The 57,671-nt window shown below is 56.9% G+C and carries 50 protein-coding genes and 1 CRISPR repeat array (1 of these 51 running past the window's edge); of the genes, 16 read left to right on the top strand and 34 right to left on the bottom strand.

From position 1 onward, the window contains the following. Window positions 1–926, top strand: partial view of a beta-ketoacyl-ACP synthase II gene (gene fabF, locus KGZ66_10400; GenBank protein MBS3985993.1) — the 3' portion only. It extends 313 nt beyond the left edge of the window; the window shows 926 of its 1,239 coding nt (coding positions 314–1,239); its start codon lies beyond the left edge, outside the window; its stop codon occupies window positions 924–926. A gap of 112 nt (window positions 927–1,038) precedes the next feature. Beyond that, the gene (locus KGZ66_10395) at window positions 1,039–2,121 is read left to right on the top strand and encodes a nitronate monooxygenase (protein MBS3985992.1); all 1,083 of its coding nucleotides are present in this window, start codon (window positions 1,039–1,041) and stop codon (window positions 2,119–2,121) included. Here KGZ66_10395 and KGZ66_10390 read toward each other — a convergent pair. The 26 genes from KGZ66_10390 to KGZ66_10265 all read right to left on the bottom strand — a co-directional run bounded on the left by KGZ66_10390 (window position 2,118) and on the right by KGZ66_10265 (window position 28,784). Then, window positions 2,118–3,344 (bottom strand): DUF438 domain-containing protein, encoded by a 1,227-nt coding sequence (locus KGZ66_10390; GenBank protein MBS3985991.1) that lies wholly within the window; start codon window positions 3,342–3,344, stop codon window positions 2,118–2,120. The two genes, KGZ66_10395 and KGZ66_10390, sit on opposite strands and share 4 nt — an antisense overlap. 280 nt (window positions 3,345–3,624) lie before the next feature. Continuing rightward, window positions 3,625–4,425 carry a peptidoglycan DD-metalloendopeptidase family protein gene (locus tag KGZ66_10385; GenBank protein MBS3985990.1) on the bottom strand — a complete coding sequence of 267 codons (801 nt, stop codon included), beginning with the start codon at window positions 4,423–4,425 and terminating at the stop codon, window positions 3,625–3,627. Window positions 4,426–4,483: 58 nt separating this feature from the next. Further along, on the bottom strand, window positions 4,484–5,470 hold the full coding sequence (gene spoIID, locus KGZ66_10380) for a stage II sporulation protein D (GenBank protein ID MBS3985989.1): 987 nt from the start codon (window positions 5,468–5,470) through the stop codon (window positions 4,484–4,486). 47 nt (window positions 5,471–5,517) lie between these two features. Next, window positions 5,518–6,159 carry a hypothetical protein gene (locus tag KGZ66_10375; GenBank protein ID MBS3985988.1) on the bottom strand — a complete coding sequence of 214 codons (642 nt, stop codon included), beginning with the start codon at window positions 6,157–6,159 and terminating at the stop codon, window positions 5,518–5,520. Between the two features lie 164 nt (window positions 6,160–6,323). Beyond that, window positions 6,324–7,574 carry a UDP-N-acetylglucosamine 1-carboxyvinyltransferase gene (gene murA / locus KGZ66_10370; protein MBS3985987.1) on the bottom strand — a complete coding sequence of 417 codons (1,251 nt, stop codon included), beginning with the start codon at window positions 7,572–7,574 and terminating at the stop codon, window positions 6,324–6,326. A 60-nt stretch (window positions 7,575–7,634) separates the two neighbouring features. Next, window positions 7,635–8,354 (bottom strand): YwmB family TATA-box binding protein, encoded by a 720-nt coding sequence (locus KGZ66_10365; protein ID MBS3985986.1) that lies wholly within the window; start codon window positions 8,352–8,354, stop codon window positions 7,635–7,637. Window positions 8,355–8,491: 137 nt separating this feature from the next. Then, a complete protein-coding gene (locus tag KGZ66_10360; protein ID MBS3985985.1) occupies window positions 8,492–9,085 on the bottom strand; it encodes a V-type ATP synthase subunit D in 594 nt (197 codons plus the stop codon). 32 nt (window positions 9,086–9,117) lie between these two features. Beyond that, window positions 9,118–10,497 (bottom strand): V-type ATP synthase subunit B, encoded by a 1,380-nt coding sequence (locus KGZ66_10355; protein ID MBS3985984.1) that lies wholly within the window; start codon window positions 10,495–10,497, stop codon window positions 9,118–9,120. Between the two features lie 14 nt (window positions 10,498–10,511). Beyond that, window positions 10,512–12,260: a V-type ATP synthase subunit A gene (locus KGZ66_10350; protein ID MBS3985983.1), complete on the bottom strand. Its 1,749-nt coding sequence runs from the start codon at window positions 12,258–12,260 to the stop codon at window positions 10,512–10,514. Next, window positions 12,253–12,588 carry a hypothetical protein gene (locus tag KGZ66_10345; GenBank protein ID MBS3985982.1) on the bottom strand — a complete coding sequence of 112 codons (336 nt, stop codon included), beginning with the start codon at window positions 12,586–12,588 and terminating at the stop codon, window positions 12,253–12,255. The genes KGZ66_10350 and KGZ66_10345 overlap by 8 nt, the downstream gene beginning before the upstream one ends. Further along, window positions 12,581–13,591 carry a V-type ATP synthase subunit C gene (locus KGZ66_10340; protein MBS3985981.1) on the bottom strand — a complete coding sequence of 337 codons (1,011 nt, stop codon included), beginning with the start codon at window positions 13,589–13,591 and terminating at the stop codon, window positions 12,581–12,583. Before KGZ66_10340 ends, KGZ66_10345 begins: the two co-directional genes overlap by 8 nt. Window positions 13,592–13,627: 36 nt before the next feature. After that, window positions 13,628–14,224 (bottom strand): hypothetical protein, encoded by a 597-nt coding sequence (locus KGZ66_10335; GenBank protein MBS3985980.1) that lies wholly within the window; start codon window positions 14,222–14,224, stop codon window positions 13,628–13,630. A 27-nt stretch (window positions 14,225–14,251) separates the two neighbouring features. Next, a complete protein-coding gene (locus KGZ66_10330; GenBank protein MBS3985979.1) occupies window positions 14,252–14,728 on the bottom strand; it encodes a V-type ATP synthase subunit K in 477 nt (158 codons plus the stop codon). Window positions 14,729–14,778: 50 nt separating this feature from the next. Then, window positions 14,779–16,737: a hypothetical protein gene (locus tag KGZ66_10325; GenBank protein ID MBS3985978.1), complete on the bottom strand. Its 1,959-nt coding sequence runs from the start codon at window positions 16,735–16,737 to the stop codon at window positions 14,779–14,781. Window position 16,738: 1 nt separating this feature from the next. Further along, on the bottom strand, window positions 16,739–17,062 hold the full coding sequence (locus tag KGZ66_10320; protein MBS3985977.1) for a hypothetical protein: 324 nt from the start codon (window positions 17,060–17,062) through the stop codon (window positions 16,739–16,741). Between the two features lie 279 nt (window positions 17,063–17,341). Next, window positions 17,342–18,520 carry a UDP-N-acetylglucosamine 2-epimerase (non-hydrolyzing) gene (wecB, locus tag KGZ66_10315; GenBank protein ID MBS3985976.1) on the bottom strand — a complete coding sequence of 393 codons (1,179 nt, stop codon included), beginning with the start codon at window positions 18,518–18,520 and terminating at the stop codon, window positions 17,342–17,344. Between the two features lie 16 nt (window positions 18,521–18,536). Next, window positions 18,537–18,977: a cytidine/deoxycytidylate deaminase family protein gene (locus KGZ66_10310; protein ID MBS3985975.1), complete on the bottom strand. Its 441-nt coding sequence runs from the start codon at window positions 18,975–18,977 to the stop codon at window positions 18,537–18,539. Beyond that, the gene (gene upp / locus KGZ66_10305; GenBank protein ID MBS3985974.1) at window positions 18,974–19,603 is read right to left on the bottom strand and encodes a uracil phosphoribosyltransferase; all 630 of its coding nucleotides are present in this window, start codon (window positions 19,601–19,603) and stop codon (window positions 18,974–18,976) included. Before upp ends, KGZ66_10310 begins: the two co-directional genes overlap by 4 nt. A gap of 11 nt (window positions 19,604–19,614) precedes the next feature. Further along, a complete protein-coding gene (locus KGZ66_10300) occupies window positions 19,615–20,853 on the bottom strand; it encodes a serine hydroxymethyltransferase (protein MBS3985973.1) in 1,239 nt (412 codons plus the stop codon). Between the two features lie 41 nt (window positions 20,854–20,894). Then, on the bottom strand, window positions 20,895–21,347 hold the full coding sequence (gene rpiB, locus KGZ66_10295; protein ID MBS3985972.1) for a ribose 5-phosphate isomerase B: 453 nt from the start codon (window positions 21,345–21,347) through the stop codon (window positions 20,895–20,897). Window positions 21,348–21,401: 54 nt separating this feature from the next. Then, a complete protein-coding gene (locus KGZ66_10290; GenBank protein ID MBS3985971.1) occupies window positions 21,402–21,878 on the bottom strand; it encodes a low molecular weight protein arginine phosphatase in 477 nt (158 codons plus the stop codon). A 4-nt stretch (window positions 21,879–21,882) separates the two neighbouring features. Beyond that, the gene (locus tag KGZ66_10285; protein ID MBS3985970.1) at window positions 21,883–22,902 is read right to left on the bottom strand and encodes a threonylcarbamoyl-AMP synthase; all 1,020 of its coding nucleotides are present in this window, start codon (window positions 22,900–22,902) and stop codon (window positions 21,883–21,885) included. Window positions 22,903–23,121: 219 nt separating this feature from the next. After that, window positions 23,122–26,280 (bottom strand): efflux RND transporter permease subunit, encoded by a 3,159-nt coding sequence (locus KGZ66_10280; protein MBS3985969.1) that lies wholly within the window; start codon window positions 26,278–26,280, stop codon window positions 23,122–23,124. Window positions 26,281–26,311: 31 nt separating this feature from the next. After that, on the bottom strand, window positions 26,312–27,649 hold the full coding sequence (locus tag KGZ66_10275) for a HAMP domain-containing histidine kinase (GenBank protein ID MBS3985968.1): 1,338 nt from the start codon (window positions 27,647–27,649) through the stop codon (window positions 26,312–26,314). After that, complete coding sequence (locus KGZ66_10270) at window positions 27,646–28,320, bottom strand: response regulator transcription factor (GenBank protein MBS3985967.1); 675 nt, start codon at window positions 28,318–28,320, stop codon at window positions 27,646–27,648. The genes KGZ66_10275 and KGZ66_10270 overlap by 4 nt, the downstream gene beginning before the upstream one ends. A gap of 251 nt (window positions 28,321–28,571) precedes the next feature. Beyond that, window positions 28,572–28,784 (bottom strand): DUF896 domain-containing protein, encoded by a 213-nt coding sequence (locus tag KGZ66_10265; GenBank protein MBS3985966.1) that lies wholly within the window; start codon window positions 28,782–28,784, stop codon window positions 28,572–28,574. Between the two features lie 848 nt (window positions 28,785–29,632). Here KGZ66_10265 and cas3 point away from each other — a divergent pair. The 10 genes from cas3 to KGZ66_10215 all read left to right on the top strand — a co-directional run bounded on the left by cas3 (window position 29,633) and on the right by KGZ66_10215 (window position 46,287). After that, window positions 29,633–32,212 (top strand): CRISPR-associated helicase Cas3', encoded by a 2,580-nt coding sequence (cas3, locus tag KGZ66_10260; GenBank protein ID MBS3985965.1) that lies wholly within the window; start codon window positions 29,633–29,635, stop codon window positions 32,210–32,212. A gap of 1 nt (window position 32,213) precedes the next feature. Beyond that, window positions 32,214–33,686 carry a type I-E CRISPR-associated protein Cse1/CasA gene (gene casA / locus KGZ66_10255; GenBank protein ID MBS3985964.1) on the top strand — a complete coding sequence of 491 codons (1,473 nt, stop codon included), beginning with the start codon at window positions 32,214–32,216 and terminating at the stop codon, window positions 33,684–33,686. Between the two features lie 23 nt (window positions 33,687–33,709). Next, complete coding sequence (gene casB / locus KGZ66_10250; GenBank protein MBS3985963.1) at window positions 33,710–34,237, top strand: type I-E CRISPR-associated protein Cse2/CasB; 528 nt, start codon at window positions 33,710–33,712, stop codon at window positions 34,235–34,237. Beyond that, window positions 34,203–34,823, top strand: coding sequence for a type I-E CRISPR-associated protein Cas6/Cse3/CasE (cas6e, locus tag KGZ66_10245; protein ID MBS3985962.1), 621 nt, complete (start codon window positions 34,203–34,205; stop codon window positions 34,821–34,823). Before casB ends, cas6e begins: the two co-directional genes overlap by 35 nt. A gap of 3 nt (window positions 34,824–34,826) precedes the next feature. Beyond that, window positions 34,827–35,975: a type I-E CRISPR-associated protein Cas7/Cse4/CasC gene (gene cas7e, locus KGZ66_10240; GenBank protein ID MBS3985961.1), complete on the top strand. Its 1,149-nt coding sequence runs from the start codon at window positions 34,827–34,829 to the stop codon at window positions 35,973–35,975. A gap of 24 nt (window positions 35,976–35,999) precedes the next feature. Further along, window positions 36,000–36,677 carry a type I-E CRISPR-associated protein Cas5/CasD gene (cas5e, locus tag KGZ66_10235; GenBank protein MBS3985960.1) on the top strand — a complete coding sequence of 226 codons (678 nt, stop codon included), beginning with the start codon at window positions 36,000–36,002 and terminating at the stop codon, window positions 36,675–36,677. Next, entirely contained in the window at window positions 36,670–37,572 is a 903-nt protein-coding gene (gene cas1e / locus KGZ66_10230) for a type I-E CRISPR-associated endonuclease Cas1 (protein ID MBS3985959.1), read from the top strand. Before cas5e ends, cas1e begins: the two co-directional genes overlap by 8 nt. Continuing rightward, window positions 37,550–37,837: a type I-E CRISPR-associated endoribonuclease Cas2 gene (gene cas2e, locus KGZ66_10225; protein ID MBS3985958.1), complete on the top strand. Its 288-nt coding sequence runs from the start codon at window positions 37,550–37,552 to the stop codon at window positions 37,835–37,837. Before cas1e ends, cas2e begins: the two co-directional genes overlap by 23 nt. A 48-nt stretch (window positions 37,838–37,885) precedes the next feature. Continuing rightward, window positions 37,886–43,222: a CRISPR direct-repeat array (repeat unit 28 nt; unit sequence GTCTTCCCCACGCGGGTGGGGGTGTTTC). 1,342 nt (window positions 43,223–44,564) lie between these two features. Beyond that, on the top strand, window positions 44,565–45,320 hold the full coding sequence (locus KGZ66_10220; protein MBS3985957.1) for a hypothetical protein: 756 nt from the start codon (window positions 44,565–44,567) through the stop codon (window positions 45,318–45,320). Next, window positions 45,304–46,287, top strand: coding sequence for a nucleotidyl transferase AbiEii/AbiGii toxin family protein (locus KGZ66_10215; GenBank protein ID MBS3985956.1), 984 nt, complete (start codon window positions 45,304–45,306; stop codon window positions 46,285–46,287). The genes KGZ66_10220 and KGZ66_10215 overlap by 17 nt, the downstream gene beginning before the upstream one ends. Before the next feature lie 505 nt (window positions 46,288–46,792). Here KGZ66_10215 and KGZ66_10210 read toward each other — a convergent pair. Continuing rightward, window positions 46,793–47,005 (bottom strand): hypothetical protein, encoded by a 213-nt coding sequence (locus tag KGZ66_10210; GenBank protein ID MBS3985955.1) that lies wholly within the window; start codon window positions 47,003–47,005, stop codon window positions 46,793–46,795. 505 nt (window positions 47,006–47,510) lie between these two features. Here KGZ66_10210 and KGZ66_10205 point away from each other — a divergent pair. From KGZ66_10205 to dinB, 3 genes are all read left to right on the top strand, one after another. Beyond that, complete coding sequence (locus KGZ66_10205; GenBank protein ID MBS3985954.1) at window positions 47,511–47,939, top strand: hypothetical protein; 429 nt, start codon at window positions 47,511–47,513, stop codon at window positions 47,937–47,939. Further along, entirely contained in the window at window positions 47,932–48,363 is a 432-nt protein-coding gene (locus KGZ66_10200; GenBank protein MBS3985953.1) for a DUF86 domain-containing protein, read from the top strand. The genes KGZ66_10205 and KGZ66_10200 overlap by 8 nt, the downstream gene beginning before the upstream one ends. Window positions 48,364–48,557: 194 nt before the next feature. After that, window positions 48,558–49,763, top strand: a complete 1,206-nt coding sequence (gene dinB, locus KGZ66_10195) for a DNA polymerase IV (GenBank protein ID MBS3985952.1) — start codon at window positions 48,558–48,560, stop codon at window positions 49,761–49,763. Between the two features lie 2 nt (window positions 49,764–49,765). Here the strand turns inward: dinB and KGZ66_10190 are convergent, their stop codons facing one another. Both KGZ66_10190 and KGZ66_10185 read right to left on the bottom strand, forming a co-directional pair. Further along, complete coding sequence (locus tag KGZ66_10190; GenBank protein MBS3985951.1) at window positions 49,766–50,317, bottom strand: ECF transporter S component; 552 nt, start codon at window positions 50,315–50,317, stop codon at window positions 49,766–49,768. Between the two features lie 102 nt (window positions 50,318–50,419). Continuing rightward, window positions 50,420–51,184: a type III pantothenate kinase gene (locus tag KGZ66_10185; protein MBS3985950.1), complete on the bottom strand. Its 765-nt coding sequence runs from the start codon at window positions 51,182–51,184 to the stop codon at window positions 50,420–50,422. 135 nt (window positions 51,185–51,319) lie between these two features. Here KGZ66_10185 and KGZ66_10180 point away from each other — a divergent pair, with 135 nt between their 5' ends. Next, entirely contained in the window at window positions 51,320–52,687 is a 1,368-nt protein-coding gene (locus KGZ66_10180; GenBank protein ID MBS3985949.1) for a CPBP family intramembrane metalloprotease, read from the top strand. Here the strand turns inward: KGZ66_10180 and KGZ66_10175 are convergent. The 5 genes from KGZ66_10175 to ftcD are packed head-to-tail and all read right to left on the bottom strand — an operon-like array spanning window position 52,684 to window position 57,331. Continuing rightward, window positions 52,684–54,354, bottom strand: a complete 1,671-nt coding sequence (locus tag KGZ66_10175) for a formate--tetrahydrofolate ligase (protein MBS3985948.1) — start codon at window positions 54,352–54,354, stop codon at window positions 52,684–52,686. The two genes, KGZ66_10180 and KGZ66_10175, sit on opposite strands and share 4 nt — an antisense overlap. Then, entirely contained in the window at window positions 54,351–54,980 is a 630-nt protein-coding gene (locus KGZ66_10170) for a cyclodeaminase/cyclohydrolase family protein (GenBank protein ID MBS3985947.1), read from the bottom strand. Before KGZ66_10170 ends, KGZ66_10175 begins: the two co-directional genes overlap by 4 nt. Next, on the bottom strand, window positions 54,981–55,166 hold the full coding sequence (locus tag KGZ66_10165; protein MBS3985946.1) for a hypothetical protein: 186 nt from the start codon (window positions 55,164–55,166) through the stop codon (window positions 54,981–54,983). After that, window positions 55,123–56,433 carry an imidazolonepropionase gene (gene hutI / locus KGZ66_10160; protein ID MBS3985945.1) on the bottom strand — a complete coding sequence of 437 codons (1,311 nt, stop codon included), beginning with the start codon at window positions 56,431–56,433 and terminating at the stop codon, window positions 55,123–55,125. The genes KGZ66_10165 and hutI overlap by 44 nt, the downstream gene beginning before the upstream one ends. Beyond that, the gene (ftcD, locus tag KGZ66_10155; protein MBS3985944.1) at window positions 56,423–57,331 is read right to left on the bottom strand and encodes a glutamate formimidoyltransferase; all 909 of its coding nucleotides are present in this window, start codon (window positions 57,329–57,331) and stop codon (window positions 56,423–56,425) included. The genes hutI and ftcD overlap by 11 nt, the downstream gene beginning before the upstream one ends. Window positions 57,332–57,671 lie beyond the last annotated feature (340 nt).

The raw sequence follows: 57,671 nt of genomic DNA, 5'->3' as shown, positions 1-57,671 counted from the left end.
CAGGCATCGGCGGCATGGAGACGCTCGAGAACCAGTTCGCCGTGCTGCGCGAAAAGGGCCCTGCGAAGGTCAGCCCGTTCTTTGTGCCGATGATGATTGGCAATATGGCGGCCGGACAAATTGCGATTACCTTTGGCCTCAGGGGCCCCTCGAGCGACATCGTCTCCGCCTGCGCCAGCGGCGCCCAAGCCGTAGGCGACGCGTGCCGCGTAATTGAGCGCGGCGACAGCGAAGTGATGCTTGCAGGTGGCACCGAGTGCGCCATTACCCCGCTCGCTATTGCCGGCTTTATCGCGGCGCGGGCCCTAAGCACGAGGAATGATGACCCGAAACGAGCCAGTCGCCCGTTCGACAAGGAGCGCGACGGCTTTGTGATGGGCGAGGGTGCCGGAGTACTGGTGCTAGAGAGCCTTGAGCACGCCTTATCCCGCGGAGCCCGCATCTACGCCGAGGTTAAGGGCTATGCCACGACTAACGACGCGCATCACATTACTTCGCCTGACCCGGAAGTTCGAGGCACTGTGCGGTGCATGCAGAAAGCCTTAGCTGATGCCAAGCTCAACCCGCACGAGGTGGACTATGTGAACGCACATGGCACATCGACCGACCTTAACGACAAGTTCGAAACTAAGGCCATAAAAGAGGTCTTTGGGGAGCATGCACAGAGACTAGCTATCAGCTCCACTAAATCCATGGTTGGCCATTTGCTGGGGGCGGCGGGCGCGGTTGAGCTGATAGCGACGGCATTATCCATCCACGAAAGGATCGTTCATCCGACCATCAACCGCACTTCACCCGACCCCGAGTGCGACCTAGACTATGTGCCGGAAGGTGCGCGGAGTCTTCACATTCGCGCCGCCCTTAAAAACTCGTTTGGCTTTGGCGGCCATAACTGCAGCTTGGTGCTAACGAAATACGGCCGCTAAGTAACGACACTTCCGCGCCGTAGAGCTGTCTAACTTTATGGCTAGAAAGCCACAACGGGGAAGCAGCAGGGACAGTCCCTCCTGCTTCCCCTTTAGTAAAAGAGGTGCCGCAGTGAAAATACCAGAGCTTAGGTTCGGCAACAACGTGGCGCGCGTGCCTATCGTTCAGGGTGGCATGGGTGTCGGCATATCCCTCTCCCGGCTAGCAGGAGCAGTAGCTAAGGCAGGGGGTGTGGGAGTAATCTCCGGCGTGGAGATTGGGTTTAGTTGGCCCACTTACGCTACAGACAAGCTTAGGGCTAACCGGGAAGCTCTAATGTGGCATATCCAGCGCGCCAAGGAGATAGCCTTAGGCGGGCTCGTAGGCGTCAACATTATGGTAGCCGTAAACGATTACGAAGAGATGGTAGCGGCGGCTGTAGCGGCACAGGCCGACATAATCTTTAGCGGCGCCGGCCTGCCGCTGTCGCTGCCCGCTTTAGTTGCCGGCTCCGGTACATGCATAGCCCCGATTGTAAGTTCAGCGCGGGCTGCAGTCTTGGTGACAAAGCAGTGGCTCAACAAGCACGCCCGTCTGCCGGACATGATTGTGGTGGAGGGGCCGCTAGCCGGAGGACACCTTGGCTTCTCGCGCGAACAGCTAGCCGATACTTCGGGCAAATTCTCCCTCGAGACCATTCTCACTGAGGTTTTGGCAGCGCTTAGGCAGTTGCTTGGGGAGCGAGCCGCAGCCGTGCCGGTAGTTGCCGGCGGCGGTCTTTACACGGGCTTCGACATCGCCCGCATACTCCGGCTCGGGGCGAGCGGCGCACAAATGTCTACCCGCTTTGTGGCTACCGAGGAATGCGATGCTCCCGACGAGTTTAAGGCCGCCTATGTCGCAGCAAAGCCCGAAGACGTCGTAATTATCGACAGCCCCGTCGGTATGCCCGGGCGGGCGATACGCAGCGCTTTCCTCGCTGAAGTAGCGCGCGGCGAGCGCATGCCAGACACCTGCGTGACCAACTGCCTAAAACCATGCGTCCCCAGCCAAGTGCCCTATTGCATTGCCTCCGCCCTGATTAACTCCGCGCAAGGGCAGATGCACGACGGCTTCGCCTTCTGCGGTTCGGAAGTGCATCGCATACGTGAAATTACGACCGTCCCGGCGTTAATGGCGGAGCTGACGATGGAGCTAGAGAAGGCGTGGCGTTAGGAATATCCTCCTTCGTCAAGCAGCTTCCGTTCGCCGGTCAGTTGTCTAAGCTTAGTGATGTCTTGCGTTACTTCGAGTGTGCCTAGGTACTTGCCGCGTTCGTCGCGGACAGCGAAGAAGACGATGTAGAGCATGCGTCCCTTAAGCGTCAGCCAGAATTCCGCACTGTCGCGGCTGCCCTCTTTAAACGCAGTGAGAATTTTCTCCACCATGTCTACGCTTTGGGGCGGGTGGCAGTTCTGCACCTTGCGCCCGATTACTGCGCGGGTGCGCACGAAGATGCGCTCTTTGTTCTCGGTGAAGTAGCGTACTGTATCCTCGTGATCCACAAACGTTAGGTCCACTGGCAGGGCGTTTAGCATATGCATCAATACCGTAGGCGAGATAAGCCCGGAAGGAAACCTAAGCTGACCATCGACAATTGCCGGTTTGTCCGCCGTGGCTTTTTTAAGCGCGGCGATCAGTTCGGTGGTCTCTGCGTGCGGCCGGATGTAGGCGTAACCCACTTGGTCGCTCTCTTTAAGAATCTCAATCCAGTCGTCGGCCTTAAGCTTTTCTAGCGCAGCGGGGAAGAGAATGTTCTCTTCTTTGAAGATCATGCCGTCCACTTCGTCGATAAGCGGGTTCAGGCGCTCGGCGACAAATGCATCGACCTCCGCAGTCGTATCGACATCTTCCAGAGCAGCCGTGGCCTGCTTTTGCAGATCCCTAATCTCGTTGTGCTTCCCCCACATAACTTTGGAGGGCCCCATAAAGCCATATTTCTCGAGGAAAGGGAACAAGAGCTGTTCTTTTTTTGTGTAATGAAGGTCGAGGTCTTGCGCTCGCTTGAGCAGAACGCGTGCCTCCCGCACAAAGCCTGCGACTTGTCCGGCTTCGGCCTGCTTTCTAAGCTCCCTCAGGGCTGCGGTAAGTTTCTCAATCTCTCTGTTCTCCCGCTTGAGCAGACTGACGGGGTGCGCTGGGTTTTCTTCGTTCGTTAAGTCCACTTGCAGAGCCGACTCAAACAGCAGGGCATGCACATTGCAGAAGCGCTTAATCTCGTCTGGCGACATACCTTCGTCGATTAGCGACTGCTCCACTTCGGCAATTTCTAGCGATGAAATTGTGCCAACCTCGTCCTCCATCCTCTGCTTTGCCTCCGCGAGCGAAAGCCCTTGGTGCAAGTCCTTGATAATCTCACGAATAACGCGCTTCTGTTCAGCAAAGTTCCTCGATGTCACTGCCGATTCACCCCTATCCGATATTTTGTAGCAGCAATAGTATGCTCGGTTTGCAGCTTAACGCCATAGGCATGCTCGTCTGATACCTGTTCTATTTGAGCTTCCCCGTTTCCTGCTGCTGGGTTGGTTGCGCGAAAGAGAACAACCTCCCTTGAGGCCAGGAGGTTGCATGTGGGCTGGAGAACATGTGGGCTATAGAACAAGGCCCAGGAATTGTCGCACGTTTATTTCATTTTTGATGTCGCACTCCTCCGTCCCTCTCCGACACTCCCCGTCCCTCTTAACGCATCTTCGGCGCGGGGTCGTGCGATTCGTCGTCTTTAAAGAGGGCGAAGTAGAGTTGAGTGGCGTCGGCGCTACGGGCGGGGGGGTTGGGGCCGAGTTGGCCGAGCTTCTGCCCGGCTGTGACTGTTTGTCCGACGCGGACAGCCGGGGCCGCAAGACTTGCGTACTCTGTGCGCCACCCGCCGCCGTGGTCTACGACGACCAGTGTCCCCCACTCGGGATGATTGGTCTCGATACTCTTAATGCGCCCGGCATACGCGGCGACTATTGTGCTGCCCGGGGAGGCGGCAATGCCGATGCCGAGGTGGTAGCGAAAATCCTGGTGTGTGGCCGACCAGCGAAAGCCGTATTGCTTGATTATCTCCCCGGCCACCGGTCGGTGCAGGGTGTCTATATTCACGGTCACGGGCGCGGCTATAGCGGGCACCGCCGGCGTGGTCGGCTGAGCTACCGGAGCTGGCTGTTCAGGCGGCTTTTGTTCTGCCCCCTTAGGCTGCTCGCCTGCCGGGTCCGCTGCAGGCTGAATAGCAGGGTCGCCAAGCGGCGGGTTGACTACGGGGGGTGCCGGACGGTCGGGTGGGGTGAAAGGCGGGCGTTGCCCGAGGAATCGCTCGGGGTTATCCCACCACCAGGCCCCCGCTAAGGCGATTATCGCTAACATGTAGGCGGCGATAAGAGCGCGACGGCTGCGCACAAGGCGCGACGGGGATGCGCCCCGTACCCGCTTGGCCAGGCGATGCACTAACAGCACTGTGTATAGGCGCAGGCGCGCGAGACGGGCGAGAATGAACTTCATAAGAGCTAACACCTCCTGAATATAAGTGTTAGCCAATAACCACCAGTCTATACGTCGCTTACCGTGGCAGCTCGATTACTTGCACCCCACCGTAGTAATGCGCAAGTATTTCTCTAAAGTTGCGGCCCTCGCGCGCCAAGCCATCCGCCCCCCACTGACACATACCTACGCCGTGACCAAAGCCGCGGGTAGTTATCGTCACCCTTTCGCCCTGCATGGCCAAGGCAAAGTTCGTGGAGTCGAGGCCAAATATAGCGCGGAACTCTGTCCCCGGCATGGTGCGGTTTCCCACCCTTACCCTTAGCACCCTGCCGCTTTGGCTGCGCTCTACGACAGCCAACGGCGGGGTGCGTGACCTAAGAGCTCGCGCTGTTACAGCCACGGCAGGGTCCCACGCTGCCAAAAGCTCCGCCACCTCTGCGACTGTCAGCTGTCGCTCTGCCGTAAGTCGCCGCGAGTGCTGACAGAAGTTGCAGGCGACGCTCGCCAAGTAAGGATACTCATTCGTCCAAACTAAGTGTGCGTATTCGGTGCGTCCGCCGCAGGTGGAATGGAAAATGGGGTCGATAACGCGCCCACGATAAGTAATGACCAGACCCGCCGTACTTTCCACAGCCCGGCGAATCTTGTAGTAGTTGGCCGCAAAGTCTAGCAGGCCCCACTTTTGCTTCTGCGCCGCTAGCGGCAAGTAAGCTTGGCAGTGCGCCGGGTCGTCGCACACGTCGGCTTGCGGGTGGCGGTTGCACCCGTTGCCCCCAAACTGCCGCATCCTGCGTACGGCATAGGTGCGCGCGGCAACAGCTTGAGCCTCTAGCGCAGCCTCGGCAAACAGAGCCGGCATTTCCGCCGCCACCACACCCTGCACGTAGTCCTCCAGAGTCATAGTTACTACCTGCCCTGTGCTTGTCAGCAGCACGTTGACTAGATATGGACTTTCAACAGGCGGAGGGGGTGGCGCGAGCCACCCCCAGACTGAAACTATGAGCGCGGGCACTGCGATGAGCGCCAGGATGATACATGCGGCAATCAGCCACAGGGTTTTCACGCGGTTTCACCTCCGGCATAACATCTATATGCCGAAGTGAACCCTACTTAGACTCGCGGAATGTCGTTAGGCCTCGAGCGCACGAGGTAGCCCGTATACAGGGCTAGTAGGGCTAGGACTATGTGGGGAACTGCCCACGCCCAATGTCCCACAGGAGTAGCTCCGTGTTCCCCTACGCCTTGCCCGTCAAACGCAAACCATAGCACTGTGGGAGGGATCTGCATCACTGCTATCAGACCTAAGCTTACGTACTGGAGACCGAAACTTAAGGCGTTACGCGACGTCACTCTAAGCGTCAAAACCATGACGCCCAGACTCACCAGAGCGATGCCCCAAGGCAGTGCCAGTACTAGGTGGGGAATTACCCACGCCCAATGGGCCACAGGAGTAGCTCCCTGCACACCTAAGCCTTGCCCGTCAAACCATCGCACTATGGGAGGCATCAGCATCACTGCTATCAGGCCTAAGCTTACGTACTGGAGACCGAGGCTTAAGGCGTTACGCGAAGTCGTTCTAAGCGCAAAAACCATGATGCCCAGACTCACCAGAGCGATGCCCCAAGGCACGGTAGCCCAAATAGGATCTCCGAAACGCGGGACGTTAAATCCATAAATCGCGCCCATAATGATGGAAAACGCCGTTAAGAGAAGAGGCACTTGGCCCAAATCCCCTCGGTGCTTATGAATCATTCACTTTCCCTCCATCTCTACCCCCATATTGGTATATTATAGGCATGTTGTCAATACTATCACGTGCCTATGATAGTATCGCGTGAAACTAAGTGGCCTGAGGTTGAGCACAGAAGACAAAGAGGCGGCAGAAGCCACCCCCCTAATCGAAAAACTATTGTGAGCTATTCCAGCCAAATGTCCGCGCCGAGAGACTTTAATTTCTCGACGATGCCGACATAGCCGCGCTCAATGTGGCTGACGCCACACACTTCCGTGACACCCTCTGCCACTAGGCCCGCCAGGATTAAGGCGGCTCCGGCGCGCAAGTCCGAAGCGGTGACAGGTGCGCCGCTTAAGGCGCGCACCCCGCTCACTACGGCGCTTCGGCCATCGGTGCGTATACCGGCTCCCATACGGCGCAGCTCAGGCACATGCATAAATCGGTTCTCAAAGACCGTCTCCGTGACCATACTGGTGCCGCGCGCAAGAGTTAGAAGGGCCATCATCTGCGGCTGCATGTCGGTAGGAAACCCCGGATACGGCAGCGTCTTAATGTCTACCGGCTCGATAGTGCCGTTGCCTTTGACATGCATGCCGTCAAGCAAGCTGTGGACGGTAACACCGGCTTCGCGTAGCTTGGCAGTGAGGCTTATGACGTGCTCTGGGATAACATTCTCAAGGATAAGTTCGCCACCCGTGATTGCTGCCGCCACCATGTAAGTTCCTGCTTCGATGCGGTCGGGGATAACCCGGTAAGACTGCGCATGGAGCGAGCGTCGTCCGTGTACTACGATAGTGTCTGTCCCGGCTCCCTCGACCCTGCCGCTCATGCTGTTAATAAAGCAGGCGAGGTCGACTATTTCGGGTTCCTCGGCGGCATTCTGAATCGTCGTTACTCCTTGCGCGAAGCAGGCGGCCATCATAATGTTTTCCGTAGCACCAACGCTCGGAAAGTCTAGGTAAATAGTATTGCCGGTAAGTTGTCTGGCTGTGGCTTCGATAAACCCATGCCCTAGGACAATGTCTGCTCCGAGCAGACTGAAGCCCTTAAGGTGCAAATCGAGCGGACGTGCCCCGATGGCGCAGCCGCCGGGGAGTGACACCCGAACTTTCCCTAGGCGCCCAAGGAGTGGCCCCATAATTAGGACAGAGGCGCGCATCTTGCTGACCAAGTGAAATGGTGCTTCGCTCGCCGTGAGCCGCTCGGCATTTAGCTCTAGTACACCTTCGCGCCACTCTGCTTCTACGCCTAGATGCTCGAGCACTTCGACCATGGTCAGTACATCCATGAGACGGGGTACAGACTCAAGTTGTGTGACGCCGCTCGGTGCCATCAGCGCTGCCGCCAATATGGGGAGTACGGCGTTTTTTGCTCCGCTTATTTCTACACGGCCGCGCAGTTCGTTGCCACCGCGCACGAATATACTTGGCATAATATCCCTCCTTCCTGCCGTGTACGGCACAAGTTTATTATGCCCGGAACACAAGCTCCTTCAAATGATGGCCGCACAAGTAGGCCAGGACAACCACACCCACGTGTTGCCATCTTGTTCATTGTAGCGCATGCTTAACGACAAATTAGTTTTTCGCCCTCCAAAGGCTAACCCGGCGGGTAGCATGCGACTATAAGCTGTAAGGTTCACGACGCTCCCGTCGCTGTAGAAGTCTAACATGTTCGCAGCCAAAACCCGCAATACTGCCCCCACGAGCCTTTCAGCCGTCTGCGGGGAAAGGCGACCCTGCACTACTCCCACCACGCACGCGGTAACCGTAGGCGCAGCGTCCGCCGCCGCGAAGAAGCTTGCCAGTACTTGGCCTAGCTCTCCCACGTCAGCCTCGCCGGAGCGCACCGTCGCCACCAGATAAGTTGCGTCGGGCAAAGCCTGTATATTGGCCTCTATGTGCAGATGTCCCGCCGTAAAAGCAAGCGAGGCCATGCGCATGTCCGGTTCTTCGGAGTAATGCAGTTCGGCTGGAACGCCGGCAAAGGCCGCTTGGCTTGCCGTCTGCAGTAGCTGCTTAAGTTCCGACGGCGTTCTCTCCCCTGCCGCAAGCAGAGCCCAGCCGTTCATGCTGACCTCAAGTCGCGCTGCGCCAGTAGCAGCAAAAGCCCGCTCTAAGTTCGTCAGATTAGGAACCGACACCTGTGTCGCCAACGCGCTCCCTAACAGACCTAACAGTATCACCAGAAGCCCAACTATTACTTTCGCCATGTTTTTATATTCCCTCCCCTGTGCTGATAATTATTGACGGGGGGAAGGAACAATATACCACACGCGAAAGGCCTGCCACCATGCAAACAGCGGCAGGCCGTTTTTCTGCAGTTAGGCTACGGCGTCCGCGTACGCTGCTACTTGGCTCGCACTACGTCCTTAATCTTCATCAGGCGCGAGATGGCGCCGCGTTCTTGCTCGGATAGCTTCATAGAGATGCTTTTCACTGTTTCCTCTAGCGTCGGGATAAGCACGTACTCCAAGGCGTTGACCCGGCGCCGCGTGCGCTCGATTTCCTCTGCCAAGAGCTCAAGCGCACGTTCAATACCCGCGAGCTCAATCAGCGTCGGCAGAAGTTCGGCAAAAACGCCGAGCGCCATATCTAACTCGCCCGAAGTCCCGGCCATGCCGTAGGCGTAGACATCGCCCTCCTGGCGCAAGCCAAACACCGGGGCGGTAACGGACATCATTCGCTTCTCGGTCACCGAGAGCTCGACGTGCTGCTTGGGGAACATGATGGCCTCGTCGAGTATCTCCGGCGTCATTACGGCCCGGGCTATCAGGAAGCTTTGATAGCCAAGCCGCAGTTTCTGCTCGACAGTTAGGCGCAAGCGCTTGACATCACGCAGGAGCGACATAAAGCTCTTCATGAGTTCATCGCGCTTGTCCTTTAGCAGTTTGTGTCCTCGCTTGGCCACCCGCACGCGCTTTTTTAGGCGCAGGAGCTCCATGCGAGTCGGGTTGACTCTAATGTTCACCGCTGTTACCTCGCTTCGGCCGGCAGGTACTTCTTGATGTGCTCCTCGCGTACACGCTTAAGTTCCGTCACCGGAAGCAGCGCCATTAGTTCCCAGGCAAGATTCAAAGTAGCGGCGATGTCGCGGTCGGCGTACTCACCTTGGTTGACAAAGCGCTGCTCGAACTCATCGGCAAACTTAGAGAAGCGCTTGTCTACATCTGAGAGCGCGGCTTCACCGAGAATAATGGCGAGTTCTTTTGCTTCTTTACCGCGGCTGTAAGCTGCAAACAGCTGATTCAGCACACCGCTGTGGTCCTCGCGCGTCTTGCCCGTGCCGATACCCTTGTCTTTAAGCCGAGAGAGAGACGGCAACACGTCAACCGGCGGGTAAATGCCCTTGCGATGCAGTTCGCGCCCCAGAATAATCTGTCCCTCGGTAATGTAGCCGGTAAGGTCGGGGATGGGATGCGTTTTGTCGTCTTCCGGCATGGTGAGAATCGGAATCTGGGTAATGGAGCCCGGCCGACCCTGAATGCGTCCCGCTCTCTCGTACAGCGTGGAGAGGTCGGTGTACAGGTACCCGGGGTACCCGCGGCGTCCCGGAACTTCTTTGCGGGCGGCAGAGATTTCGCGCAACGCCTCGGCGTAGTAGGTCATGTCGGTCATAATTACGAGAACGTGCATGCCCTTCTCGTAGGCGAGGTACTCGGCGCAGGTTAGGGCGATACGCGGCGTGGCAATGCGCTCGATAACCGGGTCGTTAGCTAGGTTAATAAATAGCACGGCGCGGTCGATAGCGCCCGTCTTGCGGAAGTCGCTGGTGAAGTAGTCGGCTTCCTCGAAGGTAATACCCATGGCGGCAAAGACTACGGCAAACTCACTGTCGCTGCCGAGCACTTTGGCCTGGCGGGCAATCTGCGCTGCTAGCTTAGCGTGCGGGAGGCCCGAGCCCGAGAAGATGGGCAGCTTCTGTCCGCGCACTAGCGTGTTCATGCCGTCAATCGTCGAGATGCCCGTCTGGATAAACTCCGAAGGGTAGGCGCGCGCATACGGATTAATGGGGTTGCCGTTAATGTCTAAGCGTTTGTCCGGGATAATGGCCGGTCCGTTGTCGCGGGGGTTGCCGAAACCGTCGAAGACGCGGCCGAGCATATCGGTCGATACAGGCAGCTCGATAACCTTGCCCAAGAAGCGCGCTTTGCTCTTCTCCATGTTAATGCCTGAGGTGCCTTCGAAAATCTGCACAAGCGCCTTGCCGCGCATAGCCTCGAGCACGCGGCCGCGGCGAATTTCGCCGCTTGGGAGCTCAATCTCGACTAGTTCCTCGTACTTTACGCCCTCAACCTTGTCGACAAGCATGAGGGGCCCTGATATCTCAGTTATCGTGCGGTACTCTTTCTGCATTTTTGCTCCCCTCCTTACTTTAGTTGCTCGCGGATACGGGCTTCGATGGTGTCAAAACGGTCAATCTCGGTTTCCGGCAGGTACTTAGAGCGCGCAATCTCTACCCTGACCGGGAGCTCTAGCAGGCGCTCTAGCGGCATCCCCCGCTGCATGGCTGCCTGTGCTTCCTTGTAGAAGGTGAGAATTAAGCGCATAATGCGATACTGCTTGGGCAAGGAAGTGTAAGTGTCTACTTCGTGGAAGGCGTTTTGGTGCAGGAAGTCTTCGCGGATGGACTTGGCCGTCTCTAACGCCAACCTGTCCGTAGGCGACAAGGCGTCGATACCGACTAAGCGCACGATTTCTTCGAGTTCCGATTCCTTTTGCAGCAGGCGCATGGCGTCCCGGCGGTAAGTCGGCCACTCCGGGCCGGCATTAGCCGCAAAAAACTCGTCTAGCCGTTCGGCGTAAAGCGAGTAGCTTAAAAGCCAGTTAATGGCGGGGAAGTGGCGGGACTCTGCCAGCCTCGCGTCAAGACCCCAGAAGACTTTTACAATGCGCAGCGTCGACTGCGTCACCGGCTCCGACAAGTCGCCGCCCGGGGGCGAGACCGCGCCAATCGCGGTAAGCGAGCCTTCCGAACCGTTTAAGTTGGCGACCGTGCCGGCACGCTCGTAGAACTCGGCTACGCGCGAGCCAAGATAAGCGGGATACCCTTCTTCGCCCGGCATTTCCTCAAGACGGCCGGACATTTCGCGCAGCGCCTCGGCCCACCTGGAGGTGGAATCGGCCATCAGCGCGACGGAATAACCCATGTCGCGGTAGTACTCGGCAATGGTTATACCGGTATATATCGACGCCTCGCGCGCGGCTACCGGCATATTGGACGTATTGGCGATAAGCACCGTGCGTTCCATGAGCGGCTCGCCGGTCTTGGGGTCGTGCAGCTCGGGGAACTCCATCAATACATCCGTCATCTCGTTGCCGCGCTCGCCGCACCCAACGTAGACGACGATATCGGCGTCGGCCCACTTGGCAAGCTGATGCTGCACAACGGTCTTGCCCGAGCCGAAAGGCCCCGGCACACAGGCTACGCCGCCCTTAGCGACGGGAAAGAACATGTCGATAACGCGCTGACCGGTAGTGAGCGGAGTTGCGGGCGTGCGCTTTGCGCTGTAGGGCCTGCCTTTGCGTACCGGCCACTTCTGCATCATGGTCAGCGACACGGGGCCGCTTTCTGTTCCTAGGCGAACCACGTCATCGGTAATGGTCGCCTGCCCGCTGTGTATCCATTCCACGCGGCCGGAGAGTCCCGGTGGAACCATTACCTTATGTGTTACCAGTACGGTTTCGCGCACTGTGCCTAGCACCGTGCCCGGCTGTACCTGTGCACCTACCGCGACTGCCGGGGAAAAGTCCCACTTTCTCTCGCGGTCTAGGCTCGGCACCTGAATGCCGCGGGTAATAAACGCGCCGGCGCGCTCTTCAATCTTATTGAGCGGGCGCTGAATGCCGTCGTAAATCGAGGTCATCAGCCCCGGGCCTAGTTCGACCGAAAGCGGCGAGCCGGTCGAGACTACAGGCTCGCCCGGGCCTACGCCGGCTGTTTCCTCGTAGACTTGTATAGAGGCGCTGTCGCCGCGCATTTCGATTATCTCACCGATGAGGCCCTTCTCTCCGACCATAACCATGTCATACATGCGCGCATGTGACATACCCGCGGCAATGACCAAGGGCCCGGAGACTTTGACAATAACGCCTTCCTGCCGTGTGGTATTAGCCATTCGTCTTTCCCTCTTCCTTGAAAAGAATATCTACTCCGATAGCCCTCTCCACCATCTTGCGGAGACGTTGCTGTCCTAGTCCGGTGCTACCCTGATTGTCGGGAATCACGGTGAAAATAGGCAAGGTGCTCTCGCGGGCCGCGCGAATCAGGTATTCCACCTGAGGATATATGCGCTCCGTAACAAACACGACCGCAAAGCCGCCTTTTAAGACTCCTTCGACTGCCGCCACCGCTTGAGCGCGGTCGATGACTTCAAAGGTAGCAAGGCCTAGCGCGCTAAAGCCGCGGATGGTATCGCTGTCGCCAATCAGGCCAATCTTATGCATACCCTTCACGCAGCCTTTCGCGAATTTCCTCGTTGGGTACACCGTTCAACTTGCCAATCATAATGATGCGGATGTTTCTTACTTCGTTCTCTTTAGCCAGTATATAGTTTATTATGGGCTCCGGGCCAAAAGCCTGAAAGCGTGCTTTGCGGGATAGCTCCGTCAGAAAACCGTCGCTTAGCTTCTCTAGCGTCGTCAGACCGCGCCCCTCAAGGAGAGCGCCTATGCCCTGCTCGACTACCGCTCGATAGGGCGAACCACTAAAGCGCCCGACAATGGCGGGATAGTCCTCTGTCACGGCTTCCAGAAACGCGGCTTGCGGCATCGTTCCCCCCGCGAGGAGGTTTTCGGCGAGGAAATCTCGCCCACGCCCTAAGCGTTTTGTCCGCACGAGGCTCTTCATATTAGCAAGGTCCGCCTGGCTCGCGAGCAACCGCGCCAGAAAGGCGTAGCCATGTTGCTCGGCAAACGCTATCGTGTGAGAATACTGCAAACGGTCAAGCACGACGTCTATAACCTTGGGGTCTTTGCTGTCCTCGTAGGCACGCGCCGCAGCGGCGGCAAACCCGTAATACTCCTCGGGCACACCGGGAAACTTCTCCTGTTGGCAGACATAAGTCATGAGCTTAGCCGGAACCAGCCCCGCGTCAATCAAGAGGTGATCGAAGCTCTTCCCTTGGAAATGAGCCTTTAACGCCACCTTCATGTTATGGATGTCGTACTTGATTAAGAAGAGGTCTACCAGTGGCTCATCCGGCAGGAGCTTTTTCATTAAGCTGTAGACGCGCGTGATTTCCCCGGCCGTAACCTGCGCATAGTCGTGCGGACCGGCTGCGCGCGACACTAAGTCGGCGTATTCGGTCTCGCCCAAAATGCGCATGGCCTCGTCGGCATTTTTGGCCTCGATCATGCGGCTTAGTTTTGCCATATCGAGCAGTCGGGTCTCTAGGACTCTAATGCGGCCGACAGCATAGGCGTAGCGAGAGTCATGTGAAATGGACATAGTCTTCACTCCTTCACGGGCGCGTTAGTGTGGACACTAACTAAACAGCACCGCTGCTACTTCCGGTTCGAGCTGCTCCCGCACAGACTTCTGCAGAGTCGGGAAGGTAACGTTAATTTCGAGGTTCTCGCCTAGGAGGTAGAACCCTCCCCCGGTTGAGCGGTGCTCTTTGGCTAACGTCAACTCGCCCCGTTTGCCTTGCGCGGCCAAAGACTCGTTAACTTCGGCGATAAAGGCGGGCGTGAAAATCTGGCTGTCTTCCTTGGCGCACACTACCTGCTCTGCGCCGGTCTCTGCGGCGTCAAGCAGCATCGCGCTAATTAGCTTCCTCTGCTCCTCTACCGGCAAGGCGCGGAGCTCCGCTAGGGCCGCGACAAAGGCTTCTTCCATAACCGACTGCTTAACCGCAAGCAGCTTTTTTCTGGCCTCAAGTCTCGCCGCTGTAAGCAAACGCGCTCCTTCTTCGGCCACGCGCGCCTCGGCCCCGGTGACAAGGCCCTCGGCCTGTGCGGCAGCCACCTGCTTGGCCTCGGCTAGCTTGGCTTCTTCGCCGGCATAGCCGGCGGCGTGGATGGCTTGAACTTGCCTTTCGGCATCGCCGAGAATCTTAGCGACGATATTCTCTATAGACACACGATCAACTCCTTATCGAGCCGCTCTTTAGAGAACAACTCTGTTGATGAGGAGCAGGCTGGCCAGCAGGCCAAAGATGGCGTAGGTTTCTACCATAGCAGGGAGGATTAGCGCTTTACCGGAAGCATCCGGGTGCTTCACGATAATGTTCATGGCCGCGGCCGAGACTTTGCCTTGCCAGATTCCACTCATAAGCCCGCTGATGGCAGCAGGTAAGCAGGCAAAAAACAACTGCCAACCCTGGTCTATGGTTACGGTGCCTGCCGCGCCGAGAAGATTCCAAATCCAAAAGCCAATTAGCAATCCGTAAACGCCCTGTGTGCCAGGCAAAGCCTGTAGGAGCAAAAGCTTACCGAATTTCTCGGGATCCTCGGACATAATTCCGGCCGACGTCTGCCCGGCAATACCTACACCGATGCTAGATCCGGTTCCACCAAGAAAGACTGCTAGCGCTGCACCGAGAATTGCCAGACCCATGCCGGCGTTTACTCCTAACCATTCCATTTTATTCTTCCTCCATTACTTTCATTGTATATTGAGCCTTATTATAGGCACTAGCCCCTAATGACGGTGAACTTCGACTCGCGCTGGAAAGGCTTAAAAGGCACGCCCCCACCTTCAAAGAACTTGGTGAAGAACTCAACGAACTGGAGACGTGCCGAGTGGACAAAACAGCCCAAACCAGAAAGCAACAAGTTGAACAGATGCCCCACCACCAACAAGAGCAATGCCCCCAGCCAACCCACCACAGGTATAGGCACCAACATCATGGCGATGGTGTTTATAACCATAGCGATGACGGCACTCGACATCCCCAAAGCCATCAAACGGGTGTAGGACAACGCGTCGCTGAAGTAACCTACTCCGCCATACAGCGAATACAGACCTAGGCCAAGCTTACCTAAAATACCCTTTGCTCCTCTTCCTTGGGTAGCCACTACTATAACTGCGCCAAGCAACGAAGCGCTCTGAGCTAGGCCAACCATGCCGCCTAACCCCGGTAAAACGCTCGTCAAAGCTAGCAAGACCAGCGAGAGCAGCAAAAACAGCCATGATCCTTGGTCTAACACCGCTCCCCTTGTATCTCCACTGCGCCAACTCATATAGGCTTTTAGGCCTATGCCAAGCAAGATGTGGATTACCCCTAGAGCGACGGAGAAAGCCATCAGTCCCATGGGGTTAGAAATCGGGTCAATCAAGACTAAGCTTTGCCTGATATCTTGGATCATTGGAATGGGCACATAGTTTAAGAGGTCGCCAAAAAACCCGTTGACAGCAAGACCTACCGGCACCGCAATCAGCCCTGCAAGCATGAAGAGGCTAAAGAACTTGCTTGAACCTAAGTCTAGCTTGTACTTCTTAACAAACCACCAGCATGCCGCGAGGATTAACAGTCCGTATCCCGCATCGCCTAAAGCTAAGGCGAAAAAGAAGCCAAAGAACGGAGCTAAGGCGAACGTCGGGTCGACTTCGGTATACATCGGCCACCCATACATGTTTGTGACCATCTCAAAGGGCTTAGCCAACTTCGCGTTCTTAAGTTTAATAGGCGGCGTTTCGCCGGGAGGTGCTTCCTCAAAGCGCACGTAGACATCGGGAAAACGCTCTGCTAGCTCTGCGGTCAGGCGCGCCTCGGAGTCGACGTCAGTCCAGCCTTCGAGCCAAAAAGTCTGCCGCGTGTCCTGCGTGGCTGCCTGTGCCCGCTCACGCTGCATTAGCGACCCATAGTAGTCGTACATTACTTGAAGCTTTAGCTTCTCGTCCACTAGGCGCACGCTCGCCGCCGCAATGGCTGCGGCCTCGGCCAGAAGTGCTTGTAGCTTAGTCTGTACGTCTAGCAGCGCTTCCGCCGGTGTCTCTTCCCCCGTGCTGATAGCGGCAGGCGTAAAGATAGCTTCCTTAATAACGGCGGGCGACACAGAGCGATGGTATACAATAGCTAGGTTTAGCTTATTGCCGGCAGACTGCACTTGCTCGACGTGGTACAGCCCTGCACACTCAACATCCAAGCGCGCAAGAAACGCCGGCATGTCCTTCTGTAGCACGGTGCCAAACACCATGTTTACCGTGCCGCTAAGCTCGGCCTTAAGCCTTACTTTAAGACTAGACCACGCCAAAAGCGCGCTCTGTTCGGCTTGCAGCTGCCGCCGCTCGGAGGCAATCTCGGTGAGGCGCTTGTCGTACTCGCGCGTTGCTTGTGCTACGGTGCGTGCGTCGAAACTAGCGCGAATCTGTGCGTCTAACTCCGGCGAAACGCCAGCCTTAAGACCCATAAAGCTATCGATTAAACCTTCTTTGTAGCTGTCAAACCGCTTCAGGTAGACTAGAGCACGGCCTATTTCTGCTTGCAGGGCCTCAGCTTCACTGGCGGAAACTGCGCTCGCGCCGGCTTGCACGTTGTGATGACGTTCTTTTTGTTCGGCGACAGCTACCTGCAGTACGGCCCACTCCTGCAGCGCCGCCACAAGCTCCGTTTTGCGGGACAAGTGGGCGACGATATGCACTTTTTTCATTTTAGCTACGGCCATCGCGCGTCATTATCCTCTCTCGTATCAGCTTTACCGCTGCGTTTAGTCGCGAGCTTGCTCGCTGGCGCAAGGCAGCGCACTCGGCGTCAGACTGCAGCACTATCTCCTCTGCGCTAGCTGCGGCGCCGGCCATCCCCTGCTCGATTATTGTCTCGGCTTTGTGCTTAGCTTGACTCACCGCTCGCTTAACTATCGCTTCGTATTCAACTTCGGCTTTTTCTAAGCGTTTGGCGGCTTCCGCCTTAGCTGCCTGCACCATCTGCTCGGCCTGTGTTTCGGCGTGTTTGATCTTCTGCAAAACATCCTGCATCGTCATCACCTTCCTTCGGGAACGGATTAATAATTCGGTACTATCGCCCACACTATACTACACATTTTGTCCGTGGCAGGCAACAGGGGGAGTAGGCCGCCGGCCGCCAGGCGCCAGCCGCCAGCTTTGAGCTGTGAGCTGTGAGCTTTGAGCTTTGAGCTTTGAGAGGGTGAGGCGTTAGGCTTGAGGCGTTAGAAATCATGAATCGTGAATCGTGAATCATGAACTGGGGAGTGCGGGTCTTTCTACCAGGAGCCAGGAGCTAGGAGCCAGCTACCACTACTGGGCACTGGGCACTGAGCACTGGGCACCTCTCCACTCCGCTGGCCGTTCCGGCGTGCGGCCAAAGAAATGCAGCAACGCTTGAGCAATGCGGCCTGCGGCGCGGCCGTCGCCGTAGGGGTTAATCGCCGTGCTCATGGACTGGTAGGCGGCTTTGCTTTCCAGCAACTCGCTCGCATGCGCCACAATCCCGGCGCGCGACGTCCCCACGATGCGCACGGTGCCTGCCTCTACGGCTTCGGGGCGCTCGGTACTGGTGCGCATCACCAAGACCGGCACGCCTAGCGCCGGGGCTTCTTCCTGCAGTCCGCCTGAGTCGGTAAGTATAAGGTAAGAACGCGCCATCAAGTTGTGGAAGTCGTCGGTATCGAGCGGGTCAAGCAGGGTGATTTGCGGATGCCCCGCCAGATGAGGCATTACCACTTCCCTTACCACAGGGTTAAGGTGAACCGGAAAAATCATGCGGCAGTCCGGGAAGGCCGCGAGCACATCGAGCAAAGCCAAACACATGGCCTGCATCGGCTCGCCCCAGTTCTCGCGCCGGTGCACTTCTACTAAGAGCAATCGTCCCGTAGTCTTGGCGAGCGCCTGTCGCAAGGCGGCGTCGTGGTACTCGTAATCCGGCCGCACGGTTGTAGCTAGCGCGTCGATGACGGTGTTGCCGGTAATGAAAATGCTCTCTTCTCGCACGCCTTCGCGCAACAGATTGCCCTTCGCCGTCGGCGTAGGAGCAAAGTGCAGGTCGGCTAGGCTGCCCGTGAGCTTACGGTTTATTTCCTCGGGGAAAGGCAAGTACTTCTCGTGCGTACGCAACCCAGCTTCGACGTGCCCGACCGGCACTTGGTTGTAGAAAGCGGCCAGGCTGCCGGCGAGCGTTGTAGACGTATCGCCGTGGACTAGCACAATGTCCGGGCGGTCGGCGCGAAAGATTTCGTCAAGCCCGGTAAGCGCCCGCGCAAACGTTTCGGGCAATGTCTGTCTCTCACGCATAATGTTTAGGTCGTATTTTGGCTCGATACTAAACAGGCGCAGTACCTGGTCTAGCATGGCGCGGTGCTGTCCGGTGACGCACACGGAAACGCTAAACTCAGGATAGCGCCCGAGCTCGCTAATGACCGGGGCCATTTTCACGGCCTCCGGCCGTACCCCAAACACGGTAAAGACTTTGATGGCCATGACCTGCCGCCCTTCGCTAAATACTCTCGACCAGCAAGCCCGCTTCTGTGAGAAGTTCTCGGCTAAGCAGGTCGGGATAACCGTCGGCGTACACCACGCGCTTGATGCCCGCGTTAATGAGCATCTTGGCGCAGAGGACGCACGGGAAATGCGTGGTGTAGATAGTCCCGCCCCTGATGGACACACCGGAGAGGGCGGCCTGAATGATGGCGTTTTGTTCGGCGTGCAGTCCGCGGCAGAGCTCGTGTCGCTCCCCTGACGGCACGCCCTGTTGCTCGCGCAGGCAGCCGATGTCCAGACAGTGCGAAAGCCCCGTCGGCGCGCCGTTATAGCCGGTAGTGAGGATGCGTTTATCCAGGATAACCACGGCACCTACGCGGCGGCGCAGACAGGTGCTGCGCTCGGCCACCGTGCGGGTGATGGCCATAAAGTATTCGTCCCAGCTAGGCCGCGTCATTTAGTGCCAAAGAGCCGGTCGCCCGCGTCTCCGAGACCCGGCACGATATAGGCGTGTTCGTTAAGGTGCGAGTCAATGGCGGCGGTAAAAATGTCGACCTCGGGGTGGTGGCAGTGAACCTTCTCGATGCCCTCGGGTGCCGCAATAAGGCACATGAGTTTTATGGACTGCGCGCCCCGCTGCTTGAGAAAGTTAATCGCGGCTACGGCCGAACCGCCTGTCGCGAGCATCGGGTCCACCACGATTAACTCGCGCTCCGCTACGTCGCTTGGCAGCTTGACGTAATACTCTACCGGTTGCAGCGTTTCCGGGTCGCGGTAGATGCCGATATGCCCTACTTTAGCCGCCGGAATAAGGCGCAGGATGCCGCTGACCATGCCGAGGCCGGCGCGCAGGATGGGGATAATGCCGAGTTTTTTGCCCGCGATAACTTTAGATTTAGTCTTGGCCACAGGCGTTTCTACTTCGCACTCGGCGAGGGGGAGATTGCGCGTCACCTCGTACGCGAGAAACATGGCCACTTCCTCCACCAAGTCGCGAAACTCCTTGGAGCCAGTATTCTTGTCGCGGATGAAGGTCAGCTTATGCTGAATCATGGGATGCGCCACTAGGTGCACGCGGTTCAAGCGGACTCCTCCTATTCGGCGCTCTTATACAGCGGAAATTGACCGCAAAGCGCAGCCACTCCGGCGCGCACGCGCGCAAGCACGGCGTCGTCACCTGGGTTCTCGAGTACATCCGCAATTAAGTCGGCAATAGTCACCATGGCCGCTTCCTTCATGCCACGCGTAGTCATGGCTGGCGTGCCGATGCGGATGCCGCTCGTAGTAAAGGGACCTTCGGGGTCAAAGGGGATGGTATTCTTGTTGACGGTAATGCCAACGGTATCGAGTACTTTCTCGGCTTTTTTGCCGGTTAGGCCTTTGCTGCGCAGGTCTACTAAGAGCAGGTGGTTGTCCGTCCCGTCGGAAACTAAGGTGAACCCGCGCTGCTTAAGTGCAGCGGCCAGCGCGGCGGCATTCTTAACTACTTGGTCTTGGTAGCCATGGAACTCGGGCTGCAGCGCTTCTAGGAAAGACACGGCCTTAGCCGCAATAATGTGCATTAGCGGTCCGCCTTGCATGCCGGGGAAGACGGCTTTGTCGATAGCCTTAGCCCATTCGGCGGTGCACAGAATCATGCCGCCGCGCGGCCCGCGCAGTGTCTTATGCGTTGTGGTAGTCACAAAGTGCGCAAACGGCACGGGGCTCGGATGGTGCCCGGTGGCGACGAGACCGGCGACATGAGCCATATCTACCATAAAGAGCGCGCCACAGGCATCGGCAATCTCGCGCAGGCGCTTAAAGTCGATTACGCGCGGGTAAGCGCTAGCACCGGCTACGAGGAGCTTGGGGCGGTGAGCGAGCGCGAGCTGCTCTACTTCTGCGTAGTCGATAAAACCGTCCGTGCCGACGCCGTAGGGAATAAACTTATAGAGGAGACCGGAGAAGTTTACGGGGCTGCCGTGGGTGAGGTGCCCGCCGTGGGATAGGTTCATGCCGAGCACCGTGTCGCCGGGGGAAAGGCAGGCAAAGTACACAGCCATGTTGGCCTGTGCGCCTGAGTGCGGCTGCACATTGGCGTGCTCCGCCCCAAAGAGCTTGCAGGCGCGGTCGCGCGCTAGGTCTTCCGCGCGGTCGACGACGTGGCAGCCACCGTAGTAGCGCTTGCCGGGATAACCTTCGGCATACTTGTTGGTCAGCACCGAGCCCATGGCTTCAAGAACCGCTTTACTTACGAAGTTCTCCGAGGCGATAAGCTCCAGATGGTCTTGCTGGCGTACTAGTTCTTGCTCTAACACACCGGCGATTTCTGGGTCGATAGCTCGTAAACTCATGTTTCTCTCTCCTTTACATTTTTCCCCTAGTACATTGATTCTTAGCGCTCGCTTTGACCCTGCTCAAGCAGGGCAATCTTCTCTAGGCGCCGCAGGTGCTTGTCCCCGACAAACTCGGCTCCCAGCCAAACGGCGACAATGTCTAACGCCAGCCCGGGACCGATAACCCGCTGCCCTAAACAGAGCACATTCGCATCGTTATGTTCGCGCGTGGCGCGGGCAGAAAAAGTGTCGTGGCAGAGGGCGGCGCGAATACGCGCGTGTTTGTTCGCGGCAATGCTCATGCCTATGCCGGTGCCGCAGATAAGTATCCCCCGCTCGGCCGCGCCGCTCTGTATGTCGTTACACACGAGCGCCGCAAAATCCGGGTAATCGACAGAGGCCTCTGTGCTTGTGCCCCTGTCGAGCACGGTGTGACCGACGCGCGTGAGAAACATGGCTATCTCTTGCTTTAATGCTAGACCGGCGTGGTCGCTGCCCAGTGATATCTGCATCGTATCCTCCTTACCCCCTGCCCGGCGGCTCGGGCCTCCGGCGGATCGCCGCTCTTATTCTACCATATTCGACGGCAGGCCGAGTTTTCTTGCTACCAGCACGACGAGGCTGTCGATTTCTGTCGCACAGGCGTTGTAGGTGGCCTCGTCTTGCCCGAAGGGGTCTAGCACATCGTAAATGTCTGGCTCGCCGTCCGCTTGCGTGGCCTCGTCGCGCGCAAACTCCTTTAGGGTAAACGTCTTGGCGCTTACGGCGGGGAACTTGCCCGTGACAATTTCTTTGTGCCTGCGCGTCATGGTCAGGATTAAGTCTGCCCATTCCACCAGCTCTTGGCTAAGCAGCTGTGCGCGGTGCGTGCTTAAGCTAAAGCCCTTAATTTTAAGAGCAGCTACCGCACCCGGCGAGGCCTCTGCTCCCTCGTCTGCCGCTACGCCTGCCGAGCGCACCTCGTGTCCGCCATAGCGCTTAAAGATGGCTTCGGCCATAGCACTCCTGCACGTGTTTCCGGTGCACACAAACAAGACCTTCACATGTCTACCTCCCTTTGATACGTGTCGCAGCTTTGTGCAGGCGGTTCATAACCGCTTCACCGAGTCCGCGCGGGGGCACCGCCTCGACTAGCACACGGGTAAGGCCCAAATCGTCTATTTCTCTGAGGTAAGCGTAAAGCCTTTTTGCGGCTGTGTCTGCTTGTCCGCGGTCGCCTAGGGTAAAACGGGCGACGTGCTCCGGCACGGCAGCCAAAGTGTCTGCAAAAGCAATTACGGCGGGGGGTGACGCCTCGCGCTCTGCGTCGGCAGCGATATGCTTAACCGCCTCGCCTTCGTACACAATCACGGCGGCGCGCGGCGCGTAGTGCTTGTACTTCATGCCCGGGGCAAGCGGCGCGCCTGCTTCCTGAGCGTTTTCTCCCCATGCACCCTGTACCGCGGCACCGGTTTCCTCGGCTAACATTTCGCGCGTAATGCTGCCGGGACGCAAGATATAAATGACGTCATCGCGCACCTGCACCACCGTGGATTCTAGTCCTAGATGCGTTTCGCCGCCGTCTAGCAAGGCATCGATGCGGTCGCCTAAATCCTGCGCTACGTGCCTGGCCGTAGTGGGGCTTGGTAGACCGGATAGATTTGCGCTCGGGGCTACAATTGGCACACCGGTTACAGAAATTAGCGCTAACGCAATGTCGTCGGCCGGCATACGCACGCCGATAGTAGAAAGGCCTGCCGTAGCGAGCGCGGGTACGGCTTGGGTTTTGGGGAGCACTAATGTCAGCGGGCCGGGCCAAAAGGCGAGCATCAGGCGCTCCTCTAAAGGCGTCATATGGGAAACCAGTTCGGTAAGTTGTTTGGGGTGCGAGATGTGCGCAATCAGGGGGTTATCGGGGGGCCTGCCCTTAGCGGCAAAGAGGCGCGCAATGGCGGCGGGGGAGTCAAACCGCGCGCCTAACCCGTACACCGTTTCGGTAGGAAATGCGACTAGGCCGCCATTTCGTAAAATGGCAGCCGCCTCGGCAATGTATTTATCTTTGGTCGTATGCTCTTCTGGGCAGAGAATGCGCAATGCCGTCACCCGCTTCAGCTTGCTCTGCCTATTGTATCACGCAGGGCGGGGTTTAACCACAGCACTTAGCACTTAGCACTTCGCACTTAGCACTGCGTGGAGACGACCGGGGAGGAGTTGTTCACCACAGAGGCACAGAGAACACAGAGACACACTGCACCTTTTCCCTCACAGCTCACAGCTCAAAGCTCAAAGCCCGTTAGGAGCCCCAGATTATTCTCTCAACGTCGCTAAGTCATACGCCAAGGGAATAATGTAGAGCGTAAGCAGCGTCGACATCGTCAGCCCGCCGATAATAGCGATGCTTAGGGGGCGCTGCATCTCTGCGGCAGAACCGCCTAAAACAGCCATGGGCACGAGCGCAAGGATTGTAGTTGTCGTGGTCATCAGGATGGGGCGAAGCCTTGCCCCCGCCGCCTCGATAATGGCGTCGTGCACACTGCGGCCGCGGGCGCGCAGTTGGTTAATGTAGTCGACTAAGACAATGGCGTTGTTAACTACAATCCCCGCCAGCACGATAACGCCCATAATCGAGGGTACGTTAAACGTTTGGCCGGTAAAGAACAGCGCCAGCAGCACGCCGATAACCGCGAGCGGCATGGTAAACATGACGATAAACGGGTACAGCAGCGACTCAAACTGGGAGGCCATGACCATATACACCAGCACTACAGCGAGGATTAGCGCGGTAATTAGGCCGCTGAAGGCTTCGTTCATCTCGAGCGCATCACCCGCGAGTTCGGCGCGGTAATCCACCGGGAGCTCTAAGGCGTCGAGCCTTTCCTGCAAATCGCGCGTCACGCTCCGCAGGTCGCGCCCTTCAACGGTAGCCGTAATCGCGACGTAGCGCTGGTTAGCCCGCCTGTTAATCGAAGCCGGCCCGACAGCCTGTTCAACAGATGCCACTTGGCTAAGCCTAACGACCTGCCCCTCGCGTGCGGCCACAATTAGGTTTTCGAGGTCTGCTATGCTTTGGCGAGCGGAGTCTATTAGGCTGACGTTGACGTCGATTTCGCGCCCGTCACGCGAGACGCGGGAGACGTTCTCGCCCTGGAACGCCGTGCGCACGGCACCGGCTATCGCAGTCGGAGCCAAACCGAGGCGCGCCGCCTTCTCTCTGTCTACGCGCACCACCAGCTCGTTCGCGCCGACGCCGGCGTTATCGCGCACTTCCGTAATGCCTTCGATTGTTGCGGCTGCCTCCTTAATTTGGTCGGCGTACTGCCTTAGCCCGGCGAGAGTAGGCCCGGACAGGTTAACGACAACGGAAGTGCTGCCGCCAAGACCCATGCCCCCTCCCCCGCCCATGCCTGCCGCGGCTGAAGCGCGCACGGTGCCGTCCGCGAAGTCGGCATACTTGGCGTTTATCTCTGCGGCGATATCGGCACTGCGGTAACCCGTCTTAAGCACCACCGTCATTGTGGCGCGATTTGCGCGTCCGGCGGCCATGCCCATCATGCGCCCGCCGCCTGCCCCGCCGATACTCGTCGACACCGAACCGACCTCGGGGCGCGCCAACAAATCGTCTAAGACAACGGTAGCGACTTCCTGTGTCTCGCTTACGGCGCTGCCTGCGGGCAACGTCACCGTGACGCTGAGTTCACCTTGATCCATAGTGGGGATAAACTCGCCGCCGATGCGACCGAAGGTGAGGAGGCTCCCCCCGAGCAAAGCCAAAGTAAGTAGCGCCACTACTGCCTTGTGCCCGAGCGCCCACTTTAGCGACGCCTGGTACTGGTTCAGGCGGCGTTGTCCTGTCGCGGCCCGACTCGGCCTTGTCCTTAATATGGTAGCCGAGAGAACCGGCACTACTATTAGGGCGACGGCAAGACTCGACAAGAGCGAAAAGCTCACCGTCAGAGCAAGTTCCCTAAACATCATGCCGGTAATGCCGCCCACAAAGGCCACGGGCAGAAAGACGGCCACCGTGGTAAGTGTAGAGGCGGTAATCGCCATGGCCACTTCCTCGGTGCCTTTGCGCGCAGCGGTGAGGCGGTCGGCGCCTTCTTCTTGGTAACGATAGATATTCTCTAAGACTACGATGGAGTTGTCGACCAACATGCCAATGCCTAGGGCTAGCCCCATGAGAGTCATCATGTTAATGGTTAGGTTGCCAAAGTAGACCAGCGCAAAGGTAGCGACAACGGATACCGGCACGGCAATGGCAATTACTAAGGTTGGGGCAACGCTCTTTAGGAAGACGAGGAGAACTAGCACAGCCAGCAGGCCGCCATAGGCCGCGTTCTGCCCTACCGCACTGATGGCCGCCTCAATAAAGCGGCTTTGGTCTTGCGTGGGGACTATAGTAAGGTCGGCAAAATCCGCGCGCAGCTGTTCGAGCTCGGCATGCACTAGGTTGGCCACCAAGACGGTGTTAGCATCAGACTGCTTGTGCAGCCTAATGGAAACGCTCGGCAACCGGTTGAGCAACGTGACCGTATTGCCTAATACGTTTACCTCGGCCACCGTGCCGACTTGCCGCAAGTATACAGGCTCGGTTGTGGTAGTAACCTGTTGTTGCGGCGTAGGCGAAGGGGTCGCAGGCAGGCCCGGGATAACCAAACCGGGCGGAAGTTGCGGCATGGTCAGCGCGGTTGCCGCAGGAACCGTGCGCACTGTTCGGATGGTGCGCATCCCTACGATTAGGTCTTCTATCTCACTCAAAGAAGTTAATTGCCCTACGCTGCGGATTAGGTACTCTTGCCCCTCGACGCTGAGGGTGCCGCCGGGGAGGTTTAGACTCGCGGTGCGGAGCGCCCCGGTAACTTGCGCGAGCGTTATACCCATCGCTTCGAGCTTAGCAGGGTCTAGGCGCACCTCTATGCCCGTCTGCTGACCGCCGCTAACGGAGACCGAGGCCACTCCCGCGACGCGTTCGAGGCGCGAAGCCAGCACCCTATCGGCGAGGTCGCGCAGTTCTGCTCCGGTGCGGGTGTCGGAACCAAAGTCAACCGCCATTATTGGCATAAGCGAAGGGTCAAACTTCATTACCGTCGGTGCGCCAACTTCGGCCGGCAGCAGGCGACGCATGAGGTCAATCTTCTCGCGCATTTCCAGCGCGGCAAAGTCCATATTAGTGCCCCAGTTAAACGACAGGAGTATGGTCGCCTGCCCGGCAGACGAAGTGGAGGACACTTCGCGAATGTTGCTGACGGTCGCTAACGTCCCTTCGAGCGGCCTCGTCACAAGTGTTTCTACCTCTTGCGGCGCAGCCCCGGGGAAGGAGACGAGGACGGCGGCCATGGGGAAGTTCATGTTAGGCAACAAGTCTACGGGTGTACGCGTGTAAGACATCACGCCGATAACTACCGTAATGAGGACAAGCATCAACACCGTGATGCGGCGCGATGTGGCGAATGCGGGTAAGGACATGACATAACCTCCTGACGTTCTGGGCGCTTAACTAAAGGGGCAGCGTTACTGTGACAGTTGTGCCGCGCTCGGGCGCGCTACTTAGAGACACCTCGCCTTGATGTAGCTCCACGATGCGTTTGGCTATCGATAGCCCCAGGCCGCTGCCCGGGCTCCCGCGCGCCTTATCGCCTTTGTAGAACTTCTCGAAGACGCGGCGCTGGTTCTCGCTCTTGATGCCGGGGCCAAAGTCCCTAATGACACAGGCGACGGCGTTTTTGTCTGCGGTTAGCACAACTTCCACGCGGCCTGCGTTGGGCGAGAACTTAATGGCGTTATCTAAGATATTTAGCCAGACCTGAAAGAGCAGGTCTTTGTTTGCGCAGTAATCTACGGCGGCAAGGTCTACCGCCAAGTCTAAGTTCTTTTTGCTCCACTGCGGCTCAAGCAGCACAACTACCTGGCGCAGCTGCTCGTCGAGCCGAAACGACTGCCGCGCGAAGTCTCCCACGCCGCTTTCTAGCTCGCTCATCTGCAGAATGCTGCTGGCAAGAGCGGCGAGGCGGTCGGTTTCGTCGGCGACAATAGCCGCGTATTCCTGCCGCAGTTCTTTGCTCTCTGTTTCTCCGATAAGCTTGGCAAAGCCTTTAATAGAGGTGAGAGGCGTGCGAAACTCATGCGAAATGGCGGCTATAAAGTCGCTGCGTAAAATCTCTATGCCGCGCAGTGCCTTGGCCATGGCGTTAAACCCGGCTACGAGCTGCCCTAGCTCATCGCGGCGCTTTGTCTTGATGTTCACTTCGAAGTTGCCTTGGGACACTTGCTTAGTCGCTTCGCTAAGCTCTTTTACAGGGCGCACGATGTATTTAGCGGCTATGAGCACCATGATTGAGCCGACAATCAATGAGACGAAGTTCATCCTAATGATAACCGGGCGAAAGTTAGCCGCTAGCTTCCCTAAGTTAGGATGCACGAAGAGATAGCTTTCACCCTCTGTACCGGTTAAGCGCATAATGGTGGCAGGCAGGCGGAAGGTCATGCGGTTATAGATGGAACTTCGCACCTCGCCGACTGCTGCGAGCTGGTCTAGGTCTTCCGGCCTAAAGAAATGGCGCACGAGCTTGGCCGCGCGCACCTCGTCTAGATTGCTGTAGACACTGGCGCGAAAATAGCCAGTCTGCAGCATCGGCGGAATGCGTTCGGCAGGAAGTGCGCCGGCCGCATGCAGGTTCCGCAGTTGCGTCGTCAGTTCGGACAGGGCATCCTCCATTTCGGCGAGCATGCCGCGCTCGGTGGTAACGACAAACGTAAACATGACGACCACATTACTGATAAAAACTATACCGATAAGCATCGCCACCAGCTGCAGATAAATTGAGCGCCTGATCATGCGCGCCGCATAGCTTTGTAGCCAAGCCCCCGCACGGTGACAATCTCAAACTCGCTCACATCGGCAAGCCTGTCGCGCAGGCGCTTAATGTGCACATCGACCGTGCGCTCGTCCACTTCGCTGTCGAGCCCCCAAAACTCGTCGAGCAGCTCCTGGCGGGTGAAGATTTTGCCGGGGCTAGACAAAAGCTTAAAGAGCACTTGGAACTCCTTGCGCGGCAGAGTGTGCTCCTGTCCGTTGTGGCGCAGCGCCAACGTCTCGGCGTCGAGGACGATGTCGCCGATGCGCAGCTGCTGTTCGCTGCTGATTCTCGCCCGGCGAAGGAGCGCTCGCACTCTTAAGACCAGCTCCTCCATATCGACAGGCTTGGTCAGGTAGTCGTCCGCCCCGCTCTGAAACCCCTGTCGCTTGTCCGGCCAGGTGTTTTTGGCTGTAACCATAAGAATGGGCACGGTGAAACCCGCGCCGCGCAGCGCAGCCGTTAGCTCGAAACCGTCCATCTCCGGCATCATAATGTCGGCCACAATCAAATCGATGTGCTGGCGCGCTAGGAGGTCTAGCGCCTCTTTGCCGTGCTCGGCATGAAAGACTAAAAAGCCCTCGCGCACCAGGTAGATCTCCATTAGTTTGCGTATGTTGGCGTTGTCGTCTACCAAGAGAATTTTAGCCATCTCACTCACCCCCAGACTGTCGTATGGGCCGCGTGCGCTTCGGTGCTAGTAGCTTATCAGGTGAATGTGAACTGAGTGTGAACGGAGCTGTGAGCGGTGAGCGGTGAGCTTTGAGCGACAAGCCGCAAGCCGCAAGCCACAAGCGACAAGCGACAAGCCACAAGCCACAAACATCAATAGGCCGCTCTGCTTGCGCAGAGCAGCCACTCCTGCCGCAAAGACGCTTATTGCCAGCCGAAAGCGCAGCTTGCTCAGTGCTTATGCCGGCAGCCGCAGGCACAGCCCTGCGCAGGCTTCTGCTCCATGCCCTGTGCCTCAAGGTCGGCCGCGACTCGGCTGCGAAAACTCTGTATATACTCCGCGCGTAAAAGCTTCTGCTCGTTTTGTTCCGCCGGGGTGAGCTGGCCTTCCTTTTGCTTTTGCGCCTGTGCGTTAAGGCGATCTAATTTGGCTTGGGGTAGCATGTCGGGCCTCCTTTGGGATGTGGTGGAGGGGGTTGTTGATAGTAGTTTACCACTTGTGGCTAGTCTATGAAACACGCTGCAGCGACCCACGATGTAGCGATCAACTGCTGCTCTAGGTCATTTCTTTGAGTGCATCTACTATCACTGGGGAAGTGATAGAGTACGAACAGGAGCGTTGAGAGAAGCAGGCCGCCTATGAACGGCGAGCGAAGAAAAAACGAGGCATGCAAATGGAATTGCTTGTTCCCGCCCTTGTGGATCTAGGACGGCATGAACAATTTTGCTTTTCAAAGGGCGGACGGGCAGTGTCAGCGGCCATTAGTGAGCTATCTCCAGAAGCTCAGTAAGGTGCTGCTTTTTGTCGGCATACTCTACTTGGTTAAATAAGCATAGCCAGATTCCCCAGTCGCATTTGGCGGCATAGCTCTCGCAGTCGATCACTCACGGTCAACCGCCTCCTGGAGCATAGAGTACAGCTTAAGGGTGACTGCGGCGGCAGTTCTTTTCATTTTTGACTTGCCGACGTTCAGTCAATGGGTCCGGCACTAGTTTTTGGACAGGCCAAAGCTAGAGAGCGCCATTAACACAGCCAGCAACCCCAACATTCATGTCAACGTTGACATTGCTTTTATCAAAAGTGAGCAGGATTTTGAGCAGGATGTTGATGATCAATGATGAAATATATACCATATGTAGAATTCAAATAGGACTGCGCAACCCAACATTCACTTCGCGTCATGGCGATCCTGCCCATGGCAGACTGCATCATGACACGCCATATTCGCTGGGGACCTGAGTACGGTTTGTCGTGGAGTTAGAGCGACAGGAATGAATGGGAGGAGACCAGCATGTTGAAGCCTAGAAACAAGCAGCCGGGGCCTTCCAAAATCAGCGTTTTGCCTCTCAGTAAGTGCCTGGCAAAGACTGTTCGTCAGGGGCTAGATAACAGGCCGGGCGCATCTGTGGAAACGCATTGCCGAGTGGTAGGCCTAGTTGCACGCGAGCTATTATCTCGTTTGCCTGCGCGCCTTAGGGAAAGCCTCTTCCCCCTAGGCAGCGAACTGGTTGCCGCGGCACACGATGTGGGCAAAGTCAGTCCGGCATTTCAGGAGAAGATCCACCGGGAGATCGGGCTGGTACTCGGGTTCACACAGCCTGCTCGGGATAAGGAGATAGGCTACCATTTTGCTGTTAGCCAGGCAGCTACCTCTCAGTGTCCAGGATATATCTCAGAGATTGTGGGAAGGCATCACGGCTACACTCCACACAATACACACCAGCCTGATGCAGAAGTGTATGGTGGACCTGCCTGGCAGAAACAGCGCATAGAGCTACTGGATAACCTGAGGCAGTCTTTGAATGTGGATTGGCCCATCATACCAACCTCTCTTCATTCAGATATCCTTGCGGGGTTAACCAGTGTGGCGGATTGGATTGGTTCCGGCGCCCTATTCGATGATGCAGAGACATGGGTGCACGGGGATCGCCATTCAGTGCAGAAACGCATTTCCGAAGCTGTCACTAAGGCAGGCTTTGTCACGCCTAGGGTTCGCCGCGGTCTTACTTTTGAGAGAGTCTTTGAATCCATGGGTGGGTTTGCTCCGCGCGATGTCCAGAGGCGGTTTGCAGAGCGGGTAAATGACTGGGGGGTCTATGTTTTAGAGGCCCCTATGGGAATAGGCAAGACAGAAGCCGCTCTTTATGCGGCCTATAAGGCATTAGAGAGCGGGCGGGCAACAGGGGTGTATTTCGCACTCCCGACTCAACTAACCTCAGACAAGGTCTACGACAGGATGAATAGCTTTTTGAGCAGCATCTTGGACGAGGAAGACCCTAACCGACGCTCGCTGTTGTTGCATGGATTAGCGTGGCTGCGGGACACGGAGCTGGGTGAAGACGGTGCTCCGGGTCGGTCCTGGTTTAACAGCTCCAAGCGCGGGCTTCTGGCTCCCTTTGCCGTGGGTACCGTAGATCAGGCTCTAATGGCTGTGATGAATGTAAAGCATGGTTTTGTCAGGGCCTTTGGCCTGGCAGGGAAGGTTGTCATCCTCGATGAGGTACATAGCTATGACAGCTATACCGGTACCATTCTCAAAGAGCTGGTCGGCTCGCTTCGAGCACTGCACTGTACGGTCATTATCCTGAGCGCAACCCTGACAGATAATCAGAGGCGCAATATTCTCGGCGTGTCATCTAAGGGCAACGAGCAAGAGGAGGCCATTTCCCCCTATCCCCTTATTACTAGTTGCCCGGCAGGTGGGGAGATCCAGGAACAAGGGGTAGAACAATTAGAGGATGCCGAGGTAAACGTGCGCATTGTCAATAGCGACGACGATGCCGTTGATGAGGCTCTGTTGCGGGCCGATAGAGGCGAACAGGTTCTCTGGATTGAGAACACCGTAGACGAAGCCCAGCAGAGATATCGCGGCTTGGCAGCCAAGGCAGTGGAGCTGCAGCTCGAATGCGGGCTCTTGCACTCCCGCTTCCTCAAAACAGACCGACAGGCAAACGAGGGGAGGTGGGTCAGTCTTTTCGGCAAGGAAGGACACAGCTTGCGGCAAGCGAAGGGGCGGATCTTGGTAGGCACCCAAGTATTGGAGCAGTCACTGGATATCGACGCTGACTTCCTAGTTAGCCGGCTATGTCCTACGGATATGCTGTTTCAGCGGTTGGGACGGCTATGGAGGCATCGTGAAAATGACTCCATCCGACCAGAGGCAGCAAGGCGTGAGGCATGGGTTTTGGCCCCCTTCCTGCATGAGGCAATCGATAATCACAGCACCTTAGGTAAATCAGCCGCTGTTTATAGCCCCTATGTTCTGTGTCGGACACTTGAGGTATGGCAGGATGTGCAGATTGTCAGGTTGCCGGGGGGGATTCGACCTTTACTAGAGGCCACTTACCAAGATCGTACCGAAACTGGGGACATGGCGCGTAGCAAGCACCTAGTGGAGCAAGAGCGCGACAAACTGTCTCGGCTGGCCCTGTACGGTGTATCGAGGGGGGGGAAGACACTGCCGGAGAGCCAAGCCACTACCAGGTACTCGGAGATGGAGTCAGTGGAAGTCCTGTTGATGAAGAAGCAGGTGAACGTGGAAAACGGAGTAATAGTACGTTTCTTGGACAACTCCGAGCTGATGCTGCCGCAATCCCCTAGTCCGGCTGAGCGGCGCAGGATCGCCGCAGTCTTGCTGAAAAACACGGTGACTGTTCCGGCCTATCATGCCCCTGCTGTCTTAACAAAACCTATTTCCTGGCTAAGGGATTACGTGTATCTGGGGGACCACGAGGAAAGCCCCTTTCGGGCGGCAATGGTGCTCGAGAGCGACGAGGTGCGAGGGATAGACGGTTCAATTGCCAACGAGGATTTCGAGTTAAGCTATGATTCGTGTTTGGGATATGGCGTTAAGAAGAGAGGAGGAAATTAAGATGCCCTTATCGCAGAGGTTTAATCTGGTGGATGAGCCATGGGTCCCTGTTGTAGGGAAGGGCCTAGTAAGCCTTGGCGCAATTTTCAGCGACCATCAACTATCTGCTCTGGGGGGAAATCCTGTCCAGAAAATTGCCCTGACCAAGCTACTACTGGCGATTGCGCAGTCTGCACATATACCAGCGAATGAGGCAGACTGGCAACGCCTTGGCCCTTCGGGGATGATGGACAAAACGGCAGAATACTTGTCAGCTAAGAGAGAACTCTTCTGGCTATACGGGGAACGGCCGTTTTTGCAGATGCCAGCCATTGCGGGGGCCAAAAAGAAGAGCTTGGGTACAGCCGAAGTCTACACGGCTACGGGAAACACGACTATACTAACGCAGGGTCAGGTGGAAACACCCCTGACTGATGCAGCTAAGGCCATGCTGCTTGTTCAACTAATGGGCTTTTCTTTGGGCGGGAAGCAAACGGACAACAGCATTACCTTGTCTCCCGGCTACCAAGGAAAGTCTAAGACCGGTAAGCCCGGTCCGTCCATTGGGCGTTATGGGTTCCTTCACACTTTTTTGCAAGGTGAATCCCTGAGCGAAACACTGTGGCTTAATCTCCTTACCGAAGAGGACATGAAGAAGCTCACTGACTTCGCAGAGGGCTTTGGCACAGCGCCTTGGGAGAGCATGCCTCAGGGAGAGGCTTGTGCTGTGGCGAGAAAACTGAAAACGTCCTACATGGGACGACTGATTCCACTATCACGTTTTGTTCTGCTGGCAGAGGATGGACTGCATTATTCAGAGGGGATTGCCCATCCGGATTATGCCGAAGGCGGCGTGGACGTCAGCATTGCGGTGGCTTCTTCCGGTGCCACGCATAAAGCAATATGGGCGGACCCCGAAAAACGCCCGTGGAGGCAGCTGCCCGCACTACTCTCATTCTTAAGCAATATGGACAGAGGAGATGCCTTTGAGTGTCGGCAGCTGCGGATGGGCGTTCCGCGAGCCCAGAAGCACCTGCCCAGCTTTGGTCTCTGGTCTGGCGGATTAAAGGTGCGCGTCAATTCTGGAGAGCAGAAAGTATCAGGGTCAGACGATTTCGTGGAGTCCGAAATCTATCTTGACGCCTCAGAGCTGGGCAAAAACTGGTTTACTAACTTCAAACGAGAAATGGATGAGTTGGACCAGCTCGACAAGATTATCTGGAGCGCAACCACTGCCTATTTTGTGGCGCAGAAGGCTGCGGGCAAGAACCAGGCCGCGCAAGCAGTCAATCTGTTCTGGCAGCTCTGCGAGCGCAGGCTTCAGGAACTTGTGGAAGCCTGTTGCGATGATTCCGGCGAGCAAGTGAAGCGACTGCGCCGCGCATTTGCAGGCTTCGCCGAGAGGGCCTACGACACATACTGCCCCAGAGATACAGCCAGGCAAGTCGATGCTTGGGCGGCTAACAGACCTAATGTGCTAAGGTACCTAAGATAGTAAAGGAAGGAGTCGGTTTTATTGTGAGCACGGAAAAATCGGGGAAGAGTCACGAACAGGTGTTTGTCGACTATGTCCTGGGACGGATGGAGGACGATAGCGCCTTTGGTGCTGCCTTACGGCGGGCAGATAATCCTGCCACAGAGTATCAGGCGTGGGAGTACCTTGCGGCCTGGTGCAACATTGAAAGGGAGGTAGAGAGGAGGCCCTACGCGACAATAGCGTCCGCCATAGCGCGCGCCAAGCCGGCCGGGGACGGGTCATTGGGAATCGGAGAGGCGATAGCAGCGTGCTACAAGGAAGGCAACGCTTCAGATTCGGCTAAGTCCAAGCTGCGACGCCTACTGGCCTGCGATTCCACAGAAGAAGCGTGCGTTGTCTTGCGCCCTTTGCTCAGCCTCATATCGTCCCACGGGGTACGCTTGGGATACGGCAAGCTATTGAACGAGTTGACTCACTTTGGCGACAAGGTAAAAGCAAGATGGGCGGTAAGTTTCTACGGCCGGAGGTGGAATGATGATCGCTTCGGCACTCAGCCTGAGTCGCGCTGACTGCAAGGCGCTGGCCCTAACAGATGCATATGGGCTACATAAGCTGGTCTACTCCCTGTTCCCTGAACAGGATGGGCGCAAGCGAGATTTCCTTTATGTCGACAAGGGTGGCGACTGGAACTGCCGCCGCATATTATTACTGTCAGCGCGCAGGCCCAAAACCCCGGAGTTCGGCGTAATTGAGTCAAGGGAGATACAGGAATCCTTTTTGCACAAGGACTATTATGCTTTTGAGGTGACGGTCAACCCCACCCGGCGAAACGGACCGTCCCGAACTACTACGCCGATAAGGGGTAGGGACAACCTGCATAACTGGTTTATGCAGAAGTCGAGCGTCTGGGGATTTGCTGTCGACCCAGACAGCCTGCATATCAGAAACATGGGTGTGGTGAGTTTCGGCCGAGAGAATGGCGTCACTCAGACGCACGGGTCAGCCACCTTTGTGGGTAAACTCCAGGTGACTAACCGAGAGGCTTTTGTGTACAGCTTTAAGAACGGTGTAGGCAGGGCAAAAGGATTCGGCTTTGGCCTGCTACAGATCGTGCCCCTGCAAAAACAAGAAAACCTTAATACTAAGGAGGAATAACGCATGAGTCATAACCCGTATCAAAACCTTATTGTCGAGTTCCACATTTTGCAGTCGTTCCCGGTCACCTGTTTGAACCGAGATGATGTTGGAGCGCCCAAGACGGCAGTTGTTGGCGGTACTACCCGTGCCCGGGTTAGCAGCCAGTGCTGGAAACGGCAGGTCCGCCTTGCGATGCGAGACTTTGGAGCTAACCTCGGCACAAGAACTAAACTCATTTCCCCTCTTATCGCCAGGGCTTGCGAGGACGTGGGTGCCACTGCAGAACAGGCGAAGGCATGCGGTGACAAGGTCGAACAGATTTTCATCAAAAAGGCAGCAGGCAATAAGGGCTCCCAGAAGAAGAAGGGGAGCGATACCCAGGAAGGAGAGTTGCCTGACGATGTGGCTTCCCGTGACAAGACAGATACTCTCCTGTTCCTGAGCCCTAAAGAAGTATCGTTGTTGGCAGCAGCTTTTAAGGCAGCCGGGTTTCGGCCGGACGAAGTGATCAAGGAGACCTCCACCAAAAATCCGGCGAGAGACCTCGAAGCAATTATTGGTAAAACCGTTCAAAGCATAGATGCACTGGACATCGCGCTCTTCGGGCGCATGGTTGCGCAGGCCGCTACGCTTAACGTGGAGGCTGCCGCCTCTTTTGCCCACGCCATTTCCACCCATCGCGTGACCAATGAGGTAGAGTTCTTTACCGCGCTGGACGACAGGTCGGAAGAACCGGGCTCGGCCCACATGGGTAGTCTCGAATTTAACTCCGCGACATACTATCGCTATGTGAGCCTGAATGTAGGGCAGCTTTGGCAGACCCTGGCAGGCGAAAGCATACCGGAAGCAATCGAGTGTTTCGTAAAGGCCTTGTTCGTAGCAGTACCGGGAGCGCGGCAGACGACACAATCCGGCGCGTCTCCTTGGGAATTTGCACGGGTCTTGGTCCGCAAGGGTCAGCGCCTGCAGATACCATTTGAGACCGCAGTTAAGCACAATGGTGGCTTCCTGGAGCCAAGCAAAAGGGAGTTGTGCAATTACCTAGACAAAAAAGAGAAGCTTGCTGGTTCTCTCTTCGGCAAGATTGACGGCTTCGAGTTTGGCGATGACGCTGACTTTAATGTCGACAGGCTAATAGAGTCTATCAAGACTGCCATCGCGGCGGGGTAGTATCTGATGAGCACGAGTCACATTTTGCTGTGGCTGGAGGCGCCTCTGCAGTCATGGGGCGCTGATTCCAAATTTGGTAGACGGGACACCCTTGCTTTCCCGACAAAATCTGGTGTGGCAGGGCTCTTGCTTTGCGCATTGGGTGCATCCGGGGAACAGAGGGAACTGCTCTTCAGATTAGCACCACTACGACAGACGGTTGTGTCATACGCACGGACGGACAGAGAACCCCTGCTGAGGGACTTCCATATGGTGGGGAGCGGCTACGATGAAAGCGACCCATGGGAAAGTCTTTTGATCCCTAGGACAAGTGATGGGGGAAAAGCAGTCGGCGGAGGAACAAAGCTTACATACCGCTACTACCTACAGGATGCCAGATTTGCAGTGGTTTTGGAGCTTCCGGATGATTTGGCCAAGCCCATTGCAGATGCTCTGCAAAACCCGGTCTACGACCTGTACCTGGGGCGAAAAAACTGCGTCCCGACAGACTTTGTCTATCGGGGGACATTTGCACATGAAGAAGCGGCACTGAAAAGAGCCCATGAGATTGCACAGGATAAAGGTCTGGCAGAGGATTTTCGGGTGGTGGACGGCGGAGACACAGACAAGGGCGATGTGCTGACCCTAAATGATGTCCCGGTTCAGTTTGGGGATATCAAGCGTTACACGGACAGAAGGGTTACGGTCATTAGGAATGGTTGATGGGCAAAATGCCGCAGCGGACGAAAAAACTCGGCTGATGATTAAGGTGACACGGGCAAACTTGCCGCAGGTCAAGGATAAGTACCCATTCCTGTATCTGGAGCGAGGTCGTCTGGAAATAGATGATAGCAGCGTCAAATGGATTGATTGTGACAGCAATGTCGTTCGATTGCCCATAGCCACCATAAACGCTCTCCTTCTGGGGCCAGGAACCACTGTCACCCACGAAGCAGTGAAGGTCATGGCCGCCGCCAACTGCGCGGTTTGCTGGGTCGGTGAAGATTCACTTCTGTTTTATGCGGTCGGGCAAAGCCCTACGGCCGATTCGCGCAATATGCGAACGCAAATGCTTCTGGCGGCTGATCCCAAACAAGCTGTGGAAGTCGCTCGCAGGATGTTTGCCCGCCGTTTCCCTGCAGCAGATCTTGATGGCAAGAGTCTGAAAGACATGATGGGTATGGAAGGGCATCGCGTCCGGCAGCTTTATGAGCAGAAGGCACTAGAGTACGACGTGGGCTGGAAGGGGCGCCGGTTTCAGCCGGGCAAATTCGAGATGGGTGACATCACCAATCGGGTCTTGACAGCATGCAATGCCGCGCTTTACAGCATTTTGACATCGGGAATCTACAGCATGGGCTACTCCCCTCACATTGGTTTTATTCATTCGGGCAGTCCCTTGCCTTTCGTTTATGACATGGCGGACCTGTATAAGGAGTGGTTGTGTATTGATCTAGCCTTCTCTTTGACTTTGGAGATGGCCGGGAAATACAACAGAGCAAAGGTGTCCTCCGAGTTTCGCAAGAGGGTGATTGATATGGACTTGCTCGCGAGGCTTGGGCCGGATATTAAGGACATCCTTGAAGGAGGCAAGAATGCTGGTAGTCATCGCAAATGATCTCCCTCCTGCCGTACGGGGCAGGATGAAACTATGGTTCGTGGAACCCCGGCCCAATGTGTTCATCTCCGGCATCAAGGATTCCGTAGCCGATGGTGTTGTGGAGTACCTGTATGAGCACTGCCCTGCCGAATCGGGACTATTAGTGTTCAAAAAGGCCAACGCTACCCCAGGCTATACCATTCGAGGTGTTGGCGATACTACGCGAACCCTGATAGAACTCAGTGGCCTACAACTGGTTCAGGAGAAAGATGGCTCGTTCTAGGTGAACTACATCTAGTGTTTCTAGAGAGCCAAAACACAATATCCTGGAGTCTTCCCCACGCGGGTGGGGGTGTTTCCATCCCCACTCCTGCGGACTTCAACCGTGCGGAGTCTTCCCCACGCGGGTGGGGGTGTTTCCCTCATAGTAGCCATCGTTGCCGCACTGATAGCGTCTTCCCCACGCGGGTGGGGGTGTTTCCAACGACCGCGGGGCCAAGACGCGAGCGGGCACGTCTTCCCCACGCGGGTGGGGGTGTTTCTCCTCCTTGCGCGGTGTCAGGCCCGCGCCGCCTGTCTTCCCCACGCGGGTGGGGGTGTTTCTCGGGGCACCAGTCGAGGCGGGCGAGCAGGTCGGTCTTCCCCACGCGGGTGGGGGTGTTTCTCCATCGACAGATGGCACCCCGACCCCGCGCCCGTCTTCCCCACGCGGGTGGGGGTGTTTCTACTTCAAGGCTTGTCCCTTCAAACACCGCGTCGTCTTCCCCACGCGGGTGGGGGTGTTTCCTAATGGAGATCGAGCGCAACACCAGCTGCAAGGTCTTCCCCACGCGGGTGGGGGTGTTTCCCCTTTCCCCATCAGGCTTTGCCTGATGATGAGGTCTTCCCCACGCGGGTGGGGGTGTTTCTTACGTTGATAACCTTCTTGGTTAGCTTGCAGCGTCTTCCCCACGCGGGTGGGGGTGTTTCTAGTTACATTGCCGGTATTAAAAATTTGCAGACGTCTTCCCCACGCGGGTGGGGGTGTTTCTTGAGGAATGGGCAGGTAGCGATGACGATAGTGGTCTTCCCCACGCGGGTGGGGGTGTTTCCGGCGGGCAGCGATGGCGACAGTGCCCCGCCGGGTCTTCCCCACGCGGGTGGGGGTGTTTCTGACGTCCTTGCTCAGTCCACACCTCTTAGCGGGTCTTCCCCACGCGGGTGGGGGTGTTTCCTATGTATGCTTCTACAAAGATGACAGCAGAAGGTCTTCCCCACGCGGGTGGGGGTGTTTCTTCGATGCTGTTATATGCGCCTATGTGCTCTACGTCTTCCCCACGCGGGTGGGGGTGTTTCTACTCATTCTCACGCAGATTGAGGAGCGGGCAGGTCTTCCCCACGCGGGTGGGGGTGTTTCCCTTAATCATGCACATTCACACCGGAAACACAGGTCTTCCCCACGCGGGTGGGGGTGTTTCTGCACAATTCCATGTTTGACGATTCTTCCAGCCGTCTTCCCCACGCGGGTGGGGGTGTTTCCTGCATTAAGGTTTGCATGTGGTTGTTCCTCCTGTCTTCCCCACGCGGGTGGGGGTGTTTCTTGCCGGATGGGTAGACGGTAGCGGGTGGAGCTGTCTTCCCCACGCGGGTGGGGGTGTTTCCAAGACCCTGTACAAGTGTGCAACAATAGCAGAGTCTTCCCCACGCGGGTGGGGGTGTTTCCCTGCGCCATGCATCGTCACGATAGGTCTTGAGGTCTTCCCCACGCGGGTGGGGGTGTTTCCAGTGCAGCTATCGGCTACATGATTCTGGCGGCGTCTTCCCCACGCGGGTGGGGGTGTTTCTGCCCAGGTGATACGGTTACGGTCTCCCAACCCGTCTTCCCCACGCGGGTGGGGGTGTTTCCACCACCAAAAAAGGAGGCATAGACGGAAGAAGGTCTTCCCCACGCGGGTGGGGGTGTTTCTATGCCAGTGCAAGTATTGACTATGGACGATGCGTCTTCCCCACGCGGGTGGGGGTGTTTCTCTGCCGAAGACGATTTTGGCGGCCCGGCTCCGTCTTCCCCACGCGGGTGGGGGTGTTTCCAGGCGCTGCTCTTCGTCCGGCATGGGGAAGGCGTCTTCCCCACGCGGGTGGGGGTGTTTCACGACTCGGCCTTCAACATCGAGGCGTACATTGCGTCTTCCCCACGCGGGTGGGGGTGTTTCTGTCTCTAAGTCGATACTGAGTGTCGGGCTCATGTCTTCCCCACGCGGGTGGGGGTGTTTCTCGTGGAGACTGATATTTGCGCCGTTGACACAAGTCTTCCCCACGCGGGTGGGGGTGTTTCTTAACTGTAGTCTCACAGATGCTAACTTGCAGTGTCTTCCCCACGCGGGTGGGGGTGTTTCCGCATACTAGTAGCCCACGGTGTCCATCGCAATGTCTTCCCCACGCGGGTGGGGGTGTTTCTGCGCATTGGTCTACTCGAAGAACGCGAGCTCGGTCTTCCCCACGCGGGTGGGGGTGTTTCCTAGCTGAGGCTAAGTCCGCTAGCACCAAGGCAGTCTTCCCCACGCGGGTGGGGGTGTTTCCGGAGGTACAGAAGAATGAGACCAAACACCGCAGTCTTCCCCACGCGGGTGGGGGTGTTTCCGCTACAAGGTGGTGCAAGCAACCATGGACAGAGTCTTCCCCACGCGGGTGGGGGTGTTTCTCACGCCAAACGCCAGTTCGAGGAACCCTAGGAGTCTTCCCCACGCGGGTGGGGGTGTTTCTGCGCCGGGTGACGTTGGCAAGTGTTCCGTGTCGTCTTCCCCACGCGGGTGGGGGTGTTTCCTGTCTTTCAGCGTTCGGAACACCTTTCGCACAGTCTTCCCCACGCGGGTGGGGGTGTTTCTCATCAGGTAAAACAGGCGGTCAATTCGCTTTCGTCTTCCCCACGCGGGTGGGGGTGTTTCTCGTCTGCAGCTGCTTGTGATGCGCCACGATGTGTCTTCCCCACGCGGGTGGGGGTGTTTCCTTTGAAGCCGCGGTGAAGCAGATCGCGGAGGGGTCTTCCCCACGCGGGTGGGGGTGTTTCCTCTTGGCCACGCAGCACACCGGACGCGATGCCGTCTTCCCCACGCGGGTGGGGGTGTTTCACACATACGCGACAGCTAGACACCGCGGCGTGAGTCTTCCCCACGCGGGTGGGGGTGTTTCCGCGCCTAAAGTCGAGAACGCCCCGAAGATAACGTCTTCCCCACGCGGGTGGGGGTGTTTCCTGCACAAACAGCTCGATGGTCGGCGCGGAAGTGTCTTCCCCACGCGGGTGGGGGTGTTTCCATACTTGTCACCTTATAGATGGTCAGCACGCCGTCTTCCCCACGCGGGTGGGGGTGTTTCTGACACAGAGGGAGTTAGCTGCTAAGGCAGGGTGTCTTCCCCACGCGGGTGGGGGTGTTTCCGGACGGGGTTGATTCGTCCCCCGTCCGGGCAGGTCTTCCCCACGCGGGTGGGGGTGTTTCTCTCATATGCCTGCTCTTTATCAGGGCGTGGGTGTCTTCCCCACGCGGGTGGGGGTGTTTCCGTGGTCTTCCACCGCGTAGCGCATGGCGTCCAGTCTTCCCCACGCGGGTGGGGGTGTTTCCGTGGTCTTCCACCGCGTAGCGCATGGCGTCCAGTCTTCCCCACGCGGGTGGGGGTGTTTCCGCACGCTAGACCAAGCTCTTGCGAACCCTGCCGTCTTCCCCACGCGGGTGGGGGTGTTTCCTTAGTGTCAGCTCCGGTCATGAGGTTCTTTAGGTCTTCCCCACGCGGGTGGGGGTGTTTCTGACCCGTCGGCATTGTTTGCGGGGATGCTCGAGTCTTCCCCACGCGGGTGGGGGTGTTTCTGGTGCGCACCTTGACCGCGCCGTAGGTCGCTAGTCTTCCCCACGCGGGTGGGGGTGTTTCCCACGCCTACACCATGGATCAGCTGGCGGTAGCGTCTTCCCCACGCGGGTGGGGGTGTTTCCTATCACGCTTTACGGCGCCAAGCGCAGGAGAGGTCTTCCCCACGCGGGTGGGGGTGTTTCCCCGATTGTGCAGCCGACAGAAATCTACAGTGGGTCTTCCCCACGCGGGTGGGGGTGTTTCCGGCTCCGTTACACAGCTGCAGCAGCTTGTTAGGTCTTCCCCACGCGGGTGGGGGTGTTTCTACTCGTCTGATTGAGCTGAGAGAGCAGGCGCAGTCTTCCCCACGCGGGTGGGGGTGTTTCCCTAGTACGCACTTGGGATATGGGCATAGTTGGGTCTTCCCCACGCGGGTGGGGGTGTTTCCCCGCTCTGTCTGGCCCTGCCGGTGTAAACGCTGTCTTCCCCACGCGGGTGGGGGTGTTTCCGGTGGCGCGCACGGAGACAGGCACCTCTACAAGTCTTCCCCACGCGGGTGGGGGTGTTTCCCCTTGCGCAGCAACAGCAGGCGCAGTCTCCACGTCTTCCCCACGCGGGTGGGGGTGTTTCCCTGTGAGATGCTCAATACGGGGCTAATCCCGGGTCTTCCCCACGCGGGTGGGGGTGTTTCTGCCCCGGGGTACCGTGCCTGTAGCGTGCGGCTGTCTTCCCCACGCGGGTGGGGGTGTTTCTGCGCCTAATTGCCGGTGAGCCTTTGCAAGCGCAGTCTTCCCCACGCGGGTGGGGGTGTTTCCGCCTTCCGCGCTATCGCCTGATGAGGCTACTTGTCTTCCCCACGCGGGTGGGGGTGTTTCCGAACGCTAACACGGGAAGGAGGTGAAGCAGGTGTCTTCCCCACGCGGGTGGGGGTGTTTCTAGCTCTAGGTCGAGCGCGTCCAGATCTGCGAGGTCTTCCCCACGCGGGTGGGGGTGTTTCTCTGCGTAGCTCGTTGCGGGGGGCTTTGGTGCCGTCTTCCCCACGCGGGTGGGGGTGTTTCTGTACCCTGTGACACCCGGCTTTCAGTCAGCAAGTCTTCCCCACGCGGGTGGGGGTGTTTCTATGTGCATCACTACGTAGAGGACACAACGTCCGTCTTCCCCACGCGGGTGGGGGTGTTTCCGTCGCGGCCACTGGCGTTCATCCGATTCGCAAGTCTTCCCCACGCGGGTGGGGGTGTTTCTGCTTGATGATGTCAAAGTCGCGCTACGTATAAGTCTTCCCCACGCGGGTGGGGGTGTTTCCGAAGGCATAACACAGTTGCTCAACCTACTCATGTCTTCCCCACGCGGGTGGGGGTGTTTCTGTCCGGTTGTTCTCTATGGTTGAGGCTACAGCGTCTTCCCCACGCGGGTGGGGGTGTTTCTCTGCTTGTTGGTCAGAGCCTTCTCGTACAGCTGTCTTCCCCACGCGGGTGGGGGTGTTTCTACTACGCCGTCGCGCCCGAGTGGATTACCCGCGTCTTCCCCACGCGGGTGGGGGTGTTTCCGTCCGGCTTGCCTTGTTGCTGTCACGGGTAAGGTCTTCCCCACGCGGGTGGGGGTGTTTCCATACGAAACGCGCACGTCAACATGTGAAATTCGTCTTCCCCACGCGGGTGGGGGGTGTTTCTTGCGCTAGTCTTTGGCCGCGCAAGTTGTTATGGTCTTCCCCACGCGGGTGGGGGTGTTTCCGGGCCCTAAACACACCGGCGGACGTTTACGTTGTCTTCCCCACGCGGGTGGGGGTGTTTCTTCTTCCAGTTTCACTTATCGCTACCATGCGTTGTCTTCCCCACGCGGGTGGGGCCAGTTCACGTGGGTCTTCCCCACGCAGGTGGGGGGGTGTTTCTTCGGGCCAGTAGCCCTTTGCCCCTGCCCACTTGTCTTCCCCACGCGTGTGCGGGTGTTACTCTTGAAAAGGCCTACGCTTGCGCCAAAGGCAGGTCTTCCCCACGCGGGTGGGGGTATTTCTAAACTGCTTGTCGTCAGGACCCGAAGGTCCTTGCTATTGCTCGCTGGTGCCGAGAGTGGGACTTGAACCCACACGTTCAGAGACCGCTTGATTTTGAGACGGGGCGCAGGGCTTAGCGGCAGTTGGCAAGCAGGCGTTTTGACATCAATTTTGACAGCAACGCCGCCGCAACGGGTTGTAACGCACTGCTCTCCGCGCATCAGTCGGCCCACCGAAAACCCTTACACAGCAGGCTCTGGGATGTGAACAGCAACGCACAAGTACGCGCTGCAACCCCAGGCACCTAACTCCTAATCAGCTGGTCGCGTTGCTGGGTGAGTCAGCAAAAGAAGTTCCACCAAATGTTCTACCGTAAGCCCGCCAATTGGGGCATAGACCAGCAGAACAAACGTTCGCAGGAGGGGCCCAAGAGCCTTGCCCTTACTGGCTCCAGCCTAGCTGACCGAAGGAGAGCAAAAAGCGCTCCCTACCTTGACACGGTAGAGTTCACTGCTCCAGTCCACTTAGTAGCTAGTCTCGGCCCGAGACGCTGGCGTGTCATATCGGCTCATGCCCATTGACTCCTAGCTCCTGTAATAGTCCACTAGAAACTAACGCAGCCTTTCCCTGACTAGACCTCCTCGATCTGGCCCCCACGCCGAAATATTATCGCACAAAGGCAGTGGGTGATGTTGGCAGACAAACGGCTGGTCTGGCCAGCATTTTCCAGCACCCCGTTTGGATGACAGAGAACCACAGCATTGCGGGTGCTTGGTGGCTACTCACCCATATTGTAACCCCCTGGCGGACATCGACGTCGGGGTCGTCTTGAGGCGATTTTGCGCCGGGCCTGTGATTTTAGACCATTCCTTGATATGTACTATGCAAAGCGTTTGGGATCGAAGACATAACACCCCGCTACACGCGGGGTGTTAGTTTTTGAGCGCGTTGTCTGGCACGTGTCCGCATGCTATACTTAAGCAAACATATGTTCTGTCAAGTCGATTCTGTTGACAAAAGGAACCGTCCCTTTTGTTTTCCTTTTGTTTTCCTTTGTTTTTTATGTTCTGTCGGGCCTATTGTGTTTGCACCAAAACAGGAAGAACAGTCCCTTTTGGGCTCCGTTGCTTTTAATTTATTCGCTGCATGGTTGAGATTATGGCTATAAGCTGCTAATATTAAAACCACCAGGGAGGTGGTTACAATGAAGTACTACAAAGAGCTGCTGGCGATGGGTTGTTTTTCGTGGGAGGATGTCTGTGATACGGTCGGCATTCCGAGCACAGCAAGTAGTTTGATACAGGGCTACTTGAAGAAAGGGTATATAAGGAGAGTCAAGCGGAATCTGTATGTTGCGGTCAATCTTGCGGACGACATGCCTGTTTCCAACCGATTTGTCATAGCAAGCAAGGTCACCCCAGGGGCCTATGTCTCACATCATTCGGCGTTCTCGTATTACGGGTACACCAATCAGGTGTCGTATGATGTATGGGTGTCTTCCTGCGAGAGGTTCAACCCATTTGAGTTTGAGGGCTATGCTTTTCGCCATGTGATGGCACGAATAGCGGCAGGCGTGGAAAAGAAGGCGGACGGGGCTGCCGTGACAGATCTTGAGCGCACGATAATAGACAGCATCAACGATTTTGAGAAGATAGGCGGCTTGGAGGAACTACTGCGTAGCGTGGCTATGGTGCCGTACGCCGATGAAGGCAAGCTACTGCGCTATTTGGAAGAATACAGCAAACAAGTGTTGTACCAAAAGACTGGGTACATCTTGGAGCACTTCAAGAAGGACATGGCGATCGGAGATCGGTTTTTCGACCATTGTGCATCTCGTCTATCTAAGAGCGTCCGTTATTTGTACCATGCCCTGCCCAAGGATCAAATGCGTTATGACAAACGCTGGCAGCTGTTTGTGCCGACGAACTTGTTATCTGTGCTGTATGAAGGGGGAGGTTAATCTGCCTGCTTATGAGAAGCGCAAGCTTGGAAAACGGGCACAGGAGCTTGGCTTTGCTCGAGATACACTAGAAAAGGCTTGCCGCCTAGCGGAAATCTTGAAGTTCCTGAATACCAATCCCCTGCTTAAAGACTCTCTTGCGCTCAAGGGTGGCACTGCTATCAACTTGACCATCTTTAATTTACCAAGACTGTCGATTGATATTGACTTAGATTACCTGTGTAACAACTCCTTAGATGAAATGCGGGCGGATCGAGGACGGATATTCGACAGCATCATCAAGTATATGTCGGCAAACAGATACGAGCTCAGTTCACGATCAAAGACGACACACGCTCTTGACTCTAGTGTCTTCTCCTACGTAAACGCTGCTGGCATGAAGGACAACATCAAAATTGAGATCAACTATTCGCTACGCGCTCATGTTCTTGCTACGGAGCATAGGGAACTGCAGCCTCTAGGATTGTTTGACTCGTTGTCCGTGCATTCATTGGCACCGCTAGAGATATTCGGGAGCAAAATCGTCGCCTTACTTACAAGAGCAGCAGCTAGGGACCTCTACGACATCAACAATATGATTTACTTCGGGCTGTTTGATGAATCTCAATGGCCGCTGCTAAAGAAATGTGCTGTTTTCTACAGCGCACTTGGCAGCCAAGAGGCGGCCGCATGCTTCCCGCTTGATAATGTCGATACCCTTACAAAACATAAAATCAAGACGGATTTGTTGCCCGTTATCCGTAGGACGGAGCATTTTGACCTGCAATCCGTTCAAAGGCAAGTAAAGGAATTCCTCTCTTCAACGCTGTGCTTGGATGATTGCGAAATAGCCTTCTTAAGGGCCTTTGCCAAGAAGGAATACCGGCCAGAACTGCTATTTGACGACAAAGACATTCTAAGTCGCGTTGAAAATCATCCGATGGTTTTGTGGAAAATGCGCAACTCACTTGGGGGGCCCTCTAGGTAAGGCAGACGCATTGGATTAAACCAAACAGAACGGTCCTGGAGGTGGTTCTATGCCGGGTGAAACAAAAAGAACCGTCCCTTTTGTTTCTTTCTCGCCAAAGGGCTTTTTGTCGCGGGCTTAGGGCTAGTTTCACCATGATCCGCCCCTGAGGGATAAAGGGGTCTAATACCTCAGCCACCTCACCGTGCTCAACCGTGACTAGGTCGCCGTCACCAGGCAACAGCTCAACTACATAAGCAGGCAGACGACCTAGAGGCAGTTCATACACATGTACCACTGTGCCTCTACGCCCATTTTTGAGCAGTACTATATCGAGCTCGTTTACTTTTAGCGTCAACTTAAGACTTCACCACCTCTCCGCAGGGATATGAACGTTGATGGGTTAAGAATCCTGCGGCCCACTGCTTAGAAGGCAGTTGCTCGCCAGGTCAGTCCCCGCATGCGAGGAGGACATCCTCCTTCAAGAGCACGCTGACTTATTGCCCATTTACAGGCACATCCTAGGCTATTGCTTGTGTACGAACCTATAGATGACCTCGGCTATTCCCGATTGCCTAATGGTCACCATACCCCCATCCATAGGCAACTCAATCTCATAGCCCTGTTCTTTGTCGGGGCGCTTGCAGTACACATGTACCACTGTGCCTTCTCGCCCGTCGTGGAGCCTAACAATGTCGAGGTCATTGATCTCCAGGCTGTTTGTTGTTCCATTTGACACAGGCTATCACCATCCCTATTGTAAACTCGCGAATGAGCATGACTTCGTTAGCTGCTTCTTGGTTTCATCTACTTCGTCACAGCGTGCTGTATGCAATTCCTCAGCGGCCCAATGCTCCAGTTAGAAGCCCCGTGTAGTCATCGATCAGCTCCCATTTGCCCGTTGGACATGAGGCGTCAAAAGGGCCGGGATCGAACATATCATACAAATACCCCATCTCCTCATCATCGACTACGCGAAGCATTCCTCCTTCAACGGCTAAAACGTAATATATTGCCCCGTCAGTGAGACCGGCAGGCCCAAAGGTTCTCCCCACGTAATATCATATTCTAAGTTTTCCTGCAAGTCCTGCGATGTCATGGTGTGACACCGTCGTGGGCGACACATTGGGAACGCGTTTGACGAATGCGCCCTGGAGCGGGATCCCGCTCACCTTGTCTTGGGCGCAGCTGGTAGTATATGATGGGCATAGCAAGTTGAGAGCGAGGTGTTGGTGGTGTCGCGCATGTCGACTTTAACGAAAATCTGTGAGAGGTATAACGTCTCGCTCATGTATCTCTTTGGATCACGCGAAAAGCTAGCCAGGCAGATCATCGAGGGGAGTATGCCTGAGAACAGGGATCCCCTGGCTGACATCGACGTAGGGGTCGTCTTTTCGACTGCCCTGCCGGTAGGGCGTGAGCGGGCGAGGCTCTATAGTCTCCTGTTCAACGATCTTGAGGATGTCTTTCTGCCGTTTGCTCTTGATCTGGTCTTTCTAGAGGAAAACCACGCCGTGTTTCAGGCTGAAGCCGTTAAGGGGCAATGTGTGTATGCAGCGAGTACTGATGCGAGGCTCGACTACGAGGAGGCGATTTTGCGCCGGGCATGTGATTTTAAACCATTCCTTGAAATGTACTACGCAGAACGTTTGGGGGTGGAGGCAAATGGTTAGCAGACTTGTCGTGCAGGGTAGGCTAGACATGATTGATGACTGCGTTCTGCGGCTTAGTCGTCTTGCAACCCTCTCGCGATCCGACTTCGTAGGAGATAAAGACAAGGTAGCCGCTGCCGAAAGCTATCTGCGTCGTGCGCTTGAGGCTACTTTTGACGTTGGCAGGCACATCCTTGCTAGAAGCGGTGGCGCAGACTTATCTACAGAATACAAGGGGATTGCGAAAGGCCTTGGAGACAAGGGAGTTGTACCCTTTGAGCTGGCTAGAACCCTAATTGCCATGGCCGGGTATAGGAATCGCCTAGTTCACCTCTATCACTTGGTGCAGGAAGACGAGCTCTATGAGATTCTTCAGACTGACCTTGACGACTTGCGCGCATTTGTCCGTGAAATCAACGTATTCTTAGATGCCGTAAAGAACTAGCCTCCCCACCCCGCTACACGCGGGGTGTTAGTTTTTAAGCGCGTTGTCTGGCACATGTGCGCGTGCTATACTTAAGCAAACATATGTTCTGTCTGTTGGGGCCAAAAAAAACAGGAAGAACCGTCCCTTTTGTTTTGCGTTTTCCTTGTGTTTTGTGTTTTGTGTTTTGTGTTTTGTGTTTTGGAGGTGGTTCTATGCCGGATGAAACAAAAAGAACCGTCCCTTTTGTTTTGCACCTGGATATGGACGCGTTTTTTGCGGCGGTGGAGCAGCTGGATTTTCCGGAGCTGCGGGGCAAGCCGGTGATTGTGGGGGGCGCGCCGAATGAGCGGGGTGTTGTCTCTACCTGCTCGTATGAGGCGCGCAAGTTTGGCGTGCGCTCCGCCATGTCGTTGACGGAGGCGTACCGCCGCTGTCCGCAGGGCATTTTTGTGCCAGGGCGCATGTCGCGGTACCGCGGGATATCGGCACAGGTTATGGCAATAATGGCCACTTACTCCCCGCAGCTTGAACCGGTTTCCATTGACGAGGCCTTTTTAGATGTAACCCACTCGCAGAACCTGTTTGGCCCGGCCGAGGCGATTGCCCGCACGATACAGCTACGGGTTAAAAACGAACTGGGGTTATCCTGCTCGCTCGGGGTGGCGCCAAACAAGTTTTTAGCCAAGGTAGCCAGCGACCTAAAAAAGCCCGGCGGGCTAGTGATAGTAGCGCCGGGCACCGAGCGCGCGTTTCTTGCGCCACTCCCTATAGAGCGCATCTGGGGCGTGGGGCCAAAGACGGCAGAGCAGCTGCACAAGCAGGGACTAAAGACGATTGGGGACATTCAAAACGCTGACCCACGTCTCTTGGCGCGCCGTCTCGGGGTGCACGGACACGACCTGTATCGCCTGGCCTGCGGTGAGGACGACCGCCCGGTCGCTCGCTACGACGACACAAAATCCGTGGGGCACGAGCACACGTTTGACATCGACACTGCCGACATCGAGGCTGTAAAGGCTACGCTGTTGGCTTTGGCAGCTAAGGTGGGACGGCGCCTGCGCAAGAAAAAGCTTAGGGGCAAAGTAGTGCAGCTTAAGCTGCGCTACCTAGATTTCACCACGATAACGCGACAGTGTGCGCTGTCGGCGCACACTGACTTAGACCACGACATCTACCGGGCTGCGGTAAAGCTGCTAGACCATCACTTTGACGGCCGCCCTGTTCGCCTGATTGGCGTATCTGTGTCGCAGCTCTGTGGCGAAGGTGAGGCTGCGGCGCAATTAAGCCTGTTTGACGCTCCGCCAGCAAAGGCGCAGAAGCTAGCGCAGGTTATGGACGCCATTAAAGAAAAGCACGGTGAAAAAAGCATTACCTACGCTAAAGTAAAGGAATATGAAGATGAGCCCCCATCGCCCTAGGCCTACAATCGGAAGCCGCCTTCCTTAACCCAGGGCTTAAGCGCCATGACCAGGCCGCCCGTAACTATGCCCGCCAACAGCATTTCGGGTACGCCTTGCACTAAAGCAATGGAAATAGCGGCCGTGCGCTCGATATATCCAAACCATACGGCTAACGACAAGGTGCCGACGGTGTTTGTCAGCGTTCCGGCTATGCCTGCCAAAAACCCGGCAATACCAAGATACTTGCGACTGCCTGCATTGCCAAACCTGCGGACTATGGCAAGGGTAGTGACAAAGAACAGCCATGCCATGCCGCCAATCAGGAGACGAGCGGGGATAACGACCCTAGGGTCCCCAAGGAAGGGTAGGGTAAAAAAGCCGAACAAGAGCCCGACAAAGCCACCTACCACCGGCCCCTGCAACACTCCGGTTATAATTACCGGGATATGCATGATGGTCGCCGCACCTGCGGGAGTAGGCAGGGGCACAAACCCCCACCGCGTGGCCCCTAGCAAGACGGTCATTGCCGTCATGAGTCCAGCCACAGTAAGTTGACGCGTTGTTAACTGCATGTGATTTCCTCCGTTCCAGTTCTTTTCAGATACCGGTCGATACTGTGCCTTAGAGAGATAGCGCTAAATGGCAGTCCTGTCTGGCAGGGTACCGGCTGCCGCTTAGTCAGAAATGATGGGAGGATTCGTCGGCAACACTACGGCAGCCCTAGCCACTCGCCAGATACCGATGAGCGTTAGGTTAGGTTCGTAGCGGTCGATGACGTCCATCAGTCCGTCGCAGAGAAATGCCCCGATGCCGCCGGTAAGGACGACAAAGAGCTTGCCGTGTTCTTGCTGTACGCGCCTAATCATGCCGCGCACAAGTTCCAGATAGCCGTAGTAGATGCCTGCCTGCAGGCATTCTACGGTGGTAGTGTTAATGACATTTGCCGCCTTGGCGATAGGCACTTCGCGCAGCAAGGCCGCCCCGCTCGTAAGCGCACGAAACGATATCTCCATGCCCGGCACGATGGCAGTGCCGCGGTAGACACCGTCTTTGACTACGCAGAAGGTAGAGCCGGTGCCTAAATCTACTAGTAGCACGTCCCTGTTCCAGAGCCACAGCGACGCTAGCGCGTTGGCGAAGAGGTCTGCACCGAGCTCACGATAATCTACCCCACCGAAGGCCAGCCCAAGGTCGTCACGCGGCACCACCAGCTCTAGTTTTGCGCCCCGCGTAAGCAAAGCTTGTGTCAGTGCGGCCGTAGCCATCGGCACGACAGAAGCGCAGACGACGCGGGTATCTGGCGAGACTTGGCTGACTAGGCCGCCGTATTCGTCGGCATGGCGACTTGTGGCCACCGCCATTTTGGACAACACCTGACCGTGTTCGTCCATCCAGCCGGCGTTAGTGCGGGTATTGCCTATGTTTACTGCTAGGAGCATGTTGGTGCTCCTTTCATTGTTCCTGTAAGTTAATTCTATGCAGAACTGCTGCCCGCGTCAACGCTTTTGCCGCAATACAGGAAAACGGCCCGCGAGCGCGAATACAGTGTAGGACTGCTCGCAAGGAGGACTAACATGGTAGGTTCAAACCCGCATAAGTACAACCATATGGTTAGAAGTCTGTACTTACTGGCCATTATTACTGCCATATCGCTCCTAGCCATGATTCTCGTGCTTTCGATTCCGGCCGACCTCGGCACGCCTTACGAGCCGCTGGCCGCGACAGACAGCTACAACTTTGACCCGTGGGAGATGTCGCTTGGCAGGCTGCATATTTCTTTCCCTAAGGGCGGGGTCATGGTAGGCGCGTTTCGGCGCGGCGAGCTGACGGCGTTCGTCTTAATCGGAGAGGGCACGGCTACCTTTCGCGGCGATGCCGAGGAGAGGCAGTTCGCGCTGACGCAGGCCGTGATTCAGGGGCACCCGAGCGAGATTTCCATCCTGCGGGGCCAAACGTTTATCGAAGCGAGTGTACACCCGGAGGCCATGCAGACTGCGGCAAGACTGCTGCAGACCGTAGCCGTGGACGAGCCACTCCTAGAAGTTTTTGGCGTGCGGAAAGTGTTTCTGCCGCGCCGCGGCGTCAAGATTGTGGCTTTGTTCGACCAAGACGGGGGCAAGGCCTCGTATTTGCAGGCGAGGCGCACAAGTTGGCGGCAACCCGGGGAACCCGAGCAAGTAATCCCAAACCCCGAAGCGCCCCTTTACCCACCGCACGACCAATTCTTGTTTAGTCTGGCCATCCTCTCGGTCATGGTGGCAGCGGTAGCGGCGGGCATCGTCTTCGTTACACCGGTATACGAGCACTGGACATACCTAGAGAAGCCGAAAATACCGCTATGGCTTCCCGTAGCGGTAGCATTCGTGCATTCTGTGCTGGAGGCCTACCTAAACTACCTCGACCTCCATCAGTTGGTGGTCGTGGGTTGGCGCGTGATGGTTATTGCCGCAGTTCTCTGGATTGCCGACGCGCAGGGCAACTCGTTTGATTTTCTCGGCTTGCGGGTGCGTCGCCTGTGGAATGCCTTTACCACGGGGGTGTGGGCCGGCATACTGCTCTTTCTCTGTGGTTCCATTGCGCTGCCCGACGGCATACGCGTAGTCGAACCGCTCGCGCTCGTCGGGCAACTCCTGTACGTTACGGTAGGGGTAGCTGTCTTTCAGGAGCTCTTGTGGCGAGGATTAGTGCAGGGAGCCTTCCGCCAGCGCTACGGCGCGCTGACTAGCATCGGCCTCACTACGGCGCTCGCGGCCGTCTTCTCCCTGGCCCCTGCCCTGTTATCCGGCACCATAACCACGGCAGTTCTGATTCAGAGCTTCTTTATTGTGCCGCTTAGTGCATTTGTCCTAGGCTTTGTCTATGAGCGAACCCACAACATCGCAGCTCCCCTCGCGACAACCGCTACGGTATACCTGCTGCCGCTTGTGCTTTACTTTTACTAGAACAAGCCGGAAATTTTGCCATCGCCGTCGACGTCTATCTTCTCCGCCGCCGGTTCCTTGGGCAGCCCCGGCATGGTCATGATTTCCCCGGTAATGGCCACCAGGAACCCGGCACCGCGCGACACGCGCAGCTCCCGCACGGTTATTCTAAACCCGGTGGGGCGACCTAGGAGCGCCGGGTCATCCGAGAAGGAGTACTGCGTCTTGGCCATGCAAATGGGCATCTTGTCGTAGCCGAGCTTGACGTATTGCCTGATGGTGTTATCCACGTCTTTCGTGAAATCGACGCCGTCTGCGCCGTATATTTCCCGGGCAATAGTAGTGATTTTCTCTTTGATGGACATCTCCACGGGGTAGAGCGGGTGGAAGGTAGACGGCTCGCTCTCTATGGTCTCGAGCACGGCCTCGGCTAAGGCTCTGCCGCCCTCTCCGCCTTTGGCCCAAACTTCGGAAAGAGCCACGCGCACGTCTGCCTGGCGGCAGCGCTCGGCAATTAGGCCGAGCTCGGCAGCGGAATCGGTGGGGAAACGGTTAATGGCGACGACAACCGGCACGCCAAACTTGCGCACGTTCTCAATGTGCCGTTCGAGGTTGGCAAACCCCTTGTCTAGCGCCTTAAGGTTTTCGACGCTCAGGTTCTTTACGTCCGCGCCGCCGTGGAGTTTGAGCGCGCGCGCGGTAGCCACAATAACGGCCGCCGAGGGCTTAAGCCCGGCAAAGCGGCACTTAATATCAAAGAATTTTTCTGCGCCGAGGTCTGCGCCGAAACCGGCCTCGGTAACCACGTAGTCGGCAACCTTTAGGGCGAGCTTGGTGGCCTGCACGGAGTTGCAGCCGTGCGCGATATTGGCGAAAGGTCCGCCGTGAATAAACGCAGGCACGTTCTCTAGCGTCTGCACTAGGTTTGGCTTAATCGCGTCTTTAAGCAGGGCGGCCATGGCCCCCGCTACCTTTAGGTCGGCTACCGTCACCGGTTCGCGCTCATACGTGTAGCCTATGACGATACGGCCAAGTCTCTCTTTTAAATCGGTTAGATCGTTGGCCAGGCAGAGAATGGCCATAACCTCGGAAGCCACGGTGATGTCAAAGCCGTCTTCGCGCGGCACGCCGTTGTTCTTGCCGCCTAAGCCGACGATAGTGCTGCGCAGGGCGCGGTCGTTCATATCGAGGGCACGGCGGAAAGTGATGCGGCGCGTGTCGATGTTAAGCTCGTTCCCTTGCTGCAGGTGGTTATCTATAATTGCGGCCAGCATGTTGTGGGCGGTAGTAATGGCATGCAAGTCGCCGGTAAAGTGCAGGTTAATGTCCTCCATGGGGACAACTTGGGAGTATCCGCCGCCGGCGGCGCCGCCTTTAACACCCATGCTCGGGCCCAACGACGGTTCGCGGAGCGCGATGGCCGTCTTTTTGCCGAGTTTAGCTAAGGCTTGTCCTAGCCCCACGGTGGTAGTGGTCTTCCCCTCGCCCGCGGCAGTCGGGTTAATGGCTGTCATTAGGATTAAATGACCGTCGGGCTTATCGGCAAGGCGCTTAGCGACGGCGGGGGAGACTTTGGCTTTGTACTTGCCGTACAGCTCAAGGTCGTCTTCGCTGAGGCCGATACTTTCGGCGACCTTAATAATCGGCAACATCTGCGCGCTTTGCGCTATTTCGATATCGGATTTCATGCGTCACAGTCCTTTCTTTGCACTCTCTCGGATAGCTCTTGTTCGCGGGTGGCTAAGCTTACGCACTGCTCTCCCATGGCCTTGGCCCAAGCGGGCTGCGCGGTAAGTGTGTGCAGATTCACCTTAACATTAAGCAAGGCGCCCTTTACGGCAGCCGAACCTAACAGCGTGGCTACACCGGCATCGGTAAGGGCATTGCGGTTTCCGCGCAGAGCCATAATCTCCGCCTTCTCCATGACGGCGAGGGCGGCCTCGGCCGTGCGCAGCGGTACGGACGCCGCGCGGTGCAACGCCTTTTCTACCGCGGCCTCTCGCGTAGCTTGTTCAGCAGGGCTCTCTTTGGGCAACTTGTAGGCGTCCATAACTTCTTCGTAGGCGCGTGCGTCCTCGGTCGCCAGTTCGCTAAGCGCTCCCCGTAGCTCCCGCGCTTCGCGCGCGAGTGCGGACATTTCCTCTTGTACGGCGGCGTACTTTTTGCGCCCGAGCGTTAGGTTAGCCACCATTTCCACTAACGAGGCTGCCATCACGCCGGCAAGTGCGGCGGCCGTACCGCCACCCGGCGCCGGGGAACAACCGGCGATAGCCTCCATAACTGCGCTAAACTTTTGCTCTGTCAGTTGACTCACTCACTGACCTCCTCCTAACATCGGCACAATAAAGCGGAGTGCCGCCCAAACGATTAAGCCTGCCCCCGCCCCGATAAACATCCATACCCAGATGTTTAGGCCTTGGGTCCCCGCTTGCGACTTCCCTGTGTCTGCCTGGCGCTTAGAGGCTGAGGCTGCCAGTTTGCGCTTCTTGCTCTTCCCCATAACAGAGAGCTCCTTTCTTTACTACTATTTGCCCGCTCTTCACCACTGTATGTACTAAGTTGACCCCGAGGTGGTAGGGAACAAATTCGAGCGAAGGTGCATCGAGTATAGCTAGGTCTGCCTGTTTGCCGACCTCGATGCTCCCTAGCGTCGCCCCGCGCCGCAGGGCGTGCGCCGCGTTGATGGTGGACGCCGCAAAAGCTTGGTGCGCAGTTAATCCGTAGTGGACGCAGGCGAAGGTTTGCAGAAGCTGCATATTAAGAAGCGGCGAGGTGCCCGGGTTAAAGTCAGTGGCGACGGCAATCGGCACCCCAAGCTCTATCATATCCCCCACAGGCGCCTTCTTTTCGCTGCGCAACAGGAAAGCTGTGGCGGGGAGCAGTACCGCTACGGTGCCTGCTTTGGCCATGCGCTCTAGGTCAGGGCGCGAAGCATGAATTAGGTGCTCGGCCGACACGGCGGCGAGTTCGGCGGCAAGTCCGGCTCCGCCAAGCGGCGTAATCTCGTCCGCATGCACGCGCAGGCCGAGCCCGTGTCTTTGCGCGGCGCAAAGGATTGCCCGGCTTTCGTCGAGCGTAAAGGCCTTGTTTTCACAGAAGACATCGCAGAACTCGGCTAGCCCTGCGTCGGCTACACGCGGCAGCATTTCGTCAATAACCAGCTTTACATAGGCTGCGCGGTCGTCGCTGTACTCCGGCGGCAAGGCGTGCGCTCCCATAAAGGTGGGCACCACGTCTACCGGATGCAGGCGGGCGGCTTCCTTTAACACACGCAGTTGCTTTAACTCGGCGTCCGTCGTCAGACCATAGCCGCTTTTGGCCTCTACGGTCGTCGTGCCGTGCAGGAGCATTGCGTCGAGGGTAGCCAAGGAGCTCTCTAAGAGCTTAGCTTGGCTTGCCGCACGTGTCTGCCGCACCGTGCTGATGATGCCGCCCCCGGCAGCGAGAATCTCCAGGTAAGGTGTACCTGCGAGGCGCAGGCCAAACTCCTTCTCTCTCCAACCGGCGAAGCTTAGGTGGGTGTGACAGTCCACGTAGCCCGGTACTACCAGGCGACCTGCGGCGTCAATCTCATGCGTGTCGGGCCCGGCTAGGGCTCTAGCCTCGGCCAAATTGCCTGTCACTGCGGCAATGCGCCCCTCGGCTATCAATACGAAGCCGGCCGACAACTCTACTACTTCGCCTAGCTGCGCCCCGACTTGCGGGTTTTCGCTATACCCTTGTGTCGTTACAACTCGCCCGTTGGCAATTAGCAGCTTAGCCTTCATGGCGGGCGGCGAGCTTTAGCTCGAGCACTTGCGCTGCGCTAAAATCGGTTAGCTCTAGGTAATGGGCCGCGGTATCAATTATGGCCTGCGCCGGTAGCAGTCCGATGATTTCGCTGTTGGCTACGCGCACGTTGTGTTTGGCGGCTTCTAGCTTAATGGCCTCAAACACGGTATGTAGGCCGGTGACGTTAAAGTCTACCATGTTCATAGAGACTTGCGCTTGGTTCGTCGCCATTAACATCATGCCCATGGCTTTGACGGCAGGTAACCCTCCGGTCGCTTCGCGCACTGCTTTGGCAATGGCCTTGGCGATTTTCACGTCAGACGAATGGAGGTTGACATTAAAGGCAACTAAGGGTGGACGTGCGCCTACAGCCGTAGCACCTGCACTTGGGTGCATGCGGCTAGGCCCAAAGTCTGGCGTGCGCGCAGGGTTTGTAGCGATTTCGCTCTTAATCCCTTCGTACTCGCCGCGCCTAACATCGGTGAGATTCCGCCGCTCGGGAGTGCGCGCGGAGCGCTCATACAGGTAGACGGGAATGCTCAGTTCGCGCCCGATTCTCTCGCCTACGGAGAGCGCAATTGCCTGGCAATCCTCCATGGTCGCACCGGCTAGCGGCACAAATGGCACCACGTCTGTCGCGCCCATGCGGGGATGCTCGCCGCTGTGCTGCTCCATGTCGATTAGCTCCGTGGCCTTGGCCGCTCCTCTAAAGGCCGCCTCCTCTACAGCCGACGGGGCACCGACAAACGTCACCACTGTGCGGTTATGGTCTGGGTCGGGCTTTACGTCAAGCAGTGTAATCCCGTCCACTGCGGCAATCGTCTGTACAATTTGGTCGATAACGCTTTGACGGCGCCCTTCGCTAAAGTTAGGGATGCATTGGATTAGTTTCATGGTTTCACCTCGTTGCGTATTAGTGCCAGTGCTGTCGAGTAGGCGGAGGGCTCGCGCCCTCTCGCCCCTCACAGAACCGTGCTGGCGCAATTAACGCACACGGCTCTTCACCACACCATTTATCCTCGCCAATACCGTTTCCATTCGATTTCTCCGCTGGTGAGTGAATGTTTCCTTGTCGAGGTCGATGTGGTGTTACCTCCTTCCCTCTGCAGGCATTACCCTGCTTCTTCGGTACTACGAGGCAATCCGACTCCCTGCTGCCTTTTGCCTACCTCACTTTGTATCGCTTGTTCGGCATACTCTCAGCCTGAGAGAACAGTCAGGGTCTCCCGAGTTC

This window comes from Selenomonadales bacterium (genome assembly GCA_018335585.1).
Taxonomy (GTDB): domain Bacteria; phylum Bacillota; class UBA994; order UBA994; family UBA994; genus UBA994.
The sequence above is the reverse complement of the archived record's forward strand: the minus strand, read 5'-3'. Positions and strand labels throughout refer to the sequence as shown.

Excerpts from the sequence above, each read along its gene's own strand:
- KGZ66_10385 (MBS3985990.1), bottom strand. The coding sequence starts at position 4,425 with ATGAAGTTCATTCTCGCCCGTCTCGCGCGCCTGCGCCTATACACAGTG.
- KGZ66_10375 (MBS3985988.1), bottom strand. The coding sequence starts at position 6,159 with ATGATTCATAAGCACCGAGGGGATTTGGGCCAAGTGCCTCTTCTCTTA.
- murA (MBS3985987.1), bottom strand. The coding sequence starts at position 7,574 with ATGCCAAGTATATTCGTGCGCGGTGGCAACGAACTGCGCGGCCGTGTA.
- KGZ66_10365 (MBS3985986.1), bottom strand. The coding sequence starts at position 8,354 with ATGGCGAAAGTAATAGTTGGGCTTCTGGTGATACTGTTAGGTCTGTTA.
- KGZ66_10360 (MBS3985985.1), bottom strand. The coding sequence starts at position 9,085 with ATGGAGCTCCTGCGCCTAAAAAAGCGCGTGCGGGTGGCCAAGCGAGGA.
- KGZ66_10355 (MBS3985984.1), bottom strand. The coding sequence starts at position 10,497 with ATGCAGAAAGAGTACCGCACGATAACTGAGATATCAGGGCCCCTCATG.
- KGZ66_10350 (MBS3985983.1), bottom strand. The coding sequence starts at position 12,260 with ATGGCTAATACCACACGGCAGGAAGGCGTTATTGTCAAAGTCTCCGGG.
- KGZ66_10345 (MBS3985982.1), bottom strand. The coding sequence starts at position 12,588 with ATGCATAAGATTGGCCTGATTGGCGACAGCGATACCATCCGCGGCTTT.
- KGZ66_10340 (MBS3985981.1), bottom strand. The coding sequence starts at position 13,591 with ATGTCCATTTCACATGACTCTCGCTACGCCTATGCTGTCGGCCGCATT.
- KGZ66_10330 (MBS3985979.1), bottom strand. The coding sequence starts at position 14,728 with ATGGAATGGTTAGGAGTAAACGCCGGCATGGGTCTGGCAATTCTCGGT.
- KGZ66_10325 (MBS3985978.1), bottom strand. The coding sequence starts at position 16,737 with ATGAAAAAAGTGCATATCGTCGCCCACTTGTCCCGCAAAACGGAGCTT.
- KGZ66_10320 (MBS3985977.1), bottom strand. The coding sequence starts at position 17,062 with ATGCAGGATGTTTTGCAGAAGATCAAACACGCCGAAACACAGGCCGAG.
- wecB (MBS3985976.1), bottom strand. The coding sequence starts at position 18,520 with ATGGCCATCAAAGTCTTTACCGTGTTTGGGGTACGGCCGGAGGCCGTG.
- KGZ66_10310 (MBS3985975.1), bottom strand. The coding sequence starts at position 18,977 with ATGACGCGGCCTAGCTGGGACGAATACTTTATGGCCATCACCCGCACG.
- KGZ66_10300 (MBS3985973.1), bottom strand. The coding sequence starts at position 20,853 with ATGAGTTTACGAGCTATCGACCCAGAAATCGCCGGTGTGTTAGAGCAA.
- rpiB (MBS3985972.1), bottom strand. The coding sequence starts at position 21,347 with ATGCAGATATCACTGGGCAGCGACCACGCCGGTCTAGCATTAAAGCAA.
- KGZ66_10280 (MBS3985969.1), bottom strand. The coding sequence starts at position 26,280 with ATGTCCTTACCCGCATTCGCCACATCGCGCCGCATCACGGTGTTGATG.
- KGZ66_10275 (MBS3985968.1), bottom strand. The coding sequence starts at position 27,649 with ATGATCAGGCGCTCAATTTATCTGCAGCTGGTGGCGATGCTTATCGGT.
- KGZ66_10270 (MBS3985967.1), bottom strand. The coding sequence starts at position 28,320 with ATGGCTAAAATTCTCTTGGTAGACGACAACGCCAACATACGCAAACTA.
- KGZ66_10265 (MBS3985966.1), bottom strand. The coding sequence starts at position 28,784 with ATGCTACCCCAAGCCAAATTAGATCGCCTTAACGCACAGGCGCAAAAG.
- cas3 (MBS3985965.1), top strand. The coding sequence starts at position 29,633 with ATGTTGAAGCCTAGAAACAAGCAGCCGGGGCCTTCCAAAATCAGCGTT.
- casA (MBS3985964.1), top strand. The coding sequence starts at position 32,214 with ATGCCCTTATCGCAGAGGTTTAATCTGGTGGATGAGCCATGGGTCCCT.
- cas6e (MBS3985962.1), top strand. The coding sequence starts at position 34,203 with ATGATCGCTTCGGCACTCAGCCTGAGTCGCGCTGACTGCAAGGCGCTG.
- cas7e (MBS3985961.1), top strand. The coding sequence starts at position 34,827 with ATGAGTCATAACCCGTATCAAAACCTTATTGTCGAGTTCCACATTTTG.
- cas1e (MBS3985959.1), top strand. The coding sequence starts at position 36,670 with ATGGTTGATGGGCAAAATGCCGCAGCGGACGAAAAAACTCGGCTGATG.
- cas2e (MBS3985958.1), top strand. The coding sequence starts at position 37,550 with ATGCTGGTAGTCATCGCAAATGATCTCCCTCCTGCCGTACGGGGCAGG.
- KGZ66_10220 (MBS3985957.1), top strand. The coding sequence starts at position 44,565 with ATGAAGTACTACAAAGAGCTGCTGGCGATGGGTTGTTTTTCGTGGGAG.
- KGZ66_10215 (MBS3985956.1), top strand. The coding sequence starts at position 45,304 with ATGAAGGGGGAGGTTAATCTGCCTGCTTATGAGAAGCGCAAGCTTGGA.
- KGZ66_10205 (MBS3985954.1), top strand. The coding sequence starts at position 47,511 with ATGTCGACTTTAACGAAAATCTGTGAGAGGTATAACGTCTCGCTCATG.
- KGZ66_10200 (MBS3985953.1), top strand. The coding sequence starts at position 47,932 with ATGGTTAGCAGACTTGTCGTGCAGGGTAGGCTAGACATGATTGATGAC.
- dinB (MBS3985952.1), top strand. The coding sequence starts at position 48,558 with ATGCCGGATGAAACAAAAAGAACCGTCCCTTTTGTTTTGCACCTGGAT.
- KGZ66_10190 (MBS3985951.1), bottom strand. The coding sequence starts at position 50,317 with ATGCAGTTAACAACGCGTCAACTTACTGTGGCTGGACTCATGACGGCA.
- KGZ66_10185 (MBS3985950.1), bottom strand. The coding sequence starts at position 51,184 with ATGCTCCTAGCAGTAAACATAGGCAATACCCGCACTAACGCCGGCTGG.
- KGZ66_10180 (MBS3985949.1), top strand. The coding sequence starts at position 51,320 with ATGGTAGGTTCAAACCCGCATAAGTACAACCATATGGTTAGAAGTCTG.
- KGZ66_10175 (MBS3985948.1), bottom strand. The coding sequence starts at position 54,354 with ATGAAATCCGATATCGAAATAGCGCAAAGCGCGCAGATGTTGCCGATT.
- KGZ66_10165 (MBS3985946.1), bottom strand. The coding sequence starts at position 55,166 with ATGGGGAAGAGCAAGAAGCGCAAACTGGCAGCCTCAGCCTCTAAGCGC.
- hutI (MBS3985945.1), bottom strand. The coding sequence starts at position 56,433 with ATGAAGGCTAAGCTGCTAATTGCCAACGGGCGAGTTGTAACGACACAA.
- ftcD (MBS3985944.1), bottom strand. The coding sequence starts at position 57,331 with ATGAAACTAATCCAATGCATCCCTAACTTTAGCGAAGGGCGCCGTCAA.